Source organism: Pseudocitrobacter sp. 2023LY-00077 (genome assembly GCF_055796175.1).
In genome coordinates, this window is the sequence record NZ_JBSPEI010000002.1 from 115170 (window position 1) to 172840 (window position 57671).

Here is a 57671-nt window from a genome sequence, read left to right on the forward strand (position 1 = left end):
ACTGTCATCGACAGTACAAATGCATCAGATTTCATCTCTGGCATCGTTATTGCATTAATCGGGTCAATGAAATGTCGGAGGCGTTATGCACGAAATTACGCTCTGCCAGCGGGCGCTGGAAATCGTCGAACAGCAGGCCACCCAGCACGGCGCAAAACGCGTAACCGGGGTCTGGCTCAAAGTTGGCGCATTTTCCTGCGTCGAAACCAGCGCAATGACCTTTTGTTTTGATCTGGTATGCCGCGGCACCTTAGCTGAAGGATGTAAATTACACGTCGAAGAACAAGAGGCAGAGTGCTGGTGCGAAAAGTGCCAGCAATATGTTCAGTTACTCTCCGTTCACGTGCGCCGCTGTCCGCAATGCCAAAGTAACGACCTGCAAATTGTGGCGGATGACGGTTTACAGATTCAGCGAATTGAAATAGACCAGGAGTAAGCTATGTGTACCACCTGTGGTTGTGGAGAAGGTAACCTCTATATAGAGGGAGACGAACATAACCCGCACTCGCCGTTTCGCAGTGCGCCTTTCGCCTCTGCTGCACGGCCAGCAATGACCATTACGGGCGTGAAAACCCAGGAATTTGAACCGACGCGCGCCGACAACGGCGACCTGCATTACGGTCACGGCGAAGCGGGAACCCACGCGCCGGGCATGAGCCAGCGTCGCATGCTGGAAGTCGAGATTGACGTGCTGGATAAAAACAACCAGCTCGCCGCGCGCAACCGCGCACGCTTTGCCGCCCGCGAACTGTTAGTGCTGAACCTGGTCTCCAGCCCGGGCTCCGGTAAAACCACCCTGCTCACCGAAACCTTAATGCGCCTGAAAGACAAGGTGCCTTGCGCCGTTATTGAAGGCGATCAGCAAACGGTGAACGATGCCGCGCGGATTCGCGCCACCGGTACACCAGCCATTCAGGTCAACACCGGTAAAGGTTGTCACCTTGACGCGCAGATGATTGCCGACGCCGCGCCGCGTTTGCCGCTGGATAACCACGGCATTCTGTTTATCGAAAACGTCGGCAACCTGGTGTGCCCGGCAAGTTTTGATCTCGGCGAAAAGCACAAAGTCGCCGTGCTCTCCGTCACCGAAGGTGAAGACAAACCGCTCAAATATCCGCATATGTTTGCCGCCGCATCTATCATGCTGCTCAATAAAGTCGACCTGCTGCCGTACCTCAACTTCGACGTTGAGAAGTGCATCGCTTACGCCCGTGAAGTGAATCCGAATATTGAAGTTCTGCTGATCTCCGCCACCAGCGGCGAAGGCATGGACACCTGGCTAAACTGGCTGGAGGCACAGCGATGTGCATAGGCATTCCGGGGCAAATCTGCGCCATTGATGGCGTACAGGCGAAAGTGGAAGTCAGTGGCGTAAAGCGCGACGTTGACCTGACGCTGGTTGGCGCGGTAGATGAACAGGGCCAGTCGCGTATCGGCCAGTGGGTGCTGGTGCACGTCGGCTTCGCCATGAGCATCATTAACGAAGAAGAAGCCCGCGACACCCTCGCGGCGCTGCACAATATGTTTGAAGTCGAGCCGGACGTCGGCGCGCTGCTGTATGGCGAGGAGCACTGATGCGTTTCGTTGATGAATATCGCGCCCCTGAGCAGGTAATGCAGCTTATCGCGCATCTGAAATCCCGCGCGGCGCTGCTGAACTACACCGCCGCGCGCCCGTTGCGCATCATGGAAGTGTGCGGCGGTCATACCCACGCCATTTTTAAGTTTGGCCTCGACCAGCTTCTGCCGGATAACATCGAGTTCATCCACGGGCCGGGCTGCCCGGTGTGCGTACTGCCGATGGGGCGCATCGATAGCTGTATCGAAATCGCCAGCCATCCGGAAGTGATTTTCTGCACCTTTGGCGATGCGATGCGCGTGCCGGGGAAAAATGGCTCGCTGATGCAGGCGAAATCGCGCGGCGCGGACGTGCGCATTATCTATTCGCCGATGGATGCGTTGAAACTGGCAAAACAGAACCCTGATCGCAAAGTGGTGTTCTTTGGCCTTGGCTTCGAAACTACCATGCCCGCTACCGCCATTACGCTGCAACAGGCGCGTATCCAGCAGGTCGATAATTTCTTCTTTTTCTGTCAGCACATTACGCTCATCCCGACGTTGCGCAGCCTGCTGGAGCAACCGGACAACGGCATTGACGCGTTCCTCGCGCCGGGCCACGTCAGTATGGTCATCGGCACCGACGCTTATGGATTTATCGCCAGCGATTTTCATCGTCCATTAGTGGTCGCTGGATTCGAACCGATTGATCTACTGCAAGGCGTGAACATGCTGGTTGAGCAGAAAATAGCGGATAACATTCAGGTAGAGAATCAATACCGCCGGGTCGTGCCCGATGAAGGCAACCGGCTGGCGCAGGTGGCTATCGCCGACGTGTTTACCGTGAAAGGCGACAGCGAATGGCGCGGTCTGGGGCTTATCAATGACTCTGGCGTGCAGTTAACCGAAAAATATCAATCATTTGATGCAGAAGCGCACTTCAAACCTGCGCCGCAAAATGTCAGCGATGACCCACGCGCGCGCTGCGGCGACGTGTTAACCGGGCGCTGCAAACCGCATCAATGCCCGCTTTTCGGCAACACCTGTAATCCACAAAGTGCCTTCGGCGCACTGATGGTTTCCTCCGAGGGAGCCTGCGCGGCCTGGTATCAATATCGCAGTCAGGAATCAGAAGCATGAAAAGTATTCAGCTCGCTCACGGCAGTGGCGGCCAGGCAATGCAGCAGTTGATTGGCGACCTGTTTATGCAGGCATTCGCCAACCCGTGGCTGGCGGAGCAGGAAGATCAGGCGCGTTTGTCGCTGGCAACGCTGACCGCGCAGGGCGACCGTTTGGCCTTCTCCACCGATAGCTACGTTATCGACCCGCTTTTCTTCCCCGGCGGTAACATCGGCAAACTGGCGGTGTGCGGTACGGCGAATGATGTCGCAGTCAGCGGCGCGATCCCGCGCTTTCTCTCCTGCGGTTTTATCCTCGAAGAAGGCCTGCCAATGGAGACGCTGGAAGCGGTGGTGAACAGCATGGCGGCGACGGCGAAAGCGGCGGATATCGCCATCGTGACCGGCGATACCAAAGTGGTACCGCGCGGCGCGGCGGATAAACTGTTTATCAATACCGCGGGTATGGGCGCGATTCCGGCGGATATTCACTGGGGTGCGGCGCAGTTGCAGCCTGGCGACCAATTATTGGTGAGCGGCACCCTGGGCGACCACGGAGCGACTATCCTTAACCTTCGCGAGCAGATGGGGCTGGATGGCGAACTGGCGAGCGACTGTGCGGTGCTGACGCCGCTGATTCAGGCGCTGCGTCATATTCCTGGCGTGAAAGCCCTGCGCGACGCCACCCGTGGCGGCGTGAATGCCGTGGCGCATGAGTATGCCGCCACCAGCGGTTTCGGTATTGAACTGCACGAGCAGAAACTGCCGCTGAAAGAGGCGGTGCGCGGCGTATGTGAACTGCTGGGGCTGGATGCGCTTAACTTTGCCAACGAAGGCAAACTGGTGATCGGCGTGGCACGCGATGCGGCGGATGCTGTGCTGGAAGCGCTGCGTGCGCATCCTTTGGGGCGCGATGCGGCGATTATTGGTGAAGTCACCGAACGCAAAGGCGTGCGCGTCGCCGGGCTGTACGGCGTGAAACGCACGCTCGATCTTCCGCACGCAGAGCCGCTGCCGCGGATTTGCTGAGTGCCCGCTTTGTGCCGGGGGCGCTGCGCTTGCCCGGCCTACGGGTAAGCGTAGCGCACCCGACACCATGCACCGGCATGATGGTTTGACCGTTTGTAGGTCGGGTAAGCGTAGCGCACCCGACACCATGCACCGGCATGATGGTTTGGCCGTTGTAGGTCGGGTAAGCGCAGCGCCACCCGACACCATGCACCGGCATGATGGTTTGGCCGTTGTAGGTCGGGAAAGCGCAGCGCCACCCGACAAAAAGCAGGTTCCGCCCTGCCATTAATCTAATTTTTTCTTTTTCCGTACCCTCACGGTACGTTTGTGGGCTAATCAATGTCGTATACACCGATGGGCGATCTCGGTCAGCAAGGGCTGTTCGATATCACCCGGACACTTCTGCAACAACCCGATCTGGCGGCGCTTAGCGAAACGCTAACGCGACTGGTGAAGCAATCTGCACTGGCAGATCGGGCAGCTATCGTACTGCTGCAACCGGGCAATCACCGCGCCAGCTATCATGCGACGCATGAAGCAGGGAAACCCATTGCCTACGACGACGACAGCCTGCTGGCGAACGGCCCGGTGCGTCGACTGCTCTCACGCCCGGACGCCCTGCACTGCGACTATCACGAATTCAGCGAAACCTGGCCGCAGCTCGCCGCCAGCCAGCTCTATACGCCCTTTGGTCATTACAGTCTGTTGCCGCTCGCCGCCGAAGGCCGCATTTTCGGCGGCTGCGAATTTATTCGTGACACCGACCAGCCGTGGACGGAAAAAGAGTACCAACGGCTGCAAACCTTCACCCAGATTATCGCGGTGGTCACCGAGCAAATTCAGAGTCGCGTCACCAACAACGTCGATTACGACTTACTGTGCCACGAACGCGATAACTTCCGCATTCTGGTCGCCATCACCAACGCCGTGCTATCGCGTCTGGATATGGACGACCTGGTGAGCGCGGTGGCCAAAGAGATCCACTACTATTTCCGCATCGACGCCATTAGCATCGTGCTGCGCAGCAACCGTAAGGGCAAACTCAACATCTACTCGACGCACTATCTGGATGTGAACGACCCGGTTCACGATCAGAGTGAAGTGAGCGAAGCGGGTACGCTGACCGAGCGCGTGTTCAAAAGCAAAGAGATGCTAATGCTCAACCTGCGCGAGCAGGATAATCTTGCGCCTTACGAACGTATGCTGTTCGACATGTGGGATAACCAGATTCAAACCCTGTGCCTGCTGCCGTTGATGTCGGGTAATACCATGCTGGGCGTGCTGAAGCTGGCCCAGTGCGACGAAAAAGTCTTTACCGCCACCAATCTTAAACTGCTGCGCCAGATTGCCGAGCGCGTCTCGATTGCAGTAGACAACGCCCTCGCCTATCAGGAAATTCATCGCCTGAAAGAGCGGCTGGTGGATGAAAACCTGGCGCTGACTGAACAACTTAACAATGTAGAAAGTGAGTTCGGCGAAATCATTGGCCGCAGCGAAGCGATGTACAGCGTGCTTAAGCAGGTTGAAATGGTGGCGCAAAGCGACAGCACGGTGCTGATCCTCGGCGAAACCGGCACCGGGAAAGAGCTGATTGCCCGCGCGATCCACAATCTCAGCAACCGCAACGGTCGCCGGATGGTGAAAATGAACTGCGCCGCGATGCCAGCCGGGTTGCTGGAAAGCGACCTCTTCGGCCACGAACGCGGCGCATTTACCGGCGCGAATACGCAGCGTATTGGCCGGTTTGAACTGGCGGATAAAAGCTCGCTGTTCCTTGATGAAGTCGGTGACATGCCGCTGGAACTTCAGCCAAAACTGCTGCGCGTATTACAGGAGCAGGAGTTTGAGCGCCTCGGCAGTAATAAGCTGATCCGCACGGATGTGCGCTTGATCGCCGCCACCAACCGCGATCTGAAACAGATGGTTAACGATCGCAAATTTCGTAGCGATCTCTATTATCGATTGAACGTCTTCCCGATCCACCTTCCACCGTTACGCGAACGTCCGGAAGATATTCCGCTGCTGGTGAAAGCCTTCACCTTTAAAATCGCCCGTCGCCTGGGACGCAATATCGACAGTATTCCGGCGGAAACCCTGCGCACCCTGGAACGCATGGAGTGGCCGGGCAACGTCCGCGAACTGGAGAACGTGATTGAACGCGCCGTTCTGCTGACGCGCGGCAGCGTGCTGCAACTTTCGCTACCCGAAGTGACCATCACACCGGATGAACCCACCGCACCCGCAGCGACCTGCGCTATGGACGGGGAAGATGAATTCCAGTTGATCACGCGCGTACTGAAAGAGACCAACGGCGTCGTCGCCGGGCCAAAAGGTGCGGCGCAACGCCTGGGGCTGAAACGCACCACGCTGCTGTCGCGCATGAAGCGCCTGGGGATAGATAAAGACGCACTTCTGCCTTAAATCTGGCTATACTGCTCTCACACACATCGAAAGGAGGCAGTATGTCAGTATCAGCACGTAACCAGCTTACCGGCACCGTCAGCGCCGTATCCACCGGCGCCGTCAACGACGAAGTAGAACTGACGCTTGCAGGCGGCGCGAAGCTTGTCGCCATCGTCACGCACAGCAGCAAAGAAGCGCTGGGGCTGGCGAACGGAAAGGAAGCCATCGCGTTAATTAAAGCGCCGTGGGTCACGCTGGCTACCGAAGATTGCGGCCTGAAATTCTCCGCCCGCAACCAGTTTGCCGGCAGCGTTTCTCAGATTACCGAAGGTGCCGTGAACGCCACCGTACATATCAAAACCGACGCCGGTTTTGAGGTTGTCGCCGTGGTAACTAACGAAAGCCAGGATGAAATGAAACTCACCACCGGCAGCCGCGTCATTGCGCTGATTAAAGCGTCGGCGATCCTTCTGGCGACTCGCGCGTAATAACGTTAAAATCCCATATTACTTCGGTGATATGGGATTTTATCTTTTATTCACAAAACCCAACAAATAATGAGAACACATCAATAATAAAATAAATCATTACTCTCAGGAAATTATAAAATCCGAACTCACAACACAAATGGCAACCACGATTGCGGTGATTAAACCACAAGATAAAAAATTCAATATTGAATCTTTTTTTCTAACATTAAGAATATCAATTAAATATTTTTCTCTGCGGGCTGACGGAATACCCCCTTGAGAGCCCAGTGTTATTTCTTTTCTCAGCATCTGGCTAAGTTGTTGCGCATTCACTAACAGATAAAGCCCTTTCTTTGCATTGGTGTGAACTTGAATATAACAGGCAGATTCTTTTTGACGCCCCAGTTTTTTTAGCGACCAGGATACATCTATACCGTCAATGGCCGCACCATCGTCCGTCACCTCAATTTGTTTAATGAAAAAATAGGGAACACAGCAACTGCTCATTATTATAAATAAGCCAAAACATAGTGTGTACTCCATAACATGCTCAATATGGCATATCTGATTGACTACGCCATAACTTGTGCGACATATGCTCATCGTTATCCCCACTAAAAAAGCGAGAGATAACACATACAAACCGATGATGAATGTCAGTCGGCATGCAGATATTGAAATCATGAATAAATAGTCACAATGCGCTCTTTTGCTTAACAACCAGTGTAGTCTTTTAAAAAACAAACGAAAAGTAAGAGCCGTTAATGAAATAATCAAAAAGTACTTCGTCATAATTCACCTGATAGCCGCCAACAGCAACGATGACGCATTCACCACTATAAAAACAGAGGCGTAAACTTCATATAAATAAACAATAATATCGACAAGTATGATTTATAAAAATGATAATAAGTTAATTATCCGAGGCGGTCAGAGTACAGTAATAACAGAGATATGTCATCCCGGCTATTTCATCTCTAAAGCAGGACAAAACAGAGATCTCACTTTCAAAATCTGCGTACAATAATCCAGTATTTCGCCAGATTGTCTCCTGTCTTCACGCCCCTGATTTGCCTACCTTAGACACATTACCTGTTCTGAGGAGCAACCTGTATGACCCATCGCATTCAACGCCTGAAAGACACCCTTTTCGCTCACCCACGTGAAATTTCTCTGGAGCGCGCCCTGCTCTATACTGAGAGCCATCGCCAGACAGAAGGCGAGCCGGTGATCGTTCGCCGCGCTAAAGCCACCGCGCACATTCTGGATAACGTTGCCATCAGCATTCGCGATGACGAACTGATTGCGGGCAATCGAACGATTAAACCGCGCGCCGGGATTATGTCACCGGAGATGGACCCTTACTGGTTGCTTAAAGAACTGGATCAGTTCCCGACGCGCCCGCAGGATCGGTTTGCCATCAGCGACGACGACAAGCGCTGCTATCGCGAAGAATTGTTCCCGTACTGGGAAAAGCGCTCGATGAAAGATTTCATTAACGGGCAGATGACCGATGAGGTAAAAACCGCCGTTGGTACGCAGATTTTCAGCGTTAACCAGACTGACAAAGGCCAGGGTCATATCATTATCGACTACCCGCGCCTGCTGAATAACGGCCTCGCCGCGCTGGTTTCAGAGATAAAAGCACACTGTACTCAGCAGCCGGAAAACCATTTTTATGCCGCAGTGTTGATTGTGCTGGAAGCCGCGCAGCGTCATATTCTGCGCTATGCCGTACTGGCGGAAACCCTGGCCGTAGCGTGCCCGGATGCCACGCGTCGCCAGGAGTTGCTGTCTATCGCCGCGACATCCCGCCATAACGCCGAACAGCGCCCGGAGGATTTCCATCAGGCATGCCAGCTGTTCTGGTACATGAATATCATTTTGCAGTATGAATCTAACGCCAGTTCGATTTCCCTGGGCCGCTTCGACCAGTACATGCTGCCCTTCTGGCAGGCCTCTCTCAACCGTGGCGTTGACGCGCAAACGCTGCGCGAGCTGCTGGAATCCCTGTGGGTGAAATGCAACGACATCGTACTGCTGCGTTCCACCAGCAGCGCCCGTTATTTTGCCGGTTTCCCGACGGGTTATACCGCACTGCTCGGGGGCTTAACCGAGAATGGCCGCAGCGCCGTGAACGCCCTTTCGTTTATGTGTCTGGATGCTTATCAGAGCGTACGTCTGCCGCAGCCAAACCTCGGCGTGCGCGTCAATGAGCTGATTGATCGCCCGTTCCTGCGTAAAACCGCCGAGACCATTCGCCTCGGTACCGGCATTCCGCAAATTTTTAACGATGAAGTGGTCGTTCCGGCATTTTTAAACCGTGGCGTGTCGCTGGAAGATGCGCGCGATTACGCGGTAGTCGGCTGCGTCGAGCTGTCGATTCCAGGGCGGACCTACGGGTTACACGATATCGCCATGTTTAACCTGCTGAAGGTGATGGAAATCGTGCTGCATGAGAACGAAGGCAATTCAACGATCGACTGGGAAGGCTTGCAGACGCAGATCCGCGACAAGATTCGCCACTACATTAAGCTGATGGTTGAAGGCAGCAACATCTGCGATATCGGTCACCGCGACTGGGCGCCGGTTCCCCTGCTCTCCTCGTTTGTCAGCGACTGCATGGTCAACGGCAAAGACATCACCGAAGGCGGCGCGCGCTACAACTTCTCCGGCGTACAGGGTATTGGCATCGCCAACCTCAGCGATTCGCTACATGCACTGAAAGGCATGGTTTTTGACCAGCAGCGGATGCGTTTTGACGAACTGTTGGCGGTACTGAAAGCAAACTTCGAAACACCAGAAGGCAAAGAAGTTCGCGCGCGACTAATTAACCGCTTTGAGAAGTACGGCAACGATATCGACGAAGTGGATAATATCAGCGCCGATCTGCTGCGTTTTTACTGCAAAGAGGTGGAAAAATACCGCAATCCGCGCGGGGGGCAGTTTACACCAGGTTCCTACACCGTTTCAGCGCACGTGCCGTTGGGATCGGTAGTCGGCGCGACGCCGGATGGCCGTTTTGCCGGGGAGCAACTGGCGGATGGCGGCTTGTCGCCCATGCTAGGCCAGGATTGCCAGGGGCCAACGGCAGTGCTGAAATCGGTGAGCAAGCTGGATAACTATTTGCTCTCTAACGGGACGCTGCTGAACGTGAAATTTACCCCGGCGACGCTGGAAGGCGAAGGCGGACTGAACAAGCTTTCGGATTTCCTTCTCGCCTTTACCAAACTGAAGTTGCAGCACGTGCAGTTTAACGTCGTTAACGCCGATATGCTGCGCGAAGCCCAGCAGCGCCCGCAGGATTTCGCCGGGTTGGTGGTCCGCGTGGCGGGCTACAGTGCCTTCTTTGTTGAGCTGTCGAAGGAGATTCAGGATGACATTATCCGCCGCACCGCGCATCAGCTGTGAGGTAATGGAGCCGCGCGCCAACACGGCGCGCATCTTTAACATCCAGCGTTACTCGCTGAACGACGGCCAGGGTATCCGTACGGTGGTCTTTTTTAAAGGCTGCCCACACCGCTGCCCGTGGTGCGCTAACCCGGAATCCCTGTCGCCCAAAATCGAAACCGTGCGCCGCGAAAGCAAATGCCTGCGCTGCGTTCGCTGCCGCCAGGATGCGGATGAGTGTCCGTCTGGTGCATGGGAAAATATTGGCCGCGACGTCTCGCTGGCACAGCTGGAACGCGATGTTCTAAAAGATGACATATTCTTTCGCGCATCGGGTGGCGGTGTCACGCTTTCGGGCGGTGAAATACTGATGCAGGCAGAATTCGCCACACAATTTTTGCAACGCCTGCGCCAGTTAGGTATCCGTACGGCAATCGAAACGGCGGGTGACGCATCATTCAGCCGCCTGCTACCGCTGGCCAGCGCCTGCGATGAAGTATTGTTTGATTTAAAAATCATGGATGCCGAACGCGCCCGCGAGGTGTTGAATATCAACCAGCTACGCGTGCTGGAAAACTTCCGCCAGCTGCTGGCGGCCGGTATAAAGGTCATCCCGCGCCTGCCACTGATCCCTGGCTTCACGTTGAACGACGAGAATGTGACGCAGATTCTGGCATTCCTCGCACCGCTTGCGGTGCAGGAAATTCACCTGCTACCGTTTCATCAGTACGGTGAACCGAAATACCATCAGCTTAGTAAAGTGTGGCAAATGGCGGGCGTGACAGCACCAACAGAGCAGGATATCGCCCCACTGCGCGAGAAAATCGAACGGGCCGGCTATCGGGTAGTGATGGGCGGGTAATTATTTCGCATTGGGTTTCTTGCGATATTTTTCAGGTAGTTCCGGCACCGGGCGTTTGTCATCAATCAGATGGCGGACGGTGAGAATCGGGTGACGCCAGAGCATTCGTGGCCCGGCCCAACGCATTATCTGCTTCATCTCTTCGCGCTTTGCCGGCTGATAGCAGTGTACCGGGCACTGTTTGCAGGCCGGTTTTTCTTCACCGAACACGCACTTGTCGAGACGCTTTTCTGCATACGCGAAAAGTTCATCATAATGCCCGCTCTGAGCTACGGCCTGCGGGCACCGTTTCTCGTAAAGCGCGATCATTTTTTCAATCGTTTTTTTCTCACGATCAATACGTTTTCCAGACATTGCGCCCCCTCCCGACAAAAGATGCATGTATCTTACAACTTATCTATTGTGCATACCATTACCCGAAAGTGATAGTTCGCCATTATCTGCTTGTATCGATATCCGGTTATTCAGCGTCGTATAACGAATAATATGAAACAGTATTAATAACTTGTCATTGTCTTAATGCTTATGTTATTTTTCTTATATCATCAACTCTTCAACTTTTGATTTTAATCAATAAACCCACATTATTATCAAACGCTCTCGCCCCACACTTCCATATTAATATGGTGATAATAATAATCACACCAATATTCACCCATGATAACTAAATTATTTTTCTAATCTTTTCGCCGTTTGTTCATACACAAAAAAGACGCTAATTTAAGATTTTTACCTCCCAGTGGATAAGTGACAACAAAAAACTTTTAATCACTGCGCCAGCATTTTTCACACGCGCATTATTCTTATATTGTTAAAACCTATTAATCGTTAATGGTTGCGGTATTTTAAACGATTTTTTATTTCATTCCTGCCATCACTACTATCCAGATTGCAAACCTTTTGTTTTTAACTGTTGCAAAAACAATATTGATTATGAGCAAGGAAAAGCTATGAGCCCTAATCCTCTGATTCACCCAATGTCAAAAGTTGCACTTGTCGTATCACTGGTACTTTCTGCTCATGCCAATGCAGGTGCAATCAATAATAATATCGATTTATTCGCTTTATATCCGCCGATTGATGCCAGCACCACCGTCACTATCAATGAAAATAATTCCGTTACGCTGTCATCGACAGAGAATACCGAACCTGAATGGGACCAGTTTAAGTCGCTGATTATCGGGAAAGACACCGATGGCAGCATGATTATTGATAATCGCGCAATCAATACTCAACCCATAAACGTAAATGAAAATATCATCGGTGAAAACTCAACGGGGTCCTTAACGTTAACCAATGGCGCCAGATGGTCGGTTAATCGTGCTTATCTTTCTTTAGGAACAAATGACGGCAAAGGAACCCTGGTGGTTGAAAAAGGGAGTCAGATTACCGGCATCGGTGAGCTCAGAATCGGTGAGTTCGCGAGTGCGGCTGAAGGCGTCGTTATTATCGACGGAGAGAACTCATCAGTTGAGACTCAATGGACGATGGTTGGCGATCAGGGAACGGGGTATCTTGCGATCACTAACGGAGGTCACCTCAGCGTAGCCAGACACCTGGTATCAGGATTCAATGGTTATCCAGAATTTAATCAGGCTGGTCATGGTGAAGTGCTGGTCGACGGTGACCAGTCAACCCTTGACGTCACTTCTAATTTAACCGTTGGCGGTTACGGTGCGGATGAAAATTCAGGGTTTGGCACTCTGACCATCAGTAATGGCGCAACCGTCAATGTGGGAAACGAATTGCAATTAGGCTATAGCACAACGGCCACCGGAATCCTCAATATCGGCGGCGTAGCCGGTGAAGCGGAACAGGGCGCGGGCACACTCAACGCGCCGGTGATCCTTTTAGGTCGTGAGGGTGATAACAGCACCGCGATTCTCAACTTTAACCATAACAGCGAAGATTTTACGCTCGCGGCGAATATTGTTAACCACGGGGAAGTGAATCAGGTAGGTTCGGGCATTACGACCCTCAGCGGCGCGAACACCTACACGGGCACCACCCATGTGGCAAACGGCACGCTGCGCGCGGGTGTAGCGAATACCTTTAGCGCCAATTCAGATTATGTCGTCGACAGCGCCGGGACGCTTGATCTCAACGGTCACGATCAAACGCTCAACTCGCTGATTCTGGCAGGCAACGCCACCCTTTCCTCAGGCGAAGCAGGCGATGAATTTACGCCCACCACGCTCACCATTAACGGCGACTATACGGCAGACAACGCTCTACTGGCGCTGCGCACGGTATTAGGTGATGACCTCTCTGCCACCGACAAACTGGTTGTGCTGGGCGATACCGCGGGCGACACCCGCGTCAGCATCAGCAATGCGGGCGGCACTGGTTCGCAGACCATTGAAGGTATCCGCATTGTCGATGTCGCCGGTGAATCAAACGGCACGTTTGCAAAAGAGGGGCGCATCGTCGCTGGAGCATATGACTACAATATTGTCAAACTCGACAATCAGAACTGGTATCTCACCAGTGAAGCCATTCCGGACCCGGTCAAGCCCGTAGATCCTGTCGACCCTATCGATCCTAAACCTCCGGTTGATCCGGTTGACCCTGTACCGCCTGTCGATCCGGTTGACCCTGTACCACCTGTCGATCCGGTTGACCCTGTACCACCTGTCGATCCGGTTGACCCTGTACCGCCTGTCGACCCGGTTGACCCGGTGCCGCCTGTCGACCCTATTCCAACGAAACCTGAAGGTGAACATCAGTATCGCCCGGAATCAGGCAGCTATCTCGCGAATGCAATGGCCAACAACACCTTGTTTAATACTCGCCTGCACGATCGTTTGGGGGAAACCCAGTACACCGATGCACTGACCGGCGAGCAGAAAGTGACCAGTCTGTGGATGCGTAACGTCGGCGGACACACTCGATTTAAAGATGGGTCAGACCAACTCTCAACGCAGAGTAATCGCTATGTGTTGCAGATTGGCGGTGACATCGCACAATGGAGCAGCAACGGTCAGGACCGTTTACACCTCGGCATGATGGCGGGCTATGCCAACAGTAAAAGCCGCACGCATTCAAAACTGACCGGATATTCTTCTCGCGGCGAAGTGAGTGGTTATAGCGCGGGGCTCTACGGCACATGGTATGCCAACGAGCTCGACAAAACCGGCCTCTATGTCGATAGCTGGGTGCTTTATAACTGGTTTGATAACAAAGTATCCGGCGAGAGTCTCGCCACCGAGAAGTATGATGCAGATGGCGTTACCGCCTCAATTGAGAGCGGCTACAGCTTCCGTCTCGGCGAAAGCAGCGATACGCGTACCAGCTACTGGCTGCAACCCAAACTCCAGCTTACCTGGATGGATGTGCAGGCCGACAGCCTGACCGAACATAACGGAACCCGCGTGTCGGATAAAACAGATGGCAATCTGCAAACACGTCTCGGCGTGAAAGCGTATCTTCAGGGGAACAACAAACTGGACGACGGGAAAGATCGTACTTTCCAGCCGTTTGTTGAAGCGAACTGGATCTACAATTCGGACACGTACCGCGTGAAAATGGATGATATCAGCAATGATATCAGCGGCACGCGCAATGTTGGCGAGCTGAAAGTTGGCGTTGAGGGGCAAATTAACAAGCGTCTACAACTATGGGGGAATGTTGCCCAACAGCTGGGCGACAACGGTTACAGCGACACCCAGGGTATGCTGGGTATGAAGTACAGTTTCTAATCCCCCCTGTCCCCACCTGCGTTTTCGCAGGTGGGGATCCTGTTATCCCTCCTCTCAATCACCATGCCTTTTGCTTTTACGCGCTCATACGCATAACCCCAGGCGACATCTGGAAGCGCGATCGCAGAACCACGCAGATTGTTAAATCAACGTCGTATTAATGGTACAATCGCCCCCCAAGAAGCTGAATTTCATCGGCGGCGTTGACGCGACCCGGTTCACTTTCGTGGTCATGCATGAGAAGCGAAATTCTCACTAACGCACTAAAAGTAAAGAGAATGGAATAACGAATTCGATGAGTACGATTGATAACCTGGACGCCCACACGCCGATGATGCAGCAGTATCTCAAGCTGAAAGCACAGCATCCGGAAATCCTGCTGTTCTACCGCATGGGCGACTTTTACGAGCTGTTCTACGATGACGCCAAACGCGCATCGCAGCTGCTGGATATTTCGCTTACCAAACGCGGCGCTTCAGCAGGCGAGCCTATTCCGATGGCGGGCATTCCGCATCACGCAGTGGAAAACTATCTCGCTAAGCTGGTGAATCAGGGCGAATCGGTCGCCATTTGCGAACAAATTGGCGACCCGGCAACCAGTAAAGGCCCGGTAGAACGTAAGGTTGTGCGCATCGTCACGCCGGGCACGATCAGCGATGAAGCCCTGTTGCAGGAGCGCCAGGACAACCTGCTGGCGGCTATCTGGCAGGACAGCAAAGGCTACGGCTACGCGACGCTGGATATCAGCTCCGGGCGTTTTCGTCTCAGCGAACCGGCAGACCGGGAAACGATGGCGGCAGAGCTGCAACGCACTAACCCTGCGGAATTGCTGTATGCAGAAGATTTCGCCGAGATGGCGCTGATTGAAGGCCGTCGCGGCCTGCGCCGTCGCCCGCTGTGGGAGTTTGAAATCGACACCGCGCGTCAGCAGCTTAACCTGCAATTCGGTACCCGCGATCTCATCGGTTTTGGCGTGGAAAACGCGCCGCGCGGCCTGTGCGCTGCGGGCTGCCTGTTGCAGTACGTGAAAGATACCCAGCGCACCTCACTCCCGCATATCCGCTCCATCACCATGGAGCGTCAGCAGGACAGCATCATTATGGATGCGGCCACCCGGCGTAATCTGGAGATCACCCAGAATCTGGGCGGGGGCGTTGAAAACACGCTGGCGTCCGTGCTCGATTGTACCGTAACGCCGATGGGCAGCCGCATGCTCAAGCGCTGGCTGCATATGCCGGTGCGCGACACAAAAACGCTGACAGAGCGCCAGCAAACTATCGGCGCTTTACAGGATGCGACCGGCGAACTGCAACCGGTACTGCGTCAGGTGGGCGATCTCGAACGTATTCTGGCGCGCCTTGCGCTGCGTACCGCTCGCCCGCGCGACCTGGCGCGTATGCGTCATGCCTTCCAGCAACTGCCGGAACTGCGCGCACAGCTGGAGAGTGTCGATAGCGCCCCGGTGCAGATGCTGCGCGAGAAAATGGGCGAGTTCACGGAACTGCGTGAACTGCTCGAACGCGCGATTATCGATGCGCCGCCGGTGCTGGTGCGCGACGGCGGTGTCATCGCGCCGGGTTACAACGAAGAGCTGGATGAGTGGCGCGCGCTGGCCGACGGCGCAACCGACTACCTCGATCGTCTGGAAATTCGTGAACGCGAGCGTACCGGCCTGGATACCCTGAAAGTGGGCTTTAATGCCGTCCACGGTTATTACATCCAGATCAGCCGTGGGCAAAGCCACCTGGCACCTATCAACTATGTTCGTCGCCAGACGCTAAAGAATGCTGAACGCTATATCATTCCTGAGCTGAAAGAGTACGAAGATAAAGTCCTCACCTCCAAAGGCAAAGCCCTGGCGCTGGAAAAACAGCTTTACGACGAACTGTTCGACCTGTTGCTGCCGCATCTGGCCGAGCTGCAACAGAGCGCAAGCGCCCTGGCGGAGCTGGACGTGCTGGTAAACCTTGCCGAACGCGCGTATACGCTGAACTATACCTGCCCGACCTTTATCGACAAACCGGGCATTCGCATCACCGAAGGCCGCCACCCGGTGGTTGAACAGGTGCTGAACGAGCCGTTTATCGCCAACCCGCTGAACCTGTCACCGCAGCGTCGTATGTTAATCATCACCGGCCCGAACATGGGCGGTAAGAGTACCTACATGCGTCAGACCGCGCTAATTGCCCTGCTGGCTTACATCGGCAGCTACGTGCCTGCGCAAAGCGTGGAGATTGGCCCGATTGACCGCATCTTTACCCGCGTTGGCGCGGCGGATGACCTTGCCTCTGGCCGCTCAACCTTTATGGTGGAGATGACCGAAACGGCCAACATTCTGCATAACGCCACCGAAAACAGCCTGGTGCTGATGGATGAAATTGGGCGCGGTACATCAACCTACGACGGTCTGTCGCTGGCATGGGCGTGTGCGGAAAATCTGGCGAATAAAATCAAAGCGTTAACGCTGTTTGCCACCCACTACTTCGAGCTGACTCAACTGCCGGAGAAAATGGAAGGCGTGGCGAACGTGCATCTCGATGCGCTGGAGCACGGCGACACCATCGCCTTTATGCACAGCGTACAGGACGGCGCGGCGAGCAAAAGCTACGGCCTGGCGGTTGCTGCACTGGCAGGTGTGCCGAAAGAGGTGATCAAGCGTGCGCGGCAGAAACTGCGCGAGCTGGAGAGCATTTCGCCGAATGCCGCCGCGACACAGGTCGATGGCACGCAGATGTCGCTGCTGTCAGCGCCGGAAGAAACCTCGCCCGCGGTGGAAGCGCTGGAAAATCTCGACCCGGATTCACTGACTCCACGTCAGGCGCTGGAGTGGATTTATCGGTTGAAGAGTTTGATGTAAATGCACTATCCCCGATGGTATTAACCCTCGGGGATATTAATGGTCATTAACGATGCAAACAGGAGTATAATAAAAGCTGAGATATAAAACCATTAAGGAAATATATGAAAAGGATTTTTCTATTTATAGTAGTAATACTCCAATTCTCGGGTAGTTGTTTAGCTACCTCGCAGCCATCACTTGATGATCTCATTCAGGCTGAAAAACGTTATTCTCTTACCAAGCAAAAAAACCTTAATGATATTATTACACAGGCTCAATCTGGTGACAAAAAAGCTCAACAGACATTAGGCCTTGTTTACAGAGAAGGTTTCACCGGAGTTATTAATCGAGAAAAATCATTTTATTGGTTTAACCTTGCAGCAATTCAAGAAGATCCCATTTCAGAGTTTTATGTCGGCCTTTTATATCATGAAGGCGATAAAAATACGCCTCCAGATTATAGCAATGCGTTAAAATGGTATGAGAAGGCAGCTAACCATGGTAATACACAGGCACAAGTAAACTGTGCCAATATCTATCAGTTTGGGCCTACCGCATTCAAAGATATTAATAAGGCCAAATATTGGCTACTTAAGGCCGCAGAAACTGGAGATCCTATCGCTCATGCGAATCTGGGCCAGCTTGCCGCAGAAGAGAAGAAATATGATGAAGCTGCCTCATATTTGAAATATGCCGCAGAGAAAGGCCAGCGTATTGCTCAATATAATTATGCCACACTCTTTCTAAATGGTACTGGTGTCGCTAAAAATATCGGCCAAGCTAAATATTGGTATGAGAAAGCGGCGGCACAAGATCTTCCTGATGCACAAATTTACTTAGGCAGGATTTATGCGTCAGGAGCAGATGTGAAAGGCGTAGATAAAGAAAAAGCATTATATTGGCTTAATATGGCTAAAGAGAAAGGTGCAATTTCTGAGGAACAAATCAACGCTATTCTTTCACAAAAGAATGATTAACATCCTTATGGGGAGTTGTGATGCTATCCGTTCGCTATCAAAAAATTGACACTCATCACTATCGCCATATCTGGGCCGTTGGTGATATTCATGGTGACTATCAATTATTACAATCCCGCTTGCACCAATTATCTTTTTGTTCTGAAACTGACTTACTTATTTCCGTAGGCGATAATATTGATCGTGGGCCGGATAGTCTTAACGTGCTACGCCTGTTAAACCAGCCCTGGTTTACATCGGTTAAAGGCAACCACGAGGCAATGGCGCTTGATGCCTTCGCGACTGGCGATGGCAATATGTGGCTTGCCAGTGGCGGTGACTGGTTCTTTGAGTTAAATGATTCAGAACAAAAAGAAGCAATAGACCTGTTGCTTCGCTTTCATCATCTTCCGCATATTATAGAAATCACCAACGATATTATAAAATATGTTATCGCACATGCAGATTATCCGGGTGATGAGTATCAGTTTGGCAAGGAAGTAGCGGAAAGAGAGATACTTTGGCCTGTTGAGCGCGTGCAGAAATCACTCAAAGGTGAGTTAAAAGAAATAAACGGTGCCGACTGTTTTATCTTCGGGCATATGATGTTTACAAATATCCAGACATTTGCCAATCAGGTTTATATTGATACCGGCTCGCCGGAAAGCGGACGGTTATCATTTTATAAAATTAAATGACGTAGGCCGGGTAAGGCGTAGCCGCCACCCGGCATTGTGTGCTTAACGCTTATCTTCCGCCAGCAGCGGCGGGATGCTCGGCACCATTGGCGCGTCATCAATATCTTTCTGCGTCATACGAAACGCTTCCGGGTAATGTTCGCGACTGGTGCGGCGTAGCGGTTCGGTATCGCGCCAGGTATAAAGGCAATGCTGGCACTGGTAGACCGTCCAGACATCTTTCACCGGCGATTTCGCCATCACTTCAATCTGTTCATCAGCACAACGTGGACAAATCATCTTCTTCTCCTTATTGACGTGCGGCCAGCATAGCGGTCAGTTTTTCAGCCCAGGCTTTGGTTTCCGGTAAGTCCACCACCGGCTGGCTGTAGTGACCACGGTTGTCCGGGGCGACAGGCGTGGTGGCGTCGATAATCAGCTTGTCGGTGATCCCCGCCGGGCTTGAGCCAGGGTCGAGTTCCAGCACGGACATATTCGGCAACTGCACCAAATCCCCTGCCGGGTTCACTTTAGAGGAGAGCGCCCACATCACCTGCGGCAGGTTGAACGGGTCAACGTCTTCATCGACCATAATCACCATCTTTACGTAGCCCAGACCGTGCGGCGTGGTCATCGCACGCAGGCCCACCGCGCGGGCAAAGCCGCCGTAGCGTTTTTTGGTGGAGATTATCGCCAGCAGGCCATGGGTGTACATGGCGTTCACCGCCTGCACTTCCGGGAACTCGGCTTTCAGTTGCTGATACAGCGGCACGCAGGTGGCAGGCCCCATCAGGTAGTCGATTTCGGTCCACGGCATGCCGAGGTACAGCGATTCAAAAATCGGTTTGCTGCGGTAAGAGACTTTATCGATGCGCACCACGGTCATATTGCGCCCGCCGGAGTAGTGGCCGGTAAACTCACCGAACGGCCCTTCAATCTCACGTTTACGACTTTCGATAACGCCTTCGAGGATCACTTCCGAGCCCCACGGCACATCAAAACCGGTCAGCGGGGCGGTAGCGATCGGGTATGGGCTTTCGCGCAGTGCGCCCGCCATTTCATATTCAGACTGATCGTATTTCAGCGGGGTGGCCCCCATTAGCGTGATGATCGGATCGTTACCGAGGGTGATCGCAATCGGCAGATCTTCACCGCGTTCTTCCGCTTTATGCAGATGCAGAGCGATATCGTGCATCGGCACCGGTTGCAGGCCGAGCTTACGTTTGCCCTTCACTTCCATACGGTAGATGCCGACGTTCTGCTTGCCGAAGTTATCCGGGTCGAGCGGATCGCGGGAAACCACGCAGGCTTTATCGAGATAGAAACCGCCATCGCCATCGTTTAAACGAAACAGCGGCAGGATATCGAACAGGTTAATCTCGTCGCCATCGACGGTGTTCTGTGCCCACGCTGGATTAGCGCGGCGCTCCGGGGCAATCGGGAAGTTATCCCAGCGGCGGATAAACTCATCAATCTGCTTTTTGACCGGCGTATTCGGCGGCAGGCCGAGGGAAATCGCGTGGTTCTGCCAGGAACCGATGGTGTTCATCGCTACGCGCGCATCGGTAAAGCCGCGAATATTATCAAACCACAGCGCGGGCGCGCCGTCGCCAATACGCCCGGTGGCGTTGGCCGCAGCGGCCAGATCTGGCTCGGCGTTCACCTCTTCGCTGATTTTCAGCAATTGCCCCTGGTCGTCGAGCGCCTGTAAAAGCTGCGTAAATCATCAAAAGCCATTATGCATTCTCCTGTGAAAATGAGTGTGCCGACGGAAGCCCCTTCCAGCGGCGGGCCTTGTCATACTTCAGGCCGAATTGGTCCAGCACGCGGGTGACGATGTGATCGACGATGTCGCCCACCGTTTCCGGGTGGTTATAGAAAGCAGGCATGGGCGGCACCATCGCCACGCCCATGCGGGAAAGCGCGAGCATATTTTCCAGGTGAATGGTGCTGAGCGGCATTTCACGCGGCACCAGTACCAGCTTGCGGCCCTCTTTGAGCACCACATCTGCCGCGCGCCCTACCAGGCTGTCGGCGTATCCGGCGCGGATCCCCGCCAGGGTTTTCATGCTGCAAGGGATCACAATCATGCCGTCAGTCTGAAACGAGCCTGAGGAGATAGTCGCTGCCTGGTCCGCCGGGCTATGGCTGAAATCCGCTAACGCGGCGACATCGCGCGCGCTATAGGGGGTTTCCAGTTCGATGGTGGTTTTCGCCCACTTCGACATCACCAGGTGCGTTTCAACGTCTGGCATATCACGCAACGCCTGAAGCAGTGCGACGCCAAGCGGTGCGCCCGTCGCGCCGGTCATACCCACAATCAGTCTCATTCATCACCTCAATATTTGTTCGTGTACGAACGTTTTATATAACCTACGTCAGAATGTCCTTTCATACAATATTGTTCGTATACGATCGCACTCAGAGCTAAAAAATGAAGGATTAAAAAAGCGGCGCGTAGCGGCTATCATGAGAGAAAGTTTTTTACGATGGGGTTTTCATGGAGTTAAGAAACGAAGCATTCCACCTGCTGCGCCAACTCTTTCAGCAACACACCGCGCGCTGGCAGCAAGAATTGCCGGAGCTGACCAAGCCCCAGTACGCCGTGATGCGCTCTATCGCTGAGCATCCGGGCATTGAGCAGGTTGAACTGACGGAGGTCGCGGTCAGCACTAAGGCGACGCTTGCTGAGATGTTGAGCCGCATGGAGAGCCGCAATCTGGTGCGACGCGAGCACGATCCGGCCGATAAACGCCGCCGATTTGTTTTTCTCACCGAGGAAGGCGAAGCGTTATTGAACGCCAAAAAACCCATTGGTAACGGCGTCGATCGGGCGTTTTTAGCGCGATTGAGTGAGGAAGAGCGCGAACAGTTCACGCGGCTGGTGAGGAAAATGATGGGGTGAATGGCCTGCCCCAAAAAAAAGAAAAAGGCCAGTCTCTCGACCGGCCTTTTTGACGAATGTTCACTTACTCGCGGAACAGCGCTTCGATATTCAGCCCCTGCGTCTGCAAAATTTCACGCAGACGACGCAGACCTTCAACCTGAATCTGACGAACGCGTTCACGAGTCAGGCCAATTTCGCGGCCCACATCTTCAAGCGTTGCAGCTTCATACCCCAGTAAACCGAAACGGCGTGCCAGCACTTCACGCTGTTTAGCGTTCAGTTCGAACAGCCATTTGACGATGCTCTGTTTCATGTCATCGTCCTGCGTGGTGTCTTCCGGGCCGTTTTCTTTTTCATCGGCCAGGATGTCCAGCAGCGCTTTTTCAGAATCTCCGCCCAACGGCGTGTCAACTGAGGTAATGCGCTCGTTGAGACGCAGCATACGGCTTACGTCATCAACCGGTTTGTCCAGTTGCTCGGCTATCTCTTCCGCACTTGGCTCGTGGTCCAGTTTATGGGACAACTCACGCGCCGTACGCAGATAGACGTTCAGCTCTTTGACGATGTGAATCGGCAAACGAATGGTACGGGTTTGGTTCATAATCGCCCGTTCAATCGTCTGGCGGATCCACCAGGTCGCGTAGGTTGAAAAGCGGAACCCGCGTTCCGGGTCAAACTTCTCAACGGCGCGGATCAGCCCCAAATTGCCCTCTTCGATAAGATCCAGCAATGCCAGACCACGATTTCCATAACGGCGAGCAATTTTTACCACCAGACGCAGGTTACTCTCGATCATCCTGCGACGGGAGGCGACGTCTCCACGCAATGCACGACGTGCAAAATAGACTTCTTCTTCGGCTGTTAACAGTGGAGAATAACCGATCTCTCCAAGGTAAAGCTGAGTCGCGTCCAGCACACGCTGTGTGGCACCCTGCGATAACAGCTCTTCCTCAGCCAGGTCGTTATCACTGGGTTCCTCTTCTACTAAGGCTTTCTCATCGAAAACCTCTGCTCCGTTCTCATCAAATTCCGCGTCTTCATTTAAATCATGAACTTTCAGCGTATTCTGACTCATAAGGTGGCTCCTACCCGTGATCCCCAGGCAAAGCACCTTATCACTTCATCTTCAGACGGCGCATTTACACCGCCTGAATGACTCCGTGCTTAGTACTCTGCCGAATTATCGCTGCGGCAAATACTGCAGCGGGTTTACGGATTTCCCCTTGTAACGAATTTCAAAATGCAAGCGTGTCGAACTGGTTCCGGTGCTACCCATGGTAGCTATTTTTTGCCCCGCCTTGACCTCTTGTTGTTCCCGGACCAGCATTGTGTCGTTATGGGCGTAGGCGCTCAGGTAATCATCGTTATGTTTGATGATAATTAAGTTACCGTAACCTCGCAGCGCATTACCGGCATACACAACGCGACCATCCGCGGTCGCGGTGATAGCCTGTCCTTTGCTACCTGCGATATCGATGCCTTTGTTGCCTCCTTCGGAGCCGCCAAAGCCTTCGATGATTTTGCCGTCAGTTGGCCAGCGCCAGGACGAAATTGGCGCGCTGGTTGTCGTACTGCTGGCATTGGGTACGGAAGAGCTCGCAACCGGTGCTGTTACAGGCGCTGTGACTGTCGTCGCAGGCTTGTTATTAGGCAACATCTTGTTAGCACTTTGTTCACCTGAATCCTCAGAATACGTAATTGTTGGTTGCGACGCAACAGCCACGGTTGAATTTTGTGCAGGTTTTGCGACCGCCGTCTGAGAAGTGGTTGCCGCTTGCGTGCTGGCCATTGCAACCGGATTATTGCCGGTGATCGGCTGGCCGGACGCGTTCCCAACTTGCAGCACCTGGCCAACATTCAGCGCGTAAGGCGCGGCGACATTGTTGCGCTGCGCCAGGTCGCGGAAGTCGTTACCGGTGACCCATGCGATATAGAAAAGCGTGTCGCCATGCTTGACGGTATAAGTGCTGCCGCCCGCGTAACTGCCTTTCGGAATATCGCCGTATTTACGGTTATAGACGATATGACCGTTCTGCATTTGCACCGGTTGCTGGGCGACAGGCTGCTGAGTGACCGGCTGAATCTGCGTCGGCTGAGTTTGAACCGGCTGTACCGGTAGGATTTGCGGCGTGGCTGGCACGCTGTTTTGCGCCGTTGCGCCCGCTTTCTGCTGCGGCGTGATGAGCATGCCGGAATTGGTGCTGCTGGAGGTGTTTCCGTTAACAGAGGTTACCGGCGCAGGCGGATTGTCCGAAGACGTACAGCCTGCCAGCCAGAGTGAAACCAATGATAATGCCGCAACACGGCGTACGGTGATTTTTGGGCTTCCCGCGCTCATTTATCCCCCAGGAATAGTGTTAACTGCCAGTGTGTTAATAACCGTGTCGCGTCCATCGTGGACTCTTACAAAGTCTCCCCACGATACGCTGAATTGTGCCGAAAAACCTAAGAAAAATCCGGGTCTCAGGCCAGCTCTCCTTTGACTAAAGGAACAAAACGCACGGCTTCCACGGTATCAATAATGAATTCGCCTCCCCGTCGATGAACGCGTTTTAAAAACTGATGTTCATCGCCCACGGGTAAAACGAGAATGCCGCCTTCATCCAACTGCGACATTAGCGCCACCGGAATTTCCGGCGGTGCGGCCGTGACGATAATGGCGTCGAAAGGCGCACGCGCCTGCCAACCCTGCCAGCCATCGCCATGGCGAGTAGAGATATTATGCAAATCAAGCTGCTTCAGGCGACGTCTTGCGTGCCATTGCAAACTTTTAATGCGTTCAACCGAACACACGCGCTGCACCAGATGCGCCAGAATCGCGGTCTGATACCCGGAGCCGGTGCCAATTTCCAGCACCCGCGATTCCGGTGTTAACTCAAGCAGTTCGGTCATCCGCGCAACCATATAAGGCTGAGAAATAGTTTGCCCCTGCCCTATCGGCAAGGCGACGTTTTCCCAGGCTTTGTGTTCAAACGCTTCATCGACAAACTTTTCGCGCGGAACGCGGGCAATAGCATCCAGCACCCGCTCGTCACGAATGCCCTGCGTGCGAAGTTGTTCCAGAAGCGCCAGTACGCGTCCGCTTACCATTGCGTATCCACTCCCGCCTGTTCCAGCCAACTGCCTACGACTTCACGGGCGCTGTGCGCGGTTAAATCGACATGCAACGGCGTGACGGAAACATACCCGGCGTCAACCGCGGCAAAATCCGTATCCGGGCCAGCGTCCTGTTTTTCGCCCGGAGGGCCAATCCAGTAGAGCGTATTGCCGCGTGGATCCTGCTGCGGAATCACTTTATCCGCCGGATGACGGCTGCCGCAGCGGGTAACGCGAATGCCTTTGATTTGATCGAGCGGTAAGTCCGGCACGTTGACGTTGAGAATACGCCCGGTGCGCAGCGGTTCACGCGCCAGCGCGCGCAGTAACGTACAGGTGACCGCCGCCGCCGTGTCGTAATGCTGCGTGCCGTTCAGCGAAACCGCCAGCGCCGGAAAACCGAGGTGACGCCCCTCCATCGCCGCCGCAACTGTACCGGAATAGATGACGTCATCGCCCAGATTCGGCCCGGCATTAATACCCGACACGACGATATCAGGACGTGGGCGCATCAGGGCATTGACGCCGAGATAGACACAGTCCGTCGGCGTGCCCATCTGCACGGCGATATCGCCGTTTTCAAACGTAAAAGTACGAAGAGAAGATTCCAGCGTCAGCGAGTTTGATGCGCCACTGCGGTTACGATCGGGTGCAACTACCTGAACCTCGGCAAATTCCCGTAAGGCTCTGGCCAGTGCCTGTATGCCTGGCGCGTGGATCCCGTCATCGTTACTCAGCAATATTCGCATATTCACCTGTTGTATTGATAAGTTCCCTTACCACGCTGGTCGCAAAACTGCCCGCCGGGAGCCAGAAACGCAACTCCACGGTTACGTCGTCCCACCAGTTCCACTCAAGCTGTTGTGGATAGAGCAGCATCGCGCGCCGCGCGGCCTCTACTTTTTCGCACACCAGCAACGACTGGAGCGCAGTTTCTTCTGCAAGCTGAAATTGTTCAAATGCGAGCGCTTCACGCTGGGTTCCCCAGTCGCCGCTACCCGGCATTGACGCGGTGATCATCAATTCGCGTGCATCCACACGCGTTTGCAGTTCGGGCATTTCTTCAGGCGTGGCGACAAACCAGCTGCCGCGTCCCGCTAATTGTAGCGCATCGCCATCAACAACTTGATTAAATTCCGGTTTCTGTAAGCGCGCGCTCGCCAGCTGATTAAACAACGCACTGCGCGCTGCCGACAACCAAAAACTGCGTTTATTGCGATCGCGCACCGGCGCACCGCTTTCGGCCCAGCGCAGCGCACCCTGAAGATTACTGCCGCCAATACCAAAACGCTGAGCGCCAAAATAGTTCGGCACACCCTGGGCGTTAATCGCCTGCAGGCGCGTGTCGACATCCTCGCGGTGACTGACTTCGCGCAGAATAATCGTGAACTGATTGCCTTTCAGCGCGCCTAAACGCAGTTTACGCTTATGTCGCGCATACTCCAGCACCTGGCAGCCTTCCAGCTCGAACTTACTTAAATCGGGCATCTCTTTGCCCGGCACGCGTGCGCAGAGCCACTGCTCGGTGACCGCGTGTTTGTCTTTCTGCCCGGCAAAGCTCACTTCGCGAGCGTGAATCTTCAGGAATTTCGCCAGCGCGTCAGCCACGAAACGGGTATTGCAGCCATTTTTCAGGATGCGCACCAGAACGTGTTCGCCTTCGCCGTCGGGCTCAAACCCTAAATCTTCCACCACCAGGAAATCTTCCGGGTTGGCTTTCAGCAGCCCGTGTCCCTGCGGCTTACCGTGCAGGTAAGTCAGGTCATCGAATGCAATCATTTGTTTGCCTTATACAACAGAGCGACCGCTTCGCAGGCGATGCCTTCACCGCGCCCGGTAAAACCGAGTTTTTCAGTGGTGGTCGCTTTTACGTTAACGTCATCCATATGGCAGCCAAGATCTTCAGCGATAAAGACACGCATTTGCGGGATATGCGGCAGCATTTTCGGCGCCTGGGCAATGATAGTGACATCGACGTTGCTCAGGGTGTAGCCCTTTGCCTGCACGCGTTTCCAGGCCTCACGCAGCAGCGCGCGGCTGTCTGCGCCTTTGAACGCCGGGTCGGTGTCCGGGAAAAGTTTCCCAATATCGCCCAATGCCGCCGCGCCAAGCAGGGCATCGGTCAGCGCATGGAGCGCGACGTCGCCGTCCGAGTGGGCGAGCAGCCCTTTCTCGTAAGGGATGCGCACGCCGCCGATAATAATCGGCCCTTCGCCGCCAAACGCGTGTACATCAAAACCGTGTCCAATTCGCATTATGCTTTCTCCTGGTGTCCCGATCGGGTGAGGTAAAATTCTGCCAGCGCCAGATCTTCCGGGCGTGTCACTTTAATATTATCAGCGCGTCCGGCAACCAGCGCCGGATGAAAACCACAATATTCCAGCGCCGATGCTTCATCGGTGATGGTTGCGCCTTCGTTGAGCGCCCGGGTCAGGCAATCGAAGAGTAATTCGCGGGGGAAAAACTGCGGTGTCAGGGCGTGCCACAGATCGTTGCGGTCAACCGTATGGGCAATCGCAGGTTTGCCGGGCTCCGCGCGTTTCATGGTATCGCGCACCGGGGCGGCCAGAATACCGCCGACGCGGCTGGTTGCGCACAGCGCCAGCAGACGCGCCAGGTCATCCTGATGTAAACAAGGGCGCGCGGCATCGTGCACCAGCACCCACTCTGCATTGCCAGCGGCTTTCAGGCCCGCCAGCACGGAGTCGGCACGTTCGGCGCCGCCGTCAACGACGGTAATTTGCGGATGCTGTGCCAGAGAGAGTTGGCTGAAACGCTCGTCTCCGGGAGAGACAGCGATGATCACTCGCTGGACGCGCGCATTTGCCAGCAGCGCATCCACCGAATGTTCGAGAATCGTTTTGTTACCGATTGAGAGATATTGTTTCGGGCAGTCCGTTTGCATGCGGCGACCAAATCCGGCCGCCGGAACCACGGCGCAAACGCCCGGAAAAGTTGCTGCCATGTGTTAATCCTGGGCTTATTCTGTTTATCGGTTTGTTTGCCCTGAACTCTGATTGCGTTTCGACGCATCCGGCACCAGACGGTAGAAGGTTTCACCCGGTTTCGTCATGCTGAGTTCATTGCGTGCGCGTTCTTCGATAGCTTCCTGGCCGCCGTTAAGGTCATCAATTTCGGCGAAAAGCTGATCGTTGCGCGCTTTTAATTTGGCGTTAGTCGCCTCTTGTACTGACACGTCATCACGGACCCGGCTAAAGTCATGCAGACCATTTTTGCCGAACCACAACGAATACTGCAACCACACCAGCAAAGCCAGTAATAGCAGCGTTAATTTACCCATCCTGCCCCCTGAAAAACGGCATCATCATCCCAAAACTTGCCGTCGTACTCTACGCCGGCTGCGGACGATACCGCGTCACGCGGGCAATGTATCACATTTTGCCTGCCGATACTTATGTCTCGTTGTCGGGCGATTGTGCGGATTTTCACAAAAAACGTCAGGCTTAGCCCATCAACCATAGAAATAATAGACCGCACAACGCGGCGACGGTAAGCAACGTTGCGATAATACTGTAGCGCAATTTACTGTTCACCAGCGAGTGGATTGCCACGCCAATCACCACGGCAACGGGCATCAGCGCAAGGAAGAAAGGCCAGGTATAGAGGAAGAAAAACAGGGTGTTATTACCATACCAAAGGTAGGGAATACCCAATGCAATCAGCCAGGCAACGAAACCCACGGTTGCGCCTGACAAAGACCAGGTGGTTTCGTCATCAGGCGGGGGTATGGACTCTGAACGCGTCAGGCTGATGTTTTGAGTATTGCGCATAGTTAATCCTGTCAGGCCGGGCAACGATACGCCCGGCACTCTCTCAGGATCTGATGATATCGTCCTGTCTCAGCAGGTCTAACATTTGGTCCACTAAATTTGTTACCAATTGTTCACCATCGAGGTGGATTTCAGGTCGTTCAGGGGATTCATAGACTGAATCAATGCCGGTGAAATTGCGCAGTTCTCCGGCACGCGCTTTCTTGTATAACCCTTTGGGATCGCGAGCCTCGCAGGTATCAAGCGGCGTATCGACGAACACCTCGATAAAGCGCCCTTCCCCCACCCGCTCGCGCACCATCTGGCGCTCAGCGCGATGCGGAGAGATAAACGCCGTTAAAACCACCAGCCCGGCATCGACCATCAGGTTAGCCACTTCGCCCACCCGACGGATATTCTCTTTGCGATCGTCATCACTAAAGCCGAGATCGCTGCACAAACCGTGACGCACGTTATCGCCATCCAGCAGATAAGTGCTGACGCCCAGTTTATGCAGCGCCTCTTCCAGCGCCCCGGCAACAGTCGATTTCCCCGAACCCGAGAGCCCGGTAAACCACAGCACAACCCCACGGTGACCGTGGAGTTGCTCACGCTGTTGCGCAGTGACCGGATGAGCGTGCCAGACGACGTTTTCGTCATGCACCGCCATCACTTGCCTCCCAGCAGGTCACGCGCGCCCCAGTGTGGGAAGTGTTTACGCACCAGCGCGTTGAGTTCCAGCTCGAAGGCACTGAATTCCGATGCCACTGCTGTAGAAGTGGTATTCGGTTCGCGTACCATGCCTGCGCCCACCGTGACGTTGGTCAGACGGTCGATAAAGATCAGGCCGCCGGTAACCGGGTTTTGCTGGTATTTATCCAGCACCAGCGGTTCATCAAAGGTCAGATCCACCAGGCCGATGCCGTTCAGCGGCAGGTTATCAACGTCACGCTGCGTCAGGTTATTAATATCCACCTGATACTGAATACTGTCCACGCGGGCGCGGGTTTTCTTGCCTGCAATTTTTATGTCATAGCTCTGGCCTGCCGCCAGCGGCTGTTCCGCCATCCATACCACATCCACAGATGCACTCTGTACGGCAGGCAGCGTTTCGCTGGCATCCAGCAGCAGGTCGCCACGGCTGATGTCGATTTCATCTTTCAGCACCAGCGTCACGGCTTCGCCGGCAAAGGCTTCCTGCAAATCGCCATCGAAGGTAACGATGCGCGCGATGGAAGATTCCACGCCTGACGGCAGCACTTTAATGCGTTGCCCAACCTGAACATGCCCAGAAGCCAGCGTGCCGGAGAACCCACGGAAATCGAGGTTCGGACGGTTCACGTACTGCACCGGGAAGCGCATCGGCTGGGTGTCGACCACGCGTTGAATCTGCACGGTTTCCAGCACTTCCAGCAGCGTCGGGCCGCTGTACCACGGCATTTTTTCGCTCTGACTGGCAACGTTATCCCCTTCCAGTGCCGATAGCGGCACGAAGCGAATATCAAGGTTGCCAGGCAATTGTTCGGCAAAGGTCAGATAGTCCTGACGGATCTGCTCAAACTTCTCTTCGCTGAATTCAACCAGATCCATTTTGTTGACCGCGACGATCAGGTGTTTGATCCCCAGCAGCGTGGAGATAAAACTGTGGCGGCGGGTTTGATCGAGCACGCCTTTACGCGCGTCGATCAGCAGGATCGCCAGATCGCAGGTGGACGCGCCGGTCGCCATGTTACGGGTGTACTGCTCGTGCCCAGGGGTATCGGCGATGATAAATTTGCGCTTCTCAGTAGAAAAATAGCGATACGCCACATCAATGGTAATGCCCTGCTCGCGTTCAGCCTGCAGGCCATCCACCAGCAGCGCCAGATCCAGGCGCTCACCCTGCGTACCGTGACGTTTACTGTCATTGTGCAGCGAAGAGAGCTGATCTTCATAAATCTGACGGGTATCGTGCAGCAAACGGCCAATCAGCGTACTTTTGCCGTCATCCACGCTGCCGCAGGTCAGAAAACGCAGCAGGCTTTTGTGTTGCTGGGCGTGCAGATACGCTTCAACGCCGCCTTCATCCGCAATTTGTTGTGCAATTGAACTGTTCATGGCGGCTCCTTAGAAATAACCCTGACGTTTTTTAAGCTCCATCGAGCCTGCCTGGTCGCGGTCAATCACGCGGCCCTGACGCTCACTGGTGGTCGAAACCAGCATCTCTTCGATGATTTCCGGCAGCGTCTGCGCATCGGATTCCACTGCACCCGTCAGCGGCCAGCAGCCGAGGGTACGGAAGCGCACCATGCGTTTTTTGATAACCTCACCCGGCTGTAAATCGATGCGATCGTCGTCGATCATCATCAGCATACCGTCGCGTTCCAGCACCGGGCGCTCTGCCGCCAGATACAGCGGTACAATTTCGATATTTTCCAGATAGATGTATTGCCAGATATCCAGCTCGGTCCAGTTGGAGAGCGGGAAGACGCGGATGCTTTCACCCTTGTTGATCTGGCCGTTATAGTTGTGCCACAGCTCCGGGCGCTGGTTTTTCGGGTCCCAGCGGTGGAAACGATCGCGGAAGGAGTAGATACGCTCTTTGGCACGCGACTTCTCTTCATCACGACGCGCCCCGCCAAATGCGGCATCAAAACCGTATTTGTTCAGCGCCTGTTTCAGGCTTTCGGTCTTCATGATATCGGTGTGTTTGGCGCTGCCGTGCACGAACGGGTTAATCCCCATCGCCACACCTTCCGGATTTTTGTGCACCAGCAGCTCACAGCCATAGGCTTTTGCGGTGCGGTCGCGGAACTCGTACATCTCACGGAATTTCCAGCCGGTATCCACGTGCAGCAGCGGGAACGGCAGGGTTCCCGGATAGAACGCTTTACGCGCCAGGTGCAGCATCACGCTGGAGTCCTTGCCGATCGAATACATCATGACCGGGTTGGCGAATTCGGCGGCCACCTCACGGATGATATGGATGCTTTCCGCCTCCAGTTGCCGCAGGTGAGTGAGTCGTTTTTGGTCCATAACCGTTCCTTAAGCCAGATTCACTACAGAAGAATCGAAATTTTCTGAGTCTGTTGTGTGTTGAAACCAGGCGAGCTGGTGATGCAGTTCCACCACTTCGCCGACCACCAGCAGTGCTGGCATGGGGGCCTCTTTCGCCAGGTTTTCGAGTTGTTGCAGGGTGCCTGTTTTTATCTGTTGGTCCGCACGCGTACCGCGCGAAATTACCGCCACCGGCGTTTCGCTATCGCGTCCGTGTTGAATCAGTTGTTGGCTAATTTCCGCCGCTTTCATGGTGCCCATGTAAATCGCCAGCGTCTGACGGCTTTGCGCCAGCTGTTTCCAGTCAAAGGGCGTGCTGTCCGCTTTGTAGTGCCCGGTGACGAAAGTGACGCTTTGCGCGTAATCGCGGTGGGTGAGCGGTATGCCAGCATAGGCTGTTGCACCTGCGGCTGCCGTCACGCCAGGGACGACCTGGAAGGGAATTCCCGCTTCTGCTGCCGCCTGAAGTTCTTCGCCGCCGCGCCCGAAAATAAACGGGTCACCGCCTTTAAGGCGCACCACGTTTTTGCCTTCACGCGCCGCTTCGATTAGCAGACGATTGGTGTCATGCTGGGCTACGGCATGCGTTCCCGCGCGTTTACCCACGCAGATAAGTTCTGCATCACGACGCACCAGTTCTCGCACTGCGTCGCTCACCAGGTGATCGTAGAAAACGATATCCGCCTGCTGAATGACCTGAAGCCCGCGCAGCGTCAGCAGCCCGGCATCACCCGGTCCTGCGCCCACCAGAATAATCTCGCCCACGCGCCGCTGCGGCTGAGCCAGTTCATCCTGTAATGCCGCTTCCGCCGCCTGCTGATTGCCGGCAAGCAACATGTTGGCAATACGGCCACGGAACACGCGTTCCCAGAATCGACGGCGCTCGGCGGTGGTTTTCAGGTGCGTTTTAATCGCATGACGCCAGTAACTGGCCGCTTCGGCCAGCAGGCCTAAGCGCGTTGGCAGCAGCGCTTCAATTTTTTCGCGCAGGATGCGTGCCAGTACCGGCGCGGTGCCGCCGGATGAAATCGCCACCAGCAGCGGCGACCTGTCCACAATCGACGGGAAAATAAAGGAACACTGCGACGGGCTATCCACCACATTCACCAGCCGCTGGCGGGCATTTGCCGCGTCATAAATACGCTGATTGAGTACGCTATCTTCAGTGGCGGCAATCACCAGGAAAACGCTATCGAGCTGTGTTTCCTGAAAAGAGTCTGCCAGCCATGCAATCTTGTTATCCGCCACCAGAGCCGCCAATTCGTCACACAGCGTTTCGCTCACGACCTGAACGTTAGCGCCCGCGCGAAGCAAAAACGCAATCTTACGAGCAGCGGTGTCATCGCCGCCCACAACCAGGGCAGTGCGGTCTTTCACAGCGGCAAAAAGGGGCAGATAATCCACAGAGTTACAACTCACTAACAATCAGTCATAGAGGGACTATAGGGTGCCCCTTAGTGCAAATGAAATTACGAAATGGAATGAGTAGTTCCTCAAAGGAATAACAGCCTAAAAAAGCAAATATCAAAAAGTGCTTAACACCCTCTTTTTTGGGCATTTAAGAAGAAATGAAATTGTGTAATTACCGCCTCGGTTTCATACTGGCTGCGTCTAATTTTTTGCATTGTTTAAAGGATTTCCCTATGTCTTCCGCACTGCGTCGCCGCCTCTTTGCGCTGGCGCTTGGCGTATGCTCTGCCTTCCCGGCACTGGCGACAACGACGTCGCCCGGTTCTATCGCAAACACCCAGGCTCGCTATATCGCAACCTATTTCCCTGGCCGTATTACCGGCACACCGGCAGAGATGCTGTCGGCCGATTATTTGCGTCAGCAGTTTGCCAAAATGGGTTATCAAAGCGATATCCGCACGTTCCACAGCCGCTATATCTACACCGCCAAAAACAACCGCCAGAACTGGCATAACGTGATTGGCAGCACCGTTATCGCGGCGCATGAAGGTAAATCGCAGCAGCAGATTATTGTGATGGCGCATCTGGACACCTACGCGCCGCAAAACGATGGCGATGTCGAAAATAATCTCGGCGGGCTGACGCTTCAGGGTATTGATGATAACGCGATGGGGCTGGGCGTGATGCTTGAGCTGGCAGAGCGTCTGAAAGACGTGCCGACGGAGTACGGCATTCGCTTCGTCGCCACCAGCGGCGAGGAAGAAGGCAAGCTGGGCGCGGAGAATCTGCTCAAACGCATGAGCGCCGCCGAGAAGAAAAATACGCTGCTGGTTATCAACCTCGATAATCTGGTCGTCGGCGATAAGCTCTATTTCAACAGCGGCGTTAAAACCCCGGCGTCGGTACGAAAACTCACGCGTGACCGCGCGCTGGCAATTGCACGCAGCCATGGTATTTCTGCCTTTACCAACCCAGGTTTGAATCCTGATTATCCAAAAGGTACCGGTTGCTGTAATGACGCTGAAGTGTTTGATAACGCAGGTATTCCCGTGTTGTCTGTCGAAGCCACGAACTGGTCGTTAGGGAAAAAAGATGGTTATCAACAGCGGGCAAAAACGCGCAGCTTCCCGGAAGGAAACAGCTGGCACGATGCGCGGCTGGATAATCAGCAGTATCTCGATAAAGCCCTACCGGGCAGAATTGAGCGCCGCAGCCGCGATGTAGTGAAGGTGATGATGCCGCTGGTTGCGGAACTGGCGAAGGCGGGGAAGGTTTAGGTTAAAAGGGTGCCGGAGACCAAACCATCACAATCCAATACGCGGGGTTTTACCCCCGCGTGATGGCTACTTCTTCGATTCGTAAGCGAGAACAGCCTTAAACTCCATACCACGCTCTCTGATACTCAACTCACACAACGAGTCGCCTACCATTAGCGTGAATCCCAGTACTGTAAAACACAGCACTATGATTGCCACAAGGGCATATTTTGTTAGCATGTCTTGCCTCCCTGCAAAGAAGAGACTAACATCCGAATTGCTTAGGTTCGGACGCTGGCCTCAGGTTGATAGAAATATCGCCTGGGGCTTTTGTCCATCTGGAACCTCGCGAATGCTCAACGCCAGACAGCCTCAAGCACCCGACGCCATTCTATGCCTGTTGATTCCCCCTGCTATATTCACGTTTAAAAGCAGGAATGCGGCTCGCAAAATAAAAACGCCCCCATCTTTTCAGACAGAGGCGTTTATTAAGCGGCACGATGTTTTACCCTTCGTGCAGCCCACATTCCCTTTTTAAGCCAAAGAAACGTGTTTCTTCTTCCGCCATGCCGGGTTCCCATTTACGGGTTGTATGGGTATCACCGACGGATAAATATCCTTCGTCCCATAATGGGTGATATTTCAGGCCATGTTTTTGCAGGTACTGATATATCGTCCGGTTATCCCAGTCGATAATCGGCAACACCTTAAATACACCCCGCTGAACCGCCAGTACCGGCAATGTTGCGCGGCTACCGGATTGTTCGCGGCGCAGGCCAGCAAACCAGGTTTGCGCGTTCAGTTCTTTCAGCGCCCGGTTCATCGGTTCGACTTTGTTGATATCGTTGTACTTCTCAATACCTTCAACACCCTGCTCCCACAGTTTGCCGTAGCGCGCTTCCTGCCAGGCGGCGCTCTCGGTGGCGCGGTACACTTTCAGGTTGAGCTTGAGTTTGTCCGTTAACTCATCGATAAAACGGTAGGTTTCCGGGAACAAATAACCCGTATCGGTGAGGATCACCGGAATATCCGGACGGATCTGATTCACCAGATGCAGGCTCACCGCCGCCTGAATGCCGAAGCTGGAAGAAAGCACATATTCACCGGGCAGATTTTCCAGCGCCCAGGCGACGCGGCCTTCAGCGTCCAGTTTTTCAAGCTCGGCGTTGGTTTGGGCCAGCGCCAGAATGCGGTCTACCTTTGGCAGTTCGTTCAGGGCGTTTAGATCGAGTTTGGACATAAGTTCCTCACTGTTTGCCTTGCGGGTTAAGTAGGCCGAATAAGGCGTTTACGCCGCATCCGGCAAAAGATGCCACAGTGCCTGATGGCGCTTCGCTTATCAGGCCTACAAAACCGGGCAGGAGCGGCAATTCAAGTTAATCCCACAAATCGCGCGCCGGGTCGAGCACCGGGCGAATGATGCCCGCACGCACCGTAAAGTCGCCGAAGCCTTCACCCGCTTCACGCTCTTTCGCCCAGCGCCCTACCAGCTCATCAATCACCGCAAGAATTTCGGTATCAGTGATGTTTTCTTTGTACATACGCGGGATACGCGTTCCCATGCGGTTACCGCCAAGGTGCAGGTTGTAGCGACCCGGCGCTTTACCGATCAAGCCGATCTCTGCCAGCATCGCGCGGCCACAGCCGTTCGGGCAGCCCGTCACGCGCAGGACGATGTGCTCATCGCTGACACCATGCGTCGCCATCACCGCTTCCACCTTGTCGACGAACGACGGCAGGAAACGCTCAGCTTCGGCCATCGCCAGCGGGCAAGTTGGGAACGAGACGCAGGCCATTGAGTTTTCACGCTGCGGGGTGACAACATTCATCAGGCCGCTCGCCTGCGCAATTTTCTCGATCTTCGCTTTCTGGCTTTCCGGTACACCGGCAATGATCAGGTTCTGGTTCGCGGTAATGCGGAAATCGCCTTTGTGGATCTTCGCGATATCCAGCAGACCGGTTTTCAACGGACGCCCCGGATAATCAAGGATACGACCATTTTCTATAAACAGCGTCAGATGCCATTTGTCGTCGATCCCTTTTACCCAACCGATACGATCGCCACGTCCGGTGAACTCATACGGACGGATCGGTTCAAATTTGATTCCCGCGCGACGTTCAACTTCCGCTTTAAACGTCTCAACACCCACACGCTCGAGCGTGTATTTGGTTTTGGCGTTTTTACGGTCGGTACGATTACCCCAATCGCGCTGGGTGGTAACGACCGCTTCCGCTACCGCCAGGGTATGCTCCAGCGGCAGATAACCAAATTCGCTCGCGGTGCGGGCGTAGGTTTTCTTGTTACCGTGCTCGATGGAAAGCCCACCGCCCACCAGCAGGTTAAAGCCTACCAGCTTGCCATTTTCGGCGATCGCCACGAAGTTCATGTCGTTGGCGTGCAGATCGATATCGTTCTGCGGCGGGATCACCACCGTGGTTTTGAACTTACGCGGCAGATAGGTCTGACCGAGGATCGGTTCTTCATCAGTGGTGGCGACTTTCTCCTGATCGAGCCAGATCTCCGCATAGGCGCGGGTGCGCGGCAGCAGATGCTCAGAGATCTTCTTCGCCCACTCGTACGCTTCTGCGTGCAGTTGCGACTCATACGGGTTCGAGGTGCACAACACGTTACGGTTCATATCGTTGGCGGTCGCCAACGCGTCAAGACCGACCGAGTGCAGCATCTGGTGCACCGGTTTGACGTTCTTCTTCAGAATGCCGTGAAACTGGAACGTCTGGCGGTTGGTCAGACGGATGCTGCCGTAAATCGTGTTATCAGCGGCGAATTTATCAATTGCCTGCCACTGTTTAGTGGTGATCACCCCACCCGGCAGACGGCAGCGCAGCAGCATCGCATGACGCGGTTCCAGCTTCTGTTCAGCACGTTCCGCGCGGATATCGCGGTCATCCTGCTGATACATGCCGTGGAAACGGATCAGCAGGAAGTTATCGCCCTTGAACCCACCGGTCAGGCCATCGTTTAAATCTTCAGCAATCGTGCCGCGCAGGTAGTTGCTCTCAAGCTTCATGCGCTCGGCGTCTGCCAGTTTACCTTCGACCACTAAAGGCCCTGGATGTTTTTCGCTCATTAGTAGACATCTCGCTGATAACGGCGCTCTACGCGCAGCTCACTTAAAAATTCATCCGCCGTTTCGGTGTCCATGCCACCAAATTCGGCAATCACTTCCAGAAGTGCCTGTTCAACGTCTTTCGCCATTCGATTGGCGTCGCCACAGACATAAATGTGGGCACCGTCATTGATCCAGCGCCACAGCTCTGCACCCTGTTCGCGCAGTTTGTCTTGTACGTAAATTTTTTCTTTTTGATCGCGCGACCAGGCCAGATCGATACGGCTCAAAACGCCCTCTTTCACGTAACGCTGCCATTCCACCTGATACAGGAAGTCTTCGGTAAAGTGTGGATTGCCAAAGAACAGCCAGTTTTTACCCGGCGCTTCGTCGGCGGCGCGTTGCTGCATAAAGGCGCGGAATGGCGCGATACCGGTGCCAGGACCAATCATAATCACCGGGGTTTCCGGGTTTGCTGGCAGGCGGAAGTTGTCGTTATGTTCGATAAAGACGCGGACCTCTCCCTCTTCTTCCACGCGGTCCGCAAGGAAGCTGGAGGCACCACCCGCACGGGCGCGGCCTTCAATGTCGTAACGCACCACGCCAACGGTGACATGCACTTCGCTTTCCGCTTCCGCCTGCGATGAAGCGATGGAATAGAGGCGCGGCGTCAGCGGGCGTAGCAGGGTGATCAACGTTTCAGCATCAAGCTGCGCCGGGGAGAAACGCACCATATCGACAATCGGCGTGGTCGCGGCGTAATGCTGTAACTTCGCTTTATCGCCCACCAGCGGCAGCAGCGTTTCGCTGCGGGTCAGCGTGGCGTAGTTCTCAACGATGTTGGCGGTGTTAACCGTCAGTTCAAAATGCCACTGTAAAGCTTCAGCCAGCGGCAGGGTTTTGCCGTCAACGGTGACAGGTTCATCGCCTTTCAGCCACAGCAGTTCGACAAGTTCTTTCACCAGTGCCGGATCGTTCTGATACCAAACACCCAGCGCATCGCCCGGCTGATAGCGCAGGCCAGAGTCGCCTAAATCAATTTCGATATGACGAACGTCTTTTTCTGAATCACGGCTGGTGATTTTCTGGTTAACGGACAAGCTTGCCGTTAGCGGCGCTTCTTTGCTGTATGGGCTGGTGTAGATTTCATTCACTGCGCCCGTGGCGAAGGATTGCGAAGGTGCTGCGACAGGCGCACGGGATTTCAGTACATCAACCACGCGGGCGCGCCATTCGCTGGCGGCAGCCTGATATTCAACATCGGCATCTACACGGTCAAGCAGACGCTCGCCGCCGAGCTCCGCCAGTTTGCTGTCGAAATCTTTACCGGCCTGGCAGAAGAATTCATACGAAGTATCCCCCAGCCCCAGCACGGCAAACGCGGTGCCATCAAGTTTCGGTGCTTTTTTCGAGAACAGGAACTTATGCAGCGCCACCGCTTCTTCCGGCGGCTCCCCTTCCCCTTGCGTGGAGGCAACGACAACCAGCAGTTTTTCTGACGCGATTTGTTTGAATTTATAATCCCCGGCATTCACCAGGTTCACGTTCAGTTTCGCGGCGAGTAAATCGTCACGCAGCGCTTCAGCGACGCGGCGAGCGTTGCCGGTTTGCGAGGCAGAGATAAGTGTAATGGTTGGGGCCTGAACAGCCGCAGGCGTTGCAGTAACGGCTGCCGCACCAGGCTGCTGGTTTAGCACGCCCCAGAAATAGCCGGAAACCCAGGCAAGCTGGGTCGGCGTTAAGTCAGTCGTGGCCGCCTGAAGGCGTGCCAGTTGCTCCGTATTAAGCGGCAGCAGCGCGGAAGGGGGGACCTGTGTTGTCATGCTTGTTATGTTCCAGTATCAAAGCTGTTTTAAATCGGGAAAAACAAAACTGAATGTAAGGTTAACGAGCTGGATAATAACAATTAAAGAAGGGTTGGAAATATCAAATAACCAAATGGACTAACCTGATTTCCAGGTAGTTATTAGCAATAAAAGTGATTGGATAACCTATTGATATAGATAGTAAATGAAGCATGGACACAATCCATTACGCTCTTCACGCCCATTTGTGGGTTTTAGTTAATGATAAAAAATGTGCTTTCCGGTACTATGCGGCGGTTTTTTCCGCAAGACTGAGAGTTCATGATGTCCACCACACTGTTTAAAGATTTCACTTTTGAAGCCGCTCACCGTTTGCCTCACGTACCCGAAGGGCATAAGTGCGGTCGCCTGCACGGCCACTCCTTTATGGTGCGCCTTGAGATTACGGGTGAAGTCGATCCGCATACCGGTTGGATCATGGATTTCGCCGAACTGAAAGCGGCGTTTAAACCGACTTACAATCGTCTGGATCACTATTATCTGAATGATATCCCGGGCCTGGAGAATCCGACCAGCGAAGTGCTGTCGCGCTGGATTTGGGAACAGGTGAAACCGGTTGTGCCGCTGCTGAGCGCGGTGATGGTGAAAGAGACCTGTACGGCGGGTTGTGTTTATCGCGGGGAGTAAGAGCGATTGAGATGCGTGTATTCCTGCGGGGATATGCGCATGCAACAACGCGAAAACTTTGTTCCTGGTAAACATTGCTGATTCAATTTTCAGGCATGAAGATTGTTGGAATCAGTTGCTATTTTTTTATCCGTAATACAGTTTGATGCTGAATCTGCAGCAGGTACGTTTAACGGTAAATCGGCAGGCACCAGGGTGCCATGTTCACGTGGGTTCGACTCCCATCCCGCTGTAGACTCACTCCTCATTTTTCCCTCAATATATTTACTGATTGCGCTTTAGATTGGCCTGCAGGCAGGTGACTTCTCATGACGTTTTTTGCGAGCGGCCAATTTCCGCAGCTGGAACTGAAGATACAAGGTCAGCGACGCGATCATTTGTAATGCACCTTTCTGATACTGTGGTATATCCCCGCTGGCACGGGGAACTCCATGATTTCCATGACCCCATTACCAAATCACCCGGTTTATCCCCGCTGGCGCGGGGAACTCCCGCCCTTACCACCGGCGATTGCTAAAATACCCGGTTTATCCCCGCTGACGCGGGGAACTCTGCGTAATGGCGTTGAGTAATAACCGCGCGAACGGTTTATCCCCGCTGGCGCGGGGAACTCACCAGAGCAGCGAACTGAAGCGGAGGATTAACCGGTTTATCCCCGCTGGCGCGGGGAACTCATTGCGCGGCCATATTGAACAGGTTCGCGAAACGGTTTATCCCCGCTGGCGCGGGGAACTCGGGCATGGTTAATAACCCGGCATTACTTGAGGCGGTTTATCCCCGCTGGCGCGGGGAACTCCCGTCATGAAGGTACTACAAGACGCGTTGAGCCGGTTTATCCCCGCTGGCGCGGGGAACTCTCTAAACATAACTCACTGTTTTAAAACATCTTATTCACCAACAAACATCCCACCAACGTACCACATCAATTTCTTTCACAAATCCGCATTATTAAGGAGCTGCTAACCCATTAATTTCAATAAATAAACCATCAGCCTTGTTAAAGTCAGCCCAAAAACACCAAAAGAACTCGACTGAGTTTCGCGCGTTCGGCAAAAGGCCGCTGAGAAAAATATGGGAATGACGACTAACATCCCACTTTAGAGGGAAAAATCTATGAGGAAGGTGCGAAAACGGACAGCCAAAGCTGTCCGTTTATCATCAACTTGTCACCGACCATAAGAATGGTCAACGGAAAGTGAAATCAGGCAATATTCAAATACTTATGCGTCTGCATCGACAAACGCCAGTTGCGCGCAATGCAGGTGTCAATGCACAGGCGTGTGGCATCTTCTTTCTGGCTAATCGGCTGCAGGGCAATCACACGCTGTTTGTCATCCGTCAGCGTCTCCAGCAGCTCGTCCAGCGCTTCAATATCGCGCACGCGGCCTACCGGATGCTTGATTTCATCAGCGCGCTCCAGCGCCTGCGATAGCACGTCATAGCCGCCGCGCATATTCACTTTCGGGGAAACCGTGACCCACGTGGTGTGCGTGCAACGCACTTCGTGCGTACCGCTGGTTTCAATCTGGCAGCTATAGCCGTTTTGCTCTAGCAGCGTTGTCAGCGGGGTGAGGTCGTGAATGCAGGGTTCGCCGCCGGTGATGACAACATGCTTCGCTGTCCAGCCCTGACGGGCAATGGCGGTTAACAGATCGTCTTCCCCTGCAGCGCCCCATTTATCGCTCTCTTTGGTTTTTGCCAGGATGCTGAACAGAGACACTTCCCGATCGCTAAGTTTTTCCCAGGTATGCTTGGTATCACACCAGGCGCAGCCCACCGGGCATCCCTGTAAACGAATAAAGATAGCGGGAACGCCAGTGAAGTAACCCTCGCCTTGCAGGGTCTGGAACATTTCATTAATCGGGTACTGCATAATCATCTCTGTAAAAGGGGTATGCGGTAATTATCGCAGATTTATGCGGGAGGGTCATGTTTGCCCGTGCATTCTCTTACAGGCGTAAAAAAACCCGCCGAAGCGGGTTTTTATTAAGAGTTAAAAGCGGGGCGATTAAGCCTGGCCTTTGATCTCTTTACGACCGTTGTACGGAGCTTGTTCGCCCAGTGCTTCTTCGATACGAATCAGCTGGTTGTATTTAGCAACACGGTCAGAACGGCTCATAGAACCGGTTTTGATCTGGCCTGCAGCAGTACCGACCGCCAGGTCAGCGATGGTAGCGTCTTCAGTTTCGCCAGAACGGTGAGAGATGACAGCAGTGTAGCCAGCGTCTTTCGCCATTTTGATCGCAGCCAGAGTTTCGGTCAGAGAACCGATCTGGTTGAATTTGATCAGGATGGAGTTAACGATGCCTTTTTCGATGCCTTCTTTCAGGATCTTGGTGTTGGTTACGAACAGATCGTCACCAACAAGCTGGATTTTGTCGCCCAGTACTTTGGTCTGGTATGCAAAACCATCCCAGTCAGATTCGTCCAGGCCATCTTCGATGGAGACGATCGGGTACTGTTTGGTCAGTTCTTCCAGGAAGTGAGTGAATTCTTCAGAGGTGAACGCTTTGTTGCCTTCGCCAGCCAGAACGTATTTACCGTCTTTGTAGAATTCAGACGCTGCGCAGTCCATCGCCAGAGTGATGTCTTTGCCCAGTTCGTAGCCTGCTGCTTTAACCGCTTCAGCGATGACAGCCAGCGCTTCTGCGTTGGAACCCAGGTTCGGCGCATAGCCGCCTTCGTCACCAACAGCAGTGTTCATACCTTTAGCTTTCAGAACTTTAGCCAGGTTGTGGAACACTTCAGAACCCATACGTACGGCTTCTTTCAGGGATTTCGCGCCAACCGGCTGAATCATGAATTCCTGGATGTCGACGTTGTTGTCAGCGTGCTCACCACCGTTGATGATGTTCATCATCGGAACCGGCATGGAGTATTTACCCGGGGTGCCGTTCAGTTCAGCGATGTGAGCATACAGCGGCAGGCCTTTAGCGGCAGCAGCAGCTTTAGCAGCAGCCAGAGAAACGGCCAGGATTGCGTTCGCACCGAAGTTAGATTTGTTTTCAGTACCGTCCAGGTCGATCATGATTTTGTCGATGCCAGCCTGATCTTTAGCATCTTTACCCAGCAGAGCCTGAGCGATTGGGCCGTTAACAGCTGCAACAGCTTTCAGTACGCCTTTACCCATGAAACGGGATTTGTCACCATCGCGCAGTTCCAGAGCTTCGCGGGAACCAGTAGAAGCACCTGACGGAGCAGCTGCCATACCGACGAAACCACCTTCCAGGTGTACTTCTGCTTCAACAGTCGGGTTACCACGGGAGTCGATGATTTCACGACCGATGATTTTAACGATTTTGGACATTAGGTTTTCCTCAGTACAAGTTAAACTAAAACTCCAGACAAACAACGCCCCTCATGGGGCGTTGCCGTTCTAACTTTTTTACTTACTTCGCCTGACGTTTCTGGTACTCGCTGGCGGCTTTTACAAAGCCTGCAAACAGCGGGTGCCCATCACGAGGTGTAGAAGTAAACTCCGGATGGAACTGACAAGCAACGAACCACGGGTGATTCGGAACTTCGATGATCTCGACCAACTGATCATCCCCGGAACGGCCCGCAACGCGCAGACCTGCAGCTTCAATCTGTTTCAACAGCATATTGTTGACTTCGTAGCGGTGACGATGACGCTCAACGATAGTTGGCGCATTGTACATCTTACGAACCAGGCTATCGTCGGAGAGCTGGCACTGCTGTGCGCCCAGGCGCATGGTGCCGCCGAGATCGCTCTTCTCGGTACGCACTTCAACATTACCTTCTTCATCACGCCACTCGGTAATGAGCGCCACAACCGGGTACTTACAGTCTGGCACAAATTCCGTAGAGTTGGCGTTATCCATACCCGCCACGTTACGTGCAAACTCAATCAACGCAACCTGCATACCCAGGCAAATGCCCAGATACGGAATATTGTTTTCACGCGCATAGCGTGCGGTAGCAATTTTACCTTCGACACCACGGTAGCCGAAACCACCAGGAATCAGGATAGCATCTAAATCTTTCAGAATTTCGACGCCACGTGTTTCAACATCTTGCGAATCGATCAGTTTGATGTTGACGGTTACACGATTTTTCAGGCCACCGTGTTTCAGCGCTTCGATAACTGATTTATAGGCATCCGGCAGTTCAATGTACTTGCCGACCATACCGATAGTCACTTCGCCTGCCGGGTTGGCTTCTTCATAGATAACCTGTTCCCATTCAGACAAGTTAGCTTCCGGACAGTTCAAGCTGAATCGTTTACAAATATAATCGTCCAGCCCCTGAGATTTCAACAGGCCTGGAATTTTATAAATGGAATCGACGTCTTTCATCGAAATAACGGCTTTTTCTGGCACGTTACAGAACAATGCAATTTTTGCACGTTCGTTAGCCGGAATCGCACGATCGGAACGGCAAACCAGGATGTCAGGCTGAATACCAATGGACAGCAGTTCTTTCACAGAGTGCTGAGTCGGTTTGGTTTTGACTTCACCCGCCGCCGCCAGATAAGGCACCAGGGTCAGGTGCATGAACAGCGCGTGTTCACGGCCAATATCAACCGCCAATTGGCGAATCGCTTCAAGGAACGGCAGGGATTCGATATCACCTACGGTACCGCCGATTTCAACCAGAACAACGTCATGGCCTTCACCGCCAGCAAGTACGCGTTCTTTGATAGCGTTAGTGATGTGCGGGATAACCTGTACGGTCGCGCCCAGATAGTCGCCACGGCGCTCTTTGCGCAGGACATCTGAGTAGATACGGCCGGTCGTGAAGTTATTGCGGCGAGTCATTTTGGTGCGGATGAAACGCTCGTAGTGACCCAGGTCCAGGTCGGTTTCAGCGCCGTCTTCAGTAACGAACACTTCGCCGTGTTGGATCGGGCTCATGGTGCCTGGATCGACGTTGATGTACGGATCCAATTTCATCATGGTTACGTTGAGGCCACGGGCTTCAAGAATGGCTGCCAGGGAGGCTGCGGCAATGCCTTTACCCAGAGAGGATACGACCCCGCCGGTCACAAAAATATAGTTCGTTGTCATGCTGAACCTGAGAAGTTAGGGTGAAACGATGGAATAACCAGGACGGGAAAACAGTATACCCGAACATGACGAGCGCCACAAACTTTCATTCTCCCTCCCCTATGTTCTTCAGGCCGCGTTAATGTTGGTTTTCTTCGGGTTAAACAGGGCATTACACTGCTATTCACCCAGAGAATTACTCCGTTATCACCTTGATGTCTCACGAATAAGTGATGAATGCATCTCAGCACGGAGTCTCAACAGAGATAAGGAGTGAGAAAATAGCCGCTTTTGGCTAAATGTTTTTGACGCAAATCAAGCGCTTGTCATTTAAAAAATCACACAAATTGCGCTTGATCGCGAAATTTCCTTAGAGATCATGTTCCTGTCGTTTTACCTCCTGCCATACCTCTTCCATGGTATTCAGGTCTACTCCGGTCATTTCCAGGCCCCTGGCGGCGACGATTCGCTCAACTTCACGAAAACGGCGTTCAAATTTAAGATTGGCCTTTTGCAGCGCGGTTTCGGCTTTTACGCCTAAATGGCGTGAAAGATTCACCGTGGCGAACAATAAATCACCCACTTCCTCTTCCAGTTTGGCTTCATCAATCACCGCCTGCTTCGCTTCGTGCATCACTTCGTCAATTTCTTCATGCACTTTATCCAGCACCGGGCCGAGCGTGTCCCAGTCAAAGCCAACCGCCGAGCAGCGTTTCTGAATTTTGTGCGCGCGCATTAACGCCGGGAAGCTGTGTGGAATATCATCCAGCGCGGAGGTCTGCGCTTTTTCAGCGCGTTCGGCGGTTTTGATTTGCTCCCAGCGCGCCAGCACTTCGCTGCTGTTGCCTGCGGTCGCGTCGCCAAAGATATGCGGGTGGCGGCGTTCTAATTTGTCGCTGATGGCCGCGCAGATATCGTTGAAGTCGAAGCGTCCCTCTTCCTGCGCCATCTGGGCGTAAAACACCACCTGGAACAACAGGTCGCCGAGTTCGCCGCGCAGGTCGTCAAAATCTTCACGGGCGATAGCGTCGAGCACTTCGTAAGTTTCTTCGAGGGTGTATGGCGCGATGGTGCTGAAGGTTTGTTCTCTATCCCACGGACAGCCGGTTTCTGGGTCGCGCAGGCGCTGCATAATGGTGAGAAGGCGGGTGATTTGGTCCATGTAAAATCCTGGAAAATTGAAAAGATATAGGCCGGATAAGGCGAAGCCGCATCCGGCGTTGCGATAGTGCCGGATACGGCTTCGCCTTATCCGGCCTGGAAGAATTTACCCCCCGTGCAAACGCCGCGCGTCTATCACATCCGGCACCTGGTTCAGTTTGCCAAGCACGCGGCCCAGCACCTGCAGGTTGTAGATTTCAATGGTCATGTCGATGGTCGCCATCTGCTGCCTGGTATCGCTGCGGCTGGCGACGCCGAGGACGTTGACCTTTTCGTTGGCGAGGATGGTGGTGATATCGCGCAGCAGGCCGCTACGGTCGTTCGCCGTGACGCGCACCACCAGCGAGTAACCCGCCGAGTAGCTTTCGCCCCACACGGCGTCCACCAGGCGTTCCGGCGCATGCGCGCGCAGTTCGACCAGCTGTTCGCAGTCGGCACGGTGAACGGAAATACCGCGCCCCTGGGTGATAAAGCCCACAATCTCATCGCCCGGAATGGGCTGGCAGCAGCGAGCAATGTGGTGCATCAGGTTACCGACGCCTTCCACCACCACACGGCCATTGTCCTTGCTGCGGTTTTGCGGAGTGTAGGTTTTCTGCTGCAACTGTTTCAGCGCCGCCGCGTCTTCTTCTGCCGCGCTCGGTTTGTTGAACTGCGCCTGCAGGAAGTTGACCATCTGGTTAAGACGAATGTCGCCGCCGCCAATCGCCGCTAACAGCTCTTCCACGTCGTTGAAGTTGTAACGCGGCAGCAGATGTTTTTCCGCTTCCTTCAGGCTGATGCCCAAATGCTCAAGCTCGTCATCCAGAATTTGACGCCCGGCCAGCACGTTTTTATCGCGATCCTGTTTACGGAACCAGGCGTGAATTTTCGAACGCCCGCGACTGGTTGTGACGTAGCCCAGGTTCGGGTTCAGCCAGTCACGGCTCGGGTTCGGCTGCTTCTGGGTGATGATTTCAATCTGATCGCCCATCTGCAACTGATAGGTGAACGGCACGATGCGTCCGCCAATTTTCGCGCCAATGCAGCGGTGGCCGACATCGCTGTGAATGTGATAGGCGAAATCAAGCGGCGTCGAGCCTGCCGGTAAATCGACAACATCACCTTTCGGTGTAAACACATAGACACGGTCGTCAAAGACCTGGCTGCGCACTTCGTCGAGCATTTCGCCGGAGTCGGCCATCTCTTCCTGCCACGCAATCAGCTTACGCAGCCAGGCGATGCGGTCTTCGTGGCCGCTACGCGGGCCAGGTGCCGCCGTGCCCTCTTTGTATTTCCAGTGCGCGGCGACGCCCAGCTCAGCATCTTCGTGCATCTGTTTGGTACGGATCTGAATCTCAATTGTTTTGCCGCCAGGCCCCAGCACCACGGTGTGGATGGACTGGTAACCGTTCGGTTTCGGGTTGGCGACATAGTCGTCAAACTCATCCGGCAGGTGGCGATAGTGAGTGTGTACTATCCCCAGCGCGGCATAGCAGTCCTGCAAACGTTCGGCGACGATTCGCACCGCGCGCACATCAAACAACTCATCAAACGCGAGCTGTTTTTTCTGCATTTTGCGCCAGATGCTATAGATGTGTTTTGGTCGCCCGTACACTTCCGCTTTCACGCCTTCGGTTTTCATTTCGGCACGCAGATGCCCCACGAACTCAGAAATGTAGTGTTCGCGGTCGATACGGCGTTCGTGCAGCAGTTTGGCAATGCGCTTGTATTCTGCCGGGTGCAGATAGCGGAAGCAGTAGTCTTCCAGCTCCCACTTCAACTGGCCGATACCGAGTCGGTTCGCCAGCGGCGCGTAGATGTTGGTACACTCTTTCGCCGCCAGAACGCGTTCATCCTCTGGCGCGTCTTTCACTTCACGCAGATGGGCAATGCGCTCTGCCAGCTTGATAACCACGCAGCGGAAGTCGTCCACCATCGCCAGCAACATGCGGCGCACGTTATCGACCTGATCGGAGGAAACGGAATCCGTGTGGGTGGCTTTCAGCTGGCGAATGGCTGCCATATCGCGCACGCCGTGGATCAAGGTGACGACGGATTTCCCGGCGCTTTCAGCAAGCACCTCTTCGGAAACTACGTTAGCGTCCACCAACGGGAACAGCAAGGCGGCGCGAAGGGTGTCGTTATCCATACTGAGCATCGACAGAATCTCTACCATCTCCACGCCGCGCCAGAGCAGAAGCTCGGCGTCCGGGTGATTCTGGGTGTGCTGTCGACAATAATCCCAGGTCTCGGCTAAGCGCTCACACGACTGCTGGCTGGTAATTCCCAGACTTGAGATCCATTTTTGTGAGTCAAACTCACCAGCTTTATTTAGATGTGCACTTCTTACCGCAACCATTGTCCTCTCCTTAAGGGACCGGGCCTGTCGAAGTCGACAAGCCACAATTATTACTTACGCTCAAACAACACCATTGATTCCAGATGCCCAGTGTGCGGGAACATGTCAAGCATTGCCATACGCTGAATTTGGTAACCCGCACGTAAAAGCGCTTCACTGTCACGCGCAAGCGTAGCGGGGTTACAGGACACATAGACCATCCGCGTTGGCGCTAATTTTATAATATGTTGCATCACGCCCGGTGCGCCTGCGCGGGCAGGATCGAGTAAAATTTTGTCAAAGCCGTGCTTTGCCCAGCTCTGACGCGTTACGTCCTCTTCCAGATTCTCATGGAAAAACGTGACATTCTGTAAATTATTCAGCGCCGCATTTTCCTGGCCTTTCGCCACCAGCGCCGGAACGCCCTCTACGCCAATGACGCTGGCGGCGCGTTTTGCCAGCGGCAGCGTGAAGTTGCCCATGCCGCAGAAAAGATCGAGCACGCGGTCCTCTTTCTGTATATCGAGCCATTCAAGCGCAGTGGCGACCATTTTTTGGTTTACACCATCGTTCACCTGAATGAAGTCGCGCGGGCTGAACGTTAAGCGTAGTCCGTCTGAGGAATACCAGGGCACTTCACCGCTTACGCGTTCAAGTATCTCGCTTTCGGGCGCGAGATACAGGGAAAGACCTGAAGAATGCGAAAAGCGTTCCAGTTTTTCTCTGTCCTGCTCACTCAGCGGCGCGGTATGGCGAAGCACCATTAGCGGGCCGTTGTCAGCGCTCACTAACTCAACGTGCCCCAGGCTGCGTTTGCCTTGCAGCGTATTCAGGCATTCGCGCAACGGCACCAGCAATGCCTCAAGAGTGGGCACCAAAACGGGGCACTGCACCACATCGACGATATCGCTGGCGTTGGCTTTGCGAAAACCCATCTGCAACTGCTGCGTTTTAGGCTGGTAGTTCAGGCTCAGGCGCGCACGGCGGCGGTAGCCCCAGGGCTGGGCCGCAATCATCTCTTCTACGTCGCGCTTCATCAGGCGCGCGAGTGCGGCCTGTTTACTGCGCTGCTGTAGTGCAATCGAGGCGTGTTGCTGCTGGCACCCGCCGCAGACGCCAAAATGCGGGCAACGCGGTTCTACACGCTCCGGGCTGTCGCTTAAGCGCCGTTTTACCTGCCCACGGGCATACTGTTTTTTATCTTCCGTCAGGGTAATTTCCGCGCGTTCATCAGGAAATAATCCATTGATAAATAGCGCCTTACCGTTGTTACGCGCAACACCCTGACCAAAGGGATCGAGGTCACTGACTGTCACAGTTATGATCTGGCGCGTCGTCACGCGCCGTTTTGCAGAGTAGAATTGCGCCATCGTAGAGATTTTTCTCAATCAAACATATTACCCTGATTCTCCCACAACGGACCTTCATGACCAACTACAGCCTGCGTGCGCGCATGATGATTTTGATCCTGGCCCCGACCGTACTCATCGGTTTGCTGCTCAGCATCTTCTTTGTCGTTCACCGCTATAACGACCTGCAGCGTCAACTCGAAGACGCTGGCGCCAGCATTATCGAACCGCTTGCCGTCTCCAGCGAATATGGAATGAATTTGCAGAACCGCGAATCCATTGGCCAGCTCATCAGCGTGTTGCATCGCCGTCACTCTGATATCGTGCGGGCAATTTCGGTGTATGACGAACATAACAAACTGTTCGTGACCTCGAACTATCAGCTCGACCCGACCGAACTGCGCTTGCCCAACGGGCAGCCTTTCCCGCGACGGTTGAGCGTAGTGCGCCACGGCGACATCATGATTTTACGCACGCCGATTATCTCAGAACACTATTCACCGGATGAATCCCCGCAGTCAGAGGCAAAAACTCCGGTCAATATGTTGGGCTACGTCGCGCTGGAGCTGGATCTCCGCTCCGTGCGGCTTCAGCAGTACAAAGAGATTTTCATCTCCAGCGTGATGATGCTGTTCTGTATCGGCATTGCGCTGATCTTCGGCTGGCGTTTAATGCGCGATGTGACCGGGCCGATTCGCAACATGGTGAACACGGTTGACCGCATCCGGCGCGGGCAACTCGATAGCCGCGTGGAAGGCTTTATGCTGGGCGAGCTGGATATGCTGAAAAACGGCATTAACTCGATGGCAATGTCGCTGGCGGCATATCATGAGGAGATGCAGCACAACGTTGACCAGGCCACCTCTGACCTGCGTGAAACGCTGGAGCAGATGGAAATTCAGAACGTCGAGCTGGATCTGGCGAAAAAGCGCGCTCAGGAAGCCGCGCGTATTAAGTCTGAATTTCTTGCCAATATGTCACACGAACTGCGTACGCCACTCAACGGCGTGATTGGCTTTACCCGTCTGACGCTGAAAAGCGAGCTGAATCCCACTCAGCGTGACCACCTGAATACCATTGAGCGTTCGGCGAATAACCTGCTGGCGATCATCAACGATGTTCTCGACTTCTCGAAACTGGAAGCCGGTAAACTGATTCTGGAAAGCATTCCGTTCCCGCTGCGTAACTCGCTGGATGAAGTGGTGACGCTGCTTGCTCACTCCGCCCACGATAAAGGGCTGGAGCTGACCCTCAACATCAAAAACGATGTGCCGGATAACGTCATCGGCGACCCGCTGCGCTTACAGCAGGTGATTACCAACCTGGTCGGTAATGCGATTAAATTTACCGAACACGGCAACATTGACGTGCTGGTTGAGAAACGCGCGCTCAGCAACAATAAAGTACAGATCGAAGTGCAAATCCGCGACACGGGAATTGGTATTCCGGAGCGCGATCAGTCGCGGCTGTTCCAGGCATTCCGTCAGGCAGACGCCAGTATTTCTCGCCGCCACGGCGGCACCGGGCTGGGGTTAGTGATCACCCAGAAACTGGTGAAAGAGATGAGCGGGGATATCTCCTTCCACAGCCAGCCAAATCGCGGCTCAACCTTCTGGTTCAATATCAATCTGGATCTCAATCCGAATGTTCTCTCGGACGGGCCATCCACACAGTGCCTGAAAGGCAAGCGCCTGGCGTACGTAGAAGCGAACGCAGCCGCTGCGCAGGCCACGCTGGATATGCTGGCCTCGACACCACTGGAGGTCATTTACAGCCAGACCTTCTCCGCGCTGCCGGTTGAGCATTACGACATCATGCTGATAGCGATTCCGGTTTCGGTACGCGACCTGGAGCATCATCGTGAGAAGCTGTCGCAGGCCCGTGCAATGACCGATTACCTGCTCCTCGCGCTGCCTTGCCATGCGCAGGTTGATGCAGAAGCGTTGAAAAGAGAGGGGGCCGCTGCCTGCCTGTTGAAACCGCTAACCTCAACGCGTCTGCTGCCTGCGCTGACAGATTATTGCCGCACAACGCAACCCGCGCTGGAACTTCAGGATGACGACGCCCGCATCGCCATGACGGTGATGGCGGTAGATGACAACCCGGCCAACCTTAAGCTGATTGGCGCGCTGCTCGGCGACCAGGTTCAGCATGTTGAGCTGTGCGAGAGCGGTCAGCAGTCGATTGAGCGCGCCCGCGAAATGCAGTTTGACCTGATTCTGATGGATATTCAGATGCCGGATATTGACGGTATTCGCGCCTGCGAACTGATTCGTCAGTTGCCGCATCAGCAGCAAACGCCGGTGATTGCGGTGACCGCGCACGCCATGGCCGGGCAGAAAGAAAAACTGCTGAGCGCGGGTATGAACGATTATCTGGCGAAACCCATCGAAGAAGATAAGCTGCGCAATCTTCTGCTGCGTTACAAACCGGGGCTATCTGCGGCGACGCTGCCGACCGCGTCTGAGCCCGTAGAACCTGCAATCGATCTCAACACCACGCTCGACTGGCAGTTGGCACTGCGTCAGGCCGCGTATAAACCGGACCTTGCACGCGAGATGCTGCAAATGCTGGTCGCCTTCCTGCCAGAGGTACGTAACAAGGTGGAAGAGCAACTGGTGGGGGAAGAGCCGGAAAATCTGGTGGACGCCATTCATAAGCTGCACGGTAGCTGCGGCTACAGCGGCGTGCCGCGCCTGAAACACTTGTGTCATTTGATTGAAGGGCAACTGCGCAACGGAACGCCTGCGGAAGATCTGGAGCCTGAGTTTCTGGAACTGCTGGATGAGATGGACAACGTGACGCGCGAAACGAAGAAGATGTTGGGATGAGAAGATAGCCTTTGCCGGATGGCGCTAACGCTTATCCGGCCTACGTTTAGTGCCGGATGAACATTAACGCCATCCGGCATTTTACAGCGATAATCTCTGCCCCATCCTCAGCACCGCCGCGATATTCCGCGCCGCCATAAACAGATTATCTTCGGCATCCCGCAATGCGTCTTCCAGCGTGCAGATGCGATACAGCACGCTAAACACCGCATCTAACCCATGTTCATGCACGACGCCGACATCCGGCGTCAGGCTGCCGCCAATCGCGATGACCGGCACGTTATAGCGCTTTGCCACGCGCGCCACGCCTACCGGTACTTTGCCGTGAATGGTCTGGCTGTCGATACGCCCTTCCCCGGTAATCACCAGGTCAGCGTCAGCCACCAGATTATCAAGATGCAGCGCGTCGGTAACAATTTCGATGCCAGGGCGAAGCTCTGCGCCGCAGAATGCATACAGCGCCGCGCCCATTCCGCCTGCCGCCCCACCCCCTTCCAGCGCCAGCACGTCAATATCCAGACAGCGCTTCACGCATTGCGCATAGTGCTCAAGCGCCGCATCAAGTCGGGAAATCATCTCGGGTGTTGCGCCTTTCTGCGGGCCAAACACGGCGGATGCGCCCTCTTCGCCCGTCAGTGGGTTGGTGACATCACAGGCAACCTCAATACGACACTCAGCCAGACGTGCATCCAGCTCGCTGATATCGATACGTTCAAGCGTCTCCAGCCCCGCGCCGCCGGGGGCAATGGCCTGGTTATCCGCCGTTAACAGCTTCACGCCCAGCGCCTGCGCCATGCCTGCGCCGCCGTCATTGGTCGCGCTGCCGCCAAGGCCAATAATAATATGCTTTACGCCCGCATCTAAGGCGTGGCGAATCAGCTCCCCGGTTCCCCAGGATGTTGTAGTCAGCGGGCAGCGTTTGTCGCCTGGAACGAGCTCCAGCCCGCTGGCCGCCGCCATTTCGATAAAGGCGCTTTGCTCATCGCCAGACAGGCCGTAAAAACCCTGCACCGTGTCGCCCAGCGGGCCGGTAACCTCTACTTCGACGACACGCCCCTGAGTAGCGGCAACCATCGCTTCGACGGTACCTTCACCGCCATCCGCAACGGGAAGTTTATGGTAATCCGCGTCGGGGTAAATTTCGCGAAAACCCCGCTCGATGGCACTCGCCACCTCCAGCGCGCTCAGGCTTTCCTTGTACGAATCCGGTGCAATTACAATCTTCATTGGCTGTCCTTATGCGTCGGGAGTGCCATGATCTTACATCTGAATCAGAAAAAATACCGACCCCGGCAGGGATCGGCATTTTGCTTAACGCACCATGCAAGGGCGCTTATTATCGAACGTCCAGTTCGGGAGGAGATACTGCATGCCCATCGCGTCGTCGCGTGCGCCAAGGCCGTGTTTTTTATACAGCTCGTTGGCCTGCATAACGCGGTCCATATCCAGTTCAACGCCCAGACCCGGCGTAGTCGGTACCTGCACCATCCCGCCCTTGATTTCAAACGGTTGTTTGGTGAGACGTTGATTTCCTTCCTGCCAAATCCAGTGGGTATCAATCGCGGTAACATTACCCGGCGCGGCAGCGGCCACGTGGGTGAACATTGCCAGCGAAACGTCAAAGTGGTTGTTGGAGTGTGAACCCCAGGTCAGGCCGAATTCATGACACATCTGCGCCACGCGCACCGAACCCTGCATGGTCCAGAAGTGCGGGTCCGCCAGCGGGATATCGACAGATTGCAGCGAAAGCGTGTGGCCCATCTGACGCCAGTCGGTGGCAATCATATTGGTCGCGGTCGGCAGGCCAGTTGCGCGACGGAATTCCGCCATCACTTCACGTCCGGAGAAGCCCTGCTCCGCACCACACGGATCTTCCGCATACGCCAGCACGCCCTTCAGGTATTTGCCAATTTTAATCGCTTCGTTGAGCGACCATGCGCCGTTCGGGTCAAGCGTGACGCGCGCCTGCGGGAAACGTTTTGCCAGCGCCACAATCGACTCGGCCTCTTCTTCCCCGGCCAGCACGCCGCCCTTCAGTTTAAAGTCGTTAAAACCATATTTTTCATACGCTGCTTCCGCCAGACGTACCACGGAATCCGGGGTCATCGCTTCGTCGTGACGCAGGCGGTACCAGTCGCACTTTTCATCCGGCTGGCTCTGATACGGCAGCGGCGTGGCTTTGCGGTTGCCGACGAAGAACAGATAGCCGAGCATTTCCACTTCGCTACGCTGCTGACCGTCGCCCAGCAGAGACGCCACGTTTACGCCTAAGTGCTGACCCAGCAAATCCAGCATTGCCGCTTCAATACCGGTGACCACGTGAATGGTGGTACGCAGGTCGAAGGTTTGCAGCCCACGACCGCCGGAATCCCTATCGGCAAAGGTATTGCGCACCAGCGTCAGGACGTTCTTGTATTCGCCCAGGGTTTTACCGACAACCAGCGGGATCGCATCTTCAAGCGTGGTGCGGATCTTCTCGCCGCCGGGGATTTCCCCCACGCCGGTGTGGCCGGAATTGTCTTTAATCACCACAATGTTGCGGGTAAAGAACGGCGCGTGCGCCCCGCTCAGGTTCATCAGCATACTGTCGTGGCCCGCAACCGGGATGACCTGCATGGAAGTAACAACTGGCGTTGAATAGTGAGACATGATTCAGTCCTTTTTTAATGAGTTGCGGCCGAAAACGGGACGTTTGCGGTCAAATGTCCAGCCGGGGATCAGATACTGCATCGGGCCGGCGTCGTTACGCGCACCGCCCGGCAGGCTTTTGTAGGCGTCATGCGCTTTCAGCACCTGATCCCAGTCCAGCTCTACGCCCAGTCCAGGCGCATCGGGAACGGTAATTTTGCCGTCGGTAATCTGGAGTGGATTTTTGGTCAGGCGCGCGTCGCCTTCCTGCCAGATCCAGTGGGTATCAATCGCCGTCGGGTTACCGGGTGCGGCAGCGCCCACGTGGGTAAACATCGCCAGCGAGATGTCGAAATGGTTGTTGGAGTGGCAACCCCAGGTCAGGCCCCAGTCGTCGCACAGCTGCGCGACACGCACCGCGCCGGAGAGCGTCCAGAAGTGCGGGTCGGCCAGCGGGATATCCACCGCATTGAGCATCACCGCATGGCCCATTTCGCGCCAGTTGGTGGCGATCATGTTGGTGGCGACCGGCAGGCCGGTAGCACGGCGGAATTCCGCCATCACTTCTCGCCCGGAGAAACCCTGCTCAGCGCCGCACGGATCTTCCGCGTAGGTCAACACATCGTTCAGGCCTTTACACAGGGAAATCGCTTCATCCAGCAGCCAGGCGCCGTTGGGATCGACGGTGATACGGGCATCCGGGAAACGTTTTTTCAGCGCCTTCACGGATTCAATTTCCTGTTCGCCCGGCAGGACGCCGCCCTTCAGTTTGAAATCTTTAAAGCCGTAGCGATCCTGCGAGGCTTCTGCCAGGCGCACCACCGCGTCGCTGCAGAGCGCTTCCTGATGACGCAGATGATACCAGTCATGGTTGCCTGGGGTGCTTTCCAGATACGGCAAATCGGTTTTGCGACGGTCGCCAACGTAGAAGAGATAGCCCAGCACGGTCACCGCATCACGCTGCTTACCAGGGCCCAGCAGTTCACAAACCGGGACATTGAGCGCTTTGCCGAGCAGATCGAGCAGCGCGGCTTCCAGTGCTGCCACCGCGTTAACCCGCAGTTCAAATGTCCACGCGCCTTTGCCGAAGGTGTCAAAATCTGCCGCCTGGTTTCCCTTATGCACCTGCTGAACCACTTTATTCAGCCGGGCTATCTCCTGGCCCAACACCATCGGTATCGCATCCACCAGCGTCTGGTAAATCACTTCACCACCCGGCGCTTCCCCCACGCCGGTATTCCCGGCGTTATCGGTCAGCACCACGATATTACGGGTGAAATACGCGTTGTGTGCGCCGCCGATGTTGAGCAGCATACTGTCATGCCCGGCGACCGGAATGACCTTCATGTCCGCTATAACTGAGCTGGATTGCGTTGTCATGATGATTGCCCCGCAACAGGTTTCAGTTCGATACGTTTAATGTCGCCAACCAGTATCAGATAGCTCAGTACCGCCACCAGCGCATGCACACCGACATAAATCAGCGCACCGTTAAACGAGCCCGTGGTACCGACGATATAGCCAATTGCAATTGGCGTAACGATGCCGGAAATGTTGCCGAACATATTGAACAGGCCGCCCGAGAGACCGCTTATCTCTTTCGGCGCGGTATCTGCCATCACCGCCCAGCCCAGCGCGCCAATGCCTTTACCGAAGAAGGCCAGCGCCATAAAGCCGATGATCATCCACTCAACGTTCACATAGTTACAGAACACCATCACCATCGACATCAGCATGCCCATGACGATTGGCGTTTTACGCGCAATGTTCAGCGAACCGGTACGACGCATCAGCCAGTCGGAAATAATGCCGCCCAGCACGCCGCCCGCGAAGCCGCAAATTGCCGGAACGGAGGCCACGAAGCCCGCTTTCAGAATCGACATGCCGCGCGCCTGCACCAGATAAACCGGGAACCAGGTGATAAAGAAGTAAGTCAGGGCGTTGATGCAGTACTGGCCGATATAAACGCCAATCATCATGCGAGAACCCAGCAACTGCTTGATTTGCCCCCACTTCACGCTGAACGGCACTTTGGCTTTTGCCCCCGCCTGATCCATGTTGATCAGCGCACCACCTTCGGCAATGTAATCCAGCTCTTTTTGGTTCACACCCGGGTGCTGGTTCGGTTCGTGGATCACCTTCAGCCAGACAAAACTGATAACGATCCCAAGCCCGCCCATAAAGAAGAACACATGAGACCAACCCACTTCATGGGTCAGCCAACCCATGATTGGCGCAAAGATAACGGTGGCGAAATACTGTGCGGAGTTAAAAATCGACACCGCCGTGCCCCTCTCCTGCGCCGGGAACCATGCCGCGACGATTCGACTGTTGCCAGGGAAGGAAGGCGCTTCCGCCAGGCCGACCAGGAAACGTAAGGT

49 protein-coding genes, 1 pseudogene and 1 CRISPR repeat array (1 of these 51 only partly in view) are annotated in these 57671 nt (G+C 54.5%); of the genes and pseudogenes, 17 read left to right on the plus strand and 33 right to left on the minus strand.

Annotation, left to right across the window (positions count from 1 at the left end):
• Positions 1-85 precede the first annotated feature (85 nt).
• From hypA to hypE, 5 genes are read left to right on the plus strand one after another with little or no spacing between them, the layout of a single operon-like run.
• Positions 86-436 (plus strand): hydrogenase maturation nickel metallochaperone HypA, encoded by a 351-nt coding sequence (gene hypA / locus ACWWFX_RS02980; RefSeq protein ID WP_231826424.1) that lies wholly within the window; start codon positions 86-88, stop codon positions 434-436.
• Between the two features lie 3 nt (positions 437-439).
• Positions 440-1312: a hydrogenase nickel incorporation protein HypB gene (gene hypB / locus ACWWFX_RS02985; RefSeq protein WP_456146278.1), complete on the plus strand. Its 873-nt coding sequence runs from the start codon at positions 440-442 to the stop codon at positions 1310-1312.
• The gene (locus tag ACWWFX_RS02990) at positions 1303-1575 is read left to right on the plus strand and encodes a HypC/HybG/HupF family hydrogenase formation chaperone (RefSeq protein WP_015963272.1); all 273 of its coding nucleotides are present in this window, start codon (positions 1303-1305) and stop codon (positions 1573-1575) included. The genes hypB and ACWWFX_RS02990 overlap by 10 nt, the downstream gene beginning before the upstream one ends.
• Positions 1575-2696, plus strand: a complete 1122-nt coding sequence (gene hypD, locus ACWWFX_RS02995) for a hydrogenase formation protein HypD (protein ID WP_149463427.1) — start codon at positions 1575-1577, stop codon at positions 2694-2696. The genes ACWWFX_RS02990 and hypD overlap by 1 nt, the downstream gene beginning before the upstream one ends.
• Positions 2693-3703 carry a hydrogenase expression/formation protein HypE gene (gene hypE / locus ACWWFX_RS03000; protein WP_473223184.1) on the plus strand — a complete coding sequence of 337 codons (1011 nt, stop codon included), beginning with the start codon at positions 2693-2695 and terminating at the stop codon, positions 3701-3703. Before hypD ends, hypE begins: the two co-directional genes overlap by 4 nt.
• A gap of 38 nt (positions 3704-3741) precedes the next feature.
• Here the strand turns inward: hypE and ACWWFX_RS03005 are convergent, their stop codons facing one another.
• The gene (locus tag ACWWFX_RS03005) at positions 3742-3942 is read right to left on the minus strand and encodes a hypothetical protein (RefSeq protein WP_473223185.1); all 201 of its coding nucleotides are present in this window, start codon (positions 3940-3942) and stop codon (positions 3742-3744) included.
• 82 nt (positions 3943-4024) lie between these two features.
• Here ACWWFX_RS03005 and flhA point away from each other — a divergent pair, with 82 nt between their 5' ends.
• Positions 4025-6106, plus strand: a complete 2082-nt coding sequence (gene flhA, locus ACWWFX_RS03010; RefSeq protein WP_473223186.1) for a formate hydrogenlyase transcriptional activator FlhA — start codon at positions 4025-4027, stop codon at positions 6104-6106.
• Between the two features lie 41 nt (positions 6107-6147).
• Positions 6148-6576 carry a TOBE domain-containing protein gene (locus ACWWFX_RS03015; RefSeq protein ID WP_473223187.1) on the plus strand — a complete coding sequence of 143 codons (429 nt, stop codon included), beginning with the start codon at positions 6148-6150 and terminating at the stop codon, positions 6574-6576.
• Positions 6577-6681: 105 nt separating this feature from the next.
• On the opposite strand, the gene ACWWFX_RS03020 is transcribed toward ACWWFX_RS03015, so the two are convergent.
• Entirely contained in the window at positions 6682-7350 is a 669-nt protein-coding gene (locus tag ACWWFX_RS03020; RefSeq protein ID WP_473223188.1) for a hypothetical protein, read from the minus strand.
• Positions 7351-7671: 321 nt separating this feature from the next.
• Here ACWWFX_RS03020 and ACWWFX_RS03025 point away from each other — a divergent pair, with 321 nt between their 5' ends.
• A complete protein-coding gene (locus tag ACWWFX_RS03025) occupies positions 7672-9969 on the plus strand; it encodes a formate C-acetyltransferase (protein WP_473223189.1) in 2298 nt (765 codons plus the stop codon).
• Complete coding sequence (locus ACWWFX_RS03030; protein ID WP_473223190.1) at positions 9935-10810, plus strand: [formate-C-acetyltransferase]-activating enzyme; 876 nt, start codon at positions 9935-9937, stop codon at positions 10808-10810. The genes ACWWFX_RS03025 and ACWWFX_RS03030 overlap by 35 nt, the downstream gene beginning before the upstream one ends.
• Here the strand turns inward: ACWWFX_RS03030 and ACWWFX_RS03035 are convergent, their stop codons facing one another.
• Entirely contained in the window at positions 10811-11164 is a 354-nt protein-coding gene (locus ACWWFX_RS03035; RefSeq protein ID WP_473223191.1) for a nitrous oxide-stimulated promoter family protein, read from the minus strand.
• Between the two features lie 596 nt (positions 11165-11760).
• Between ACWWFX_RS03035 and ACWWFX_RS03040 the strand changes: the two genes are divergently transcribed.
• The 4 genes from ACWWFX_RS03040 to pphB all read left to right on the plus strand — a co-directional run bounded on the left by ACWWFX_RS03040 (position 11761) and on the right by pphB (position 19001).
• Positions 11761-14508, plus strand: a complete 2748-nt coding sequence (locus ACWWFX_RS03040) for an autotransporter outer membrane beta-barrel domain-containing protein (RefSeq protein WP_473223192.1) — start codon at positions 11761-11763, stop codon at positions 14506-14508.
• A gap of 295 nt (positions 14509-14803) precedes the next feature.
• Positions 14804-17365: a DNA mismatch repair protein MutS gene (gene mutS, locus ACWWFX_RS03045; protein ID WP_473223193.1), complete on the plus strand. Its 2562-nt coding sequence runs from the start codon at positions 14804-14806 to the stop codon at positions 17363-17365.
• A gap of 104 nt (positions 17366-17469) precedes the next feature.
• The gene (locus ACWWFX_RS03050) at positions 17470-18324 is read left to right on the plus strand and encodes a tetratricopeptide repeat protein (protein ID WP_473223194.1); all 855 of its coding nucleotides are present in this window, start codon (positions 17470-17472) and stop codon (positions 18322-18324) included.
• Positions 18325-18344: 20 nt separating this feature from the next.
• A complete protein-coding gene (pphB, locus tag ACWWFX_RS03055) occupies positions 18345-19001 on the plus strand; it encodes a protein-serine/threonine phosphatase (protein WP_276222586.1) in 657 nt (218 codons plus the stop codon).
• A 42-nt stretch (positions 19002-19043) separates the two neighbouring features.
• Here the strand turns inward: pphB and ACWWFX_RS03060 are convergent, their stop codons facing one another.
• From ACWWFX_RS03060 to ACWWFX_RS03070, 3 genes and pseudogenes are all read right to left on the minus strand, one after another.
• On the minus strand, positions 19044-19280 hold the full coding sequence (locus ACWWFX_RS03060) for a non-oxidative hydroxyarylic acid decarboxylases subunit D (RefSeq protein WP_015963262.1): 237 nt from the start codon (positions 19278-19280) through the stop codon (positions 19044-19046).
• 10 nt (positions 19281-19290) lie between these two features.
• Positions 19291-20717, minus strand: a pseudogene (locus tag ACWWFX_RS03065) (non-oxidative hydroxyarylic acid decarboxylases subunit C).
• The gene (locus ACWWFX_RS03070; RefSeq protein ID WP_276224039.1) at positions 20717-21310 is read right to left on the minus strand and encodes a non-oxidative hydroxyarylic acid decarboxylases subunit B; all 594 of its coding nucleotides are present in this window, start codon (positions 21308-21310) and stop codon (positions 20717-20719) included. Before ACWWFX_RS03070 ends, ACWWFX_RS03065 begins: the two are co-directional and overlap by 1 nt.
• Positions 21311-21480: 170 nt before the next feature.
• Between ACWWFX_RS03070 and ACWWFX_RS03075 the strand changes: the two genes are divergently transcribed.
• The gene (locus ACWWFX_RS03075; RefSeq protein ID WP_473223195.1) at positions 21481-21885 is read left to right on the plus strand and encodes a MarR family winged helix-turn-helix transcriptional regulator; all 405 of its coding nucleotides are present in this window, start codon (positions 21481-21483) and stop codon (positions 21883-21885) included.
• A 64-nt stretch (positions 21886-21949) separates the two neighbouring features.
• Here ACWWFX_RS03075 and rpoS read toward each other — a convergent pair whose 3' ends face one another.
• The 13 genes from rpoS to cysG form a co-directional block, all read right to left on the minus strand.
• On the minus strand, positions 21950-22942 hold the full coding sequence (gene rpoS / locus ACWWFX_RS03080; protein ID WP_015963258.1) for an RNA polymerase sigma factor RpoS: 993 nt from the start codon (positions 22940-22942) through the stop codon (positions 21950-21952).
• Positions 22943-23047: 105 nt separating this feature from the next.
• Positions 23048-24205 carry a murein hydrolase activator NlpD gene (gene nlpD, locus ACWWFX_RS03085; protein WP_473223196.1) on the minus strand — a complete coding sequence of 386 codons (1158 nt, stop codon included), beginning with the start codon at positions 24203-24205 and terminating at the stop codon, positions 23048-23050.
• A gap of 125 nt (positions 24206-24330) precedes the next feature.
• Positions 24331-24957 carry a protein-L-isoaspartate(D-aspartate) O-methyltransferase gene (locus ACWWFX_RS03090; protein WP_015963256.1) on the minus strand — a complete coding sequence of 209 codons (627 nt, stop codon included), beginning with the start codon at positions 24955-24957 and terminating at the stop codon, positions 24331-24333.
• Positions 24951-25712, minus strand: coding sequence for a 5'/3'-nucleotidase SurE (gene surE, locus ACWWFX_RS03095; protein ID WP_015963255.1), 762 nt, complete (start codon positions 25710-25712; stop codon positions 24951-24953). The genes ACWWFX_RS03090 and surE overlap by 7 nt, the downstream gene beginning before the upstream one ends.
• Positions 25693-26742, minus strand: a complete 1050-nt coding sequence (truD, locus tag ACWWFX_RS03100) for a tRNA pseudouridine(13) synthase TruD (RefSeq protein WP_473223197.1) — start codon at positions 26740-26742, stop codon at positions 25693-25695. Before truD ends, surE begins: the two co-directional genes overlap by 20 nt.
• Positions 26739-27218, minus strand: a complete 480-nt coding sequence (ispF, locus tag ACWWFX_RS03105; protein WP_015963253.1) for a 2-C-methyl-D-erythritol 2,4-cyclodiphosphate synthase — start codon at positions 27216-27218, stop codon at positions 26739-26741. The genes truD and ispF overlap by 4 nt, the downstream gene beginning before the upstream one ends.
• A complete protein-coding gene (gene ispD / locus ACWWFX_RS03110; RefSeq protein ID WP_327622012.1) occupies positions 27218-27928 on the minus strand; it encodes a 2-C-methyl-D-erythritol 4-phosphate cytidylyltransferase in 711 nt (236 codons plus the stop codon). The genes ispF and ispD overlap by 1 nt, the downstream gene beginning before the upstream one ends.
• A gap of 24 nt (positions 27929-27952) precedes the next feature.
• Positions 27953-28264 (minus strand): cell division protein FtsB, encoded by a 312-nt coding sequence (gene ftsB / locus ACWWFX_RS03115; protein ID WP_015963251.1) that lies wholly within the window; start codon positions 28262-28264, stop codon positions 27953-27955.
• Positions 28265-28427: 163 nt separating this feature from the next.
• Positions 28428-28754, minus strand: coding sequence for a DUF3561 family protein (locus ACWWFX_RS03120; RefSeq protein ID WP_015963250.1), 327 nt, complete (start codon positions 28752-28754; stop codon positions 28428-28430).
• A gap of 43 nt (positions 28755-28797) precedes the next feature.
• Complete coding sequence (gene cysC, locus ACWWFX_RS03125) at positions 28798-29403, minus strand: adenylyl-sulfate kinase (protein ID WP_149463406.1); 606 nt, start codon at positions 29401-29403, stop codon at positions 28798-28800.
• A complete protein-coding gene (gene cysN, locus ACWWFX_RS03130) occupies positions 29403-30830 on the minus strand; it encodes a sulfate adenylyltransferase subunit CysN (protein WP_473223198.1) in 1428 nt (475 codons plus the stop codon). Before cysN ends, cysC begins: the two co-directional genes overlap by 1 nt.
• A 9-nt stretch (positions 30831-30839) precedes the next feature.
• Positions 30840-31748: a sulfate adenylyltransferase subunit CysD gene (cysD, locus tag ACWWFX_RS03135; RefSeq protein WP_473223199.1), complete on the minus strand. Its 909-nt coding sequence runs from the start codon at positions 31746-31748 to the stop codon at positions 30840-30842.
• A 9-nt stretch (positions 31749-31757) separates the two neighbouring features.
• Positions 31758-33164: a siroheme synthase CysG gene (gene cysG, locus ACWWFX_RS03140; protein WP_276224047.1), complete on the minus strand. Its 1407-nt coding sequence runs from the start codon at positions 33162-33164 to the stop codon at positions 31758-31760.
• 248 nt (positions 33165-33412) lie between these two features.
• Here cysG and ACWWFX_RS03145 point away from each other — a divergent pair, with 248 nt between their 5' ends.
• Entirely contained in the window at positions 33413-34456 is a 1044-nt protein-coding gene (locus ACWWFX_RS03145; RefSeq protein WP_276224020.1) for an aminopeptidase, read from the plus strand.
• 66 nt (positions 34457-34522) lie between these two features.
• Here ACWWFX_RS03145 and ACWWFX_RS03150 read toward each other — a convergent pair whose 3' ends face one another.
• The 4 genes from ACWWFX_RS03150 to cysJ form a co-directional block, all read right to left on the minus strand.
• Positions 34523-34675: a Hok/Gef family protein gene (locus ACWWFX_RS03150; protein ID WP_000956460.1), complete on the minus strand. Its 153-nt coding sequence runs from the start codon at positions 34673-34675 to the stop codon at positions 34523-34525.
• 265 nt (positions 34676-34940) lie between these two features.
• Positions 34941-35675: a phosphoadenosine phosphosulfate reductase gene (cysH, locus tag ACWWFX_RS03155; protein WP_276224015.1), complete on the minus strand. Its 735-nt coding sequence runs from the start codon at positions 35673-35675 to the stop codon at positions 34941-34943.
• Between the two features lie 136 nt (positions 35676-35811).
• Complete coding sequence (gene cysI, locus ACWWFX_RS03160; RefSeq protein WP_473223200.1) at positions 35812-37524, minus strand: assimilatory sulfite reductase (NADPH) hemoprotein subunit; 1713 nt, start codon at positions 37522-37524, stop codon at positions 35812-35814.
• The gene (gene cysJ / locus ACWWFX_RS03165; protein WP_473223201.1) at positions 37524-39326 is read right to left on the minus strand and encodes an NADPH-dependent assimilatory sulfite reductase flavoprotein subunit; all 1803 of its coding nucleotides are present in this window, start codon (positions 39324-39326) and stop codon (positions 37524-37526) included. The genes cysI and cysJ overlap by 1 nt, the downstream gene beginning before the upstream one ends.
• A 303-nt stretch (positions 39327-39629) precedes the next feature.
• On the opposite strand from cysJ, the gene queD reads away from it, so the two are divergent.
• Positions 39630-39995 (plus strand): 6-carboxytetrahydropterin synthase QueD, encoded by a 366-nt coding sequence (gene queD / locus ACWWFX_RS03170; protein ID WP_473223202.1) that lies wholly within the window; start codon positions 39630-39632, stop codon positions 39993-39995.
• Between the two features lie 401 nt (positions 39996-40396).
• Positions 40397-40852: direct repeats of the CRISPR family, unit length 29 nt; unit sequence CGGTTTATCCCCGCTGGCGCGGGGAACTC.
• Positions 40853-41196: 344 nt separating this feature from the next.
• On the opposite strand, the gene queE is transcribed toward queD, so the two are convergent.
• The 6 genes from queE to rlmD all read right to left on the minus strand — a co-directional run bounded on the left by queE (position 41197) and on the right by rlmD (position 49852).
• Positions 41197-41868: a 7-carboxy-7-deazaguanine synthase QueE gene (queE, locus tag ACWWFX_RS03175; protein ID WP_015963240.1), complete on the minus strand. Its 672-nt coding sequence runs from the start codon at positions 41866-41868 to the stop codon at positions 41197-41199.
• Positions 41869-42003: 135 nt separating this feature from the next.
• On the minus strand, positions 42004-43302 hold the full coding sequence (gene eno / locus ACWWFX_RS03180; RefSeq protein ID WP_276224008.1) for a phosphopyruvate hydratase: 1299 nt from the start codon (positions 43300-43302) through the stop codon (positions 42004-42006).
• An 82-nt stretch (positions 43303-43384) separates the two neighbouring features.
• Positions 43385-45022: a glutamine hydrolyzing CTP synthase gene (gene pyrG / locus ACWWFX_RS03185; RefSeq protein WP_253897762.1), complete on the minus strand. Its 1638-nt coding sequence runs from the start codon at positions 45020-45022 to the stop codon at positions 43385-43387.
• A 349-nt stretch (positions 45023-45371) separates the two neighbouring features.
• Positions 45372-46163, minus strand: coding sequence for a nucleoside triphosphate pyrophosphohydrolase (mazG, locus tag ACWWFX_RS03190; protein ID WP_473223203.1), 792 nt, complete (start codon positions 46161-46163; stop codon positions 45372-45374).
• Between the two features lie 105 nt (positions 46164-46268).
• Complete coding sequence (gene relA / locus ACWWFX_RS03195) at positions 46269-48503, minus strand: GTP diphosphokinase (protein WP_276224003.1); 2235 nt, start codon at positions 48501-48503, stop codon at positions 46269-46271.
• Positions 48504-48553: 50 nt separating this feature from the next.
• A complete protein-coding gene (rlmD, locus tag ACWWFX_RS03200) occupies positions 48554-49852 on the minus strand; it encodes a 23S rRNA (uracil(1939)-C(5))-methyltransferase RlmD (RefSeq protein ID WP_473223204.1) in 1299 nt (432 codons plus the stop codon).
• 56 nt (positions 49853-49908) lie between these two features.
• Between rlmD and barA the strand changes: the two genes are divergently transcribed.
• The gene (gene barA, locus ACWWFX_RS03205; RefSeq protein WP_276223999.1) at positions 49909-52662 is read left to right on the plus strand and encodes a two-component sensor histidine kinase BarA; all 2754 of its coding nucleotides are present in this window, start codon (positions 49909-49911) and stop codon (positions 52660-52662) included.
• A gap of 81 nt (positions 52663-52743) precedes the next feature.
• Here the strand turns inward: barA and ACWWFX_RS03210 are convergent, their stop codons facing one another.
• The 4 genes from ACWWFX_RS03210 to gudP all read right to left on the minus strand — a co-directional run.
• On the minus strand, positions 52744-53889 hold the full coding sequence (locus ACWWFX_RS03210) for a glycerate kinase (protein WP_473223205.1): 1146 nt from the start codon (positions 53887-53889) through the stop codon (positions 52744-52746).
• A gap of 84 nt (positions 53890-53973) precedes the next feature.
• A complete protein-coding gene (gudD, locus tag ACWWFX_RS03215; protein WP_442961953.1) occupies positions 53974-55311 on the minus strand; it encodes a glucarate dehydratase in 1338 nt (445 codons plus the stop codon).
• A gap of 3 nt (positions 55312-55314) precedes the next feature.
• On the minus strand, positions 55315-56670 hold the full coding sequence (locus ACWWFX_RS03220; protein WP_473223206.1) for an enolase C-terminal domain-like protein: 1356 nt from the start codon (positions 56668-56670) through the stop codon (positions 55315-55317).
• Positions 56667-57671, minus strand: the 3' portion of a protein-coding gene (gene gudP / locus ACWWFX_RS03225) for a galactarate/glucarate/glycerate transporter GudP (protein ID WP_276223993.1). The gene runs 354 nt beyond the window's last position; 1005 of the gene's 1359 nt are visible here — the last part of the coding sequence; its start codon lies off the right edge, out of view; the stop codon is at positions 56667-56669. Before gudP ends, ACWWFX_RS03220 begins: the two co-directional genes overlap by 4 nt.

Excerpts from the sequence above, each read along its gene's own strand:
- hypA (WP_231826424.1), top strand. The coding sequence starts at position 86 with ATGCACGAAATTACGCTCTGCCAGCGGGCGCTGGAAATCGTCGAACAG.
- hypB (WP_456146278.1), top strand. The coding sequence starts at position 440 with ATGTGTACCACCTGTGGTTGTGGAGAAGGTAACCTCTATATAGAGGGA.
- ACWWFX_RS02990 (WP_015963272.1), top strand. The coding sequence starts at position 1,303 with ATGTGCATAGGCATTCCGGGGCAAATCTGCGCCATTGATGGCGTACAG.
- hypD (WP_149463427.1), top strand. The coding sequence starts at position 1,575 with ATGCGTTTCGTTGATGAATATCGCGCCCCTGAGCAGGTAATGCAGCTT.
- hypE (WP_473223184.1), top strand. The coding sequence starts at position 2,693 with ATGAAAAGTATTCAGCTCGCTCACGGCAGTGGCGGCCAGGCAATGCAG.
- flhA (WP_473223186.1), top strand. The coding sequence starts at position 4,025 with ATGTCGTATACACCGATGGGCGATCTCGGTCAGCAAGGGCTGTTCGAT.
- ACWWFX_RS03015 (WP_473223187.1), top strand. The coding sequence starts at position 6,148 with ATGTCAGTATCAGCACGTAACCAGCTTACCGGCACCGTCAGCGCCGTA.
- ACWWFX_RS03020 (WP_473223188.1), bottom strand. The coding sequence starts at position 7,350 with ATGACGAAGTACTTTTTGATTATTTCATTAACGGCTCTTACTTTTCGT.
- ACWWFX_RS03025 (WP_473223189.1), top strand. The coding sequence starts at position 7,672 with ATGACCCATCGCATTCAACGCCTGAAAGACACCCTTTTCGCTCACCCA.
- ACWWFX_RS03030 (WP_473223190.1), top strand. The coding sequence starts at position 9,935 with ATGACATTATCCGCCGCACCGCGCATCAGCTGTGAGGTAATGGAGCCG.
- ACWWFX_RS03035 (WP_473223191.1), bottom strand. The coding sequence starts at position 11,164 with ATGTCTGGAAAACGTATTGATCGTGAGAAAAAAACGATTGAAAAAATG.
- ACWWFX_RS03040 (WP_473223192.1), top strand. The coding sequence starts at position 11,761 with ATGAGCCCTAATCCTCTGATTCACCCAATGTCAAAAGTTGCACTTGTC.
- mutS (WP_473223193.1), top strand. The coding sequence starts at position 14,804 with ATGAGTACGATTGATAACCTGGACGCCCACACGCCGATGATGCAGCAG.
- ACWWFX_RS03050 (WP_473223194.1), top strand. The coding sequence starts at position 17,470 with ATGAAAAGGATTTTTCTATTTATAGTAGTAATACTCCAATTCTCGGGT.
- pphB (WP_276222586.1), top strand. The coding sequence starts at position 18,345 with ATGCTATCCGTTCGCTATCAAAAAATTGACACTCATCACTATCGCCAT.
- ACWWFX_RS03060 (WP_015963262.1), bottom strand. The coding sequence starts at position 19,280 with ATGATTTGTCCACGTTGTGCTGATGAACAGATTGAAGTGATGGCGAAA.
- ACWWFX_RS03070 (WP_276224039.1), bottom strand. The coding sequence starts at position 21,310 with ATGAGACTGATTGTGGGTATGACCGGCGCGACGGGCGCACCGCTTGGC.
- ACWWFX_RS03075 (WP_473223195.1), top strand. The coding sequence starts at position 21,481 with ATGGAGTTAAGAAACGAAGCATTCCACCTGCTGCGCCAACTCTTTCAG.
- rpoS (WP_015963258.1), bottom strand. The coding sequence starts at position 22,942 with ATGAGTCAGAATACGCTGAAAGTTCATGATTTAAATGAAGACGCGGAA.
- nlpD (WP_473223196.1), bottom strand. The coding sequence starts at position 24,205 with ATGAGCGCGGGAAGCCCAAAAATCACCGTACGCCGTGTTGCGGCATTA.
- ACWWFX_RS03090 (WP_015963256.1), bottom strand. The coding sequence starts at position 24,957 with ATGGTAAGCGGACGCGTACTGGCGCTTCTGGAACAACTTCGCACGCAG.
- surE (WP_015963255.1), bottom strand. The coding sequence starts at position 25,712 with ATGCGAATATTGCTGAGTAACGATGACGGGATCCACGCGCCAGGCATA.
- truD (WP_473223197.1), bottom strand. The coding sequence starts at position 26,742 with ATGATTGCATTCGATGACCTGACTTACCTGCACGGTAAGCCGCAGGGA.
- ispF (WP_015963253.1), bottom strand. The coding sequence starts at position 27,218 with ATGCGAATTGGACACGGTTTTGATGTACACGCGTTTGGCGGCGAAGGG.
- ispD (WP_327622012.1), bottom strand. The coding sequence starts at position 27,928 with ATGGCAGCAACTTTTCCGGGCGTTTGCGCCGTGGTTCCGGCGGCCGGA.
- ftsB (WP_015963251.1), bottom strand. The coding sequence starts at position 28,264 with ATGGGTAAATTAACGCTGCTATTACTGGCTTTGCTGGTGTGGTTGCAG.
- ACWWFX_RS03120 (WP_015963250.1), bottom strand. The coding sequence starts at position 28,754 with ATGCGCAATACTCAAAACATCAGCCTGACGCGTTCAGAGTCCATACCC.
- cysC (WP_149463406.1), bottom strand. The coding sequence starts at position 29,403 with ATGGCGGTGCATGACGAAAACGTCGTCTGGCACGCTCATCCGGTCACT.
- cysN (WP_473223198.1), bottom strand. The coding sequence starts at position 30,830 with ATGAACAGTTCAATTGCACAACAAATTGCGGATGAAGGCGGCGTTGAA.
- cysD (WP_473223199.1), bottom strand. The coding sequence starts at position 31,748 with ATGGACCAAAAACGACTCACTCACCTGCGGCAACTGGAGGCGGAAAGC.
- ACWWFX_RS03145 (WP_276224020.1), top strand. The coding sequence starts at position 33,413 with ATGTCTTCCGCACTGCGTCGCCGCCTCTTTGCGCTGGCGCTTGGCGTA.
- ACWWFX_RS03150 (WP_000956460.1), bottom strand. The coding sequence starts at position 34,675 with ATGCTAACAAAATATGCCCTTGTGGCAATCATAGTGCTGTGTTTTACA.
- cysH (WP_276224015.1), bottom strand. The coding sequence starts at position 35,675 with ATGTCCAAACTCGATCTAAACGCCCTGAACGAACTGCCAAAGGTAGAC.
- cysI (WP_473223200.1), bottom strand. The coding sequence starts at position 37,524 with ATGAGCGAAAAACATCCAGGGCCTTTAGTGGTCGAAGGTAAACTGGCA.
- cysJ (WP_473223201.1), bottom strand. The coding sequence starts at position 39,326 with ATGACAACACAGGTCCCCCCTTCCGCGCTGCTGCCGCTTAATACGGAG.
- queD (WP_473223202.1), top strand. The coding sequence starts at position 39,630 with ATGATGTCCACCACACTGTTTAAAGATTTCACTTTTGAAGCCGCTCAC.
- queE (WP_015963240.1), bottom strand. The coding sequence starts at position 41,868 with ATGCAGTACCCGATTAATGAAATGTTCCAGACCCTGCAAGGCGAGGGT.
- eno (WP_276224008.1), bottom strand. The coding sequence starts at position 43,302 with ATGTCCAAAATCGTTAAAATCATCGGTCGTGAAATCATCGACTCCCGT.
- pyrG (WP_253897762.1), bottom strand. The coding sequence starts at position 45,022 with ATGACAACGAACTATATTTTTGTGACCGGCGGGGTCGTATCCTCTCTG.
- mazG (WP_473223203.1), bottom strand. The coding sequence starts at position 46,163 with ATGGACCAAATCACCCGCCTTCTCACCATTATGCAGCGCCTGCGCGAC.
- relA (WP_276224003.1), bottom strand. The coding sequence starts at position 48,503 with ATGGTTGCGGTAAGAAGTGCACATCTAAATAAAGCTGGTGAGTTTGAC.
- rlmD (WP_473223204.1), bottom strand. The coding sequence starts at position 49,852 with ATGGCGCAATTCTACTCTGCAAAACGGCGCGTGACGACGCGCCAGATC.
- barA (WP_276223999.1), top strand. The coding sequence starts at position 49,909 with ATGACCAACTACAGCCTGCGTGCGCGCATGATGATTTTGATCCTGGCC.
- ACWWFX_RS03210 (WP_473223205.1), bottom strand. The coding sequence starts at position 53,889 with ATGAAGATTGTAATTGCACCGGATTCGTACAAGGAAAGCCTGAGCGCG.
- gudD (WP_442961953.1), bottom strand. The coding sequence starts at position 55,311 with ATGTCTCACTATTCAACGCCAGTTGTTACTTCCATGCAGGTCATCCCG.
- ACWWFX_RS03220 (WP_473223206.1), bottom strand. The coding sequence starts at position 56,670 with ATGACAACGCAATCCAGCTCAGTTATAGCGGACATGAAGGTCATTCCG.